Raw genomic sequence first — 55398 nt, 5'->3', positions numbered from 1 at the left:
CTGGCGTACGCGTGCCGGGAGCCCGCCCAGTAGACGAGGAAGCCGCCGAGCAGGAGGAAGGGGAAGACGTAGAGGAAGAGGTGGGGGGCCAACTAGGACTCCAGGGCAGGCAGGGGGGTGAGGATGAGGGTGGGGACGTGGAGGTGTGAGGTGTGGGGGCGAGCCGGCGGTGAGAGGGGTGAAGGCCCCAGAGGGGGTGGTGTGGAGGGAGCGCCCCGGGGTGCTCCCCCGCGTACGCCTCCTCGCCCTCAAGCCGCCGTCGTCAGCTCCTGAGCGGCGGCCGGGGCCGGGACAGGGGAAGGGGAAGGGGAAGGGGCGGGAACGGGAGCGTGCGGCGGCGCCGGTAGGCGGGTGATCAGGTCCACGATGCGGCGGGAGGCGGTGCCGTCGCCGTACGGGCTGGGCAGGGTCGCCAGACGGCGGAGGCCCTGGGCGCCCTCGGCCAGGCGGTTGCGGGCGGCGGTGCCGATGGCGGGCCCCGGCTCCACCAGGTCCGCGAAGTCGGTGAAGGCCTCGGGGCGCTCGGTGGAGCGGCGGACCACCACCAGGGGGCGGCCGAGGACGGTGGTCTCCTCCTGGATGCCGCCGGAGTCCGAGACCAGGAGCGCGGCGTGCCGGGCCAGGGCGAGGAACGTGCCGTAGCCCGTCGGGGCGAGCACCCTCATCCCGTCCAGGAGCGGGCCCAGGCCGGCGGCCTCGATCCGGGTGCGGGTGCGCGGGTGGAGAGGGAGGACCACGGGGAGGGTGCGGCCGAGCGCGGCCAGCTCGCGCAGGACGGTGGCCAGGACGGCGGAGTCGTCGGTGTTCTCCGGGCGGTGGACGGTGGCCAGGACGTACGCGTCCGGGGTCAGGCCCAGGCCGTCGAGGAGGCGGGTCCGCTCGGCCTGCGGGGGCAGGTGCTCGTGGACCGCCTCCACCACCGTGTTGCCGGTGACCTCGATCCGGTGGTCCGGGACGCCCTCGGCGAGGAGCAGCGCCCGGTTCTCCGGGGTCGCCGCGCACAGGACGTCCGCCAGCCGGTCGATGACCACCCGGTTGTGCTCCTCGGGCATCGCGCGGTCGTGGCTGCGCAGCCCCGCCTCGACGTGGATGAGCGGGATCGAGCGGGCGTTCGCGGCGAGCGCGCCGGAGAGGGCCGCGTTGGTGTCCCCCTGCACGATCACGGCGCCCGGTCGCTCGGTGGCGAACCGTTCGTCCAGGGCGGTGAGGGCAGCGGCCACCTGGACGGCCCGGGGCTGCCCGCCGACGCCGGTCAGATACTCCGGCTCGGGCAGCCCCAGCTCGTCCAGGAAGTTGCCGGAGAGCGTGTCGTCGTAGTGCTGGCCGGTGTGGATGACCCGGGCGGCCGGGCCGAGCAGCCGGATGGGTTCGGCGAGCTTGACCAGCTCGGGGCGGGTTCCGAGGACGACGGCGACACGGCTGTCCGGTTGAGCGTTCATGTAGCTGAGCTTCATGGAACACGGTTGCCGGATCCGTTGCGTCTCGGTTGCCCGACGGTTGCTCCCGCTCGGTTCAGCCCGCTTCAGGACGTTTTTCCTGGGTATTCCGCCTCTGCCCGGCGGGATCTTCGTCCCGTTTCCGGTCGATTTCTTCTGCGGTGACGAAACGGTACCCCGCGCCCCGTACGGCCTCGATCGGGTCCGGTGCGTCCGGCCCGGCCGCCTCGCGCAGCTTCCGGCGCAGCCGCAGGACCCCGAACTTGACGCGGTCGCCGCCGATGGCCGTCCCGTCCTCCCACACCCGGATGAGGAGCTGCTGCGCCGTGACGACCCGGCCGCGGTTGCGTACGAGGAGCTGGAGCAGCCGGTACTCGATCTCGCTGAGCCGCGCCTCACCCCCGTACCAGACCGCCGCCCGCCGCTCGGGCACCAGCCGCAAATGCTCCCCGACCCGCTCACCGGCCCACTTCCGGTGCCCGGCCCGGCGCAGCAGCGCCTCGACGCGCGCCAGCAGCTCCTCGGGGTGGAAGGGCTTCACCAGATAGTCGTCGGCCCCCGCCCGCAGGGCCTTCACCCGGTGGTCGACGTCGTCCAGGCCGGAGACGACCAGGACCGGCAGATCGCTCAGGTCGCGGGCGCGGGTCAGGACCCGCCAGCCGTCCAGCTCGGGCACCAGCAGGTCCAGCAGCATCAGGTCGGGCCGTTCCGCGAACATCAGCCGCAGCGCCTCACGGCCGTCGGCGGCCGTCACCACCCGGTACCCGCCGCGCGTGAGGAGTTCCCGCAGCGCCAGTACGGAAGCGGGGTCGTCCTCCACGATCAGAAGCTTGGGCATCGTGCACCGCCACGCTCGGCCGTCCTCGGAGGGGCCCGGCCCGTACGCGGCCCATGACCCGCCTGCCTCCTCCCCAGTCAACCAGCAACGCCCCTCGGCCGCAGTGGCGTCCGGGCGGGGCGGTCGGAGGGGCGGGGCGGTCGGGGGGCGGCCGGGGCGCGCCCCCCGGGGCTAGGGATACGTCCCCGGGACAGGGGGAGATACGTCCCCCGGGACGGACGTCCCCCGTCCCGGGCGGGAACTCGCCGGTCCCGCACGGTTCCGCCCGGTCCCACCGTCCCGACTTTCCGTCTCTCTGCGCTGGTCACAGCCGTTTCCCGGGCCGGGACGTCCCTCCCGGCCCGGGATCCGTCGACCGGTACGCGACCGGTGCAGCAGACTCGTCGACGCCGCCAGGAAACCTCCCGGCACCACCCCGCCCCCCTTCTGCTTCCGCCTGCGCCGCGCTGCCCGTTTCCGGTGCGCGGCGGCGGGAGCGCATGTCCCGGGGCGGGTACTTCCCTTGATCGAAGGAGCAATCCCCATGACGGGTTCGAAGCTGAAGCAGCGCCTCACGGGTGCCGCCGGAGTCCTGGCCCTCACCGCCGGGCTGGGCGTGGCCGGTACGGCGCCCGCCCAGGCGGCTCCGAACGACTGCCCGTACCCCTACGTCTGCTTCTACCAGGGCAACAGCAAGACGGGGCAGTACAAGGACGTCACCTCCGGCTACCAGTCCGTCGGCAGGAGCAGCTCGGCGACGAGCATCTACAACAGCCGCAACGACGACGTGGTCTACGTCCGCTACAGCGACGGTCTCGTCGTGTGTGCCCCGCCCAAGAAGCAGCTCAACCTCTCGCGCTACCCGGCCAAGTCCATCACGGGCGTCCGCATCTCCTCGTCGCCCAAGTGCTGAGCACGTCCCCCGCCCCCGTACGCCCGGAGCACACCGGTGTCCGCCCGGAACACACCGGCTGAGGAGATCCGCCCATGCAGACAACGACCGCACCGCCCCGGAGAACCCGGCGCGGGACGAGGACCCTGGCCGTCGGGGTAGCCGCCGCCACCGCCCTGCTCGCCCTGCCTGTCCTCGGCGCCGCCCCGGCCGCCGCCGCCCTGCCCTCGTGTACGACGACGGACCGGGGGGCCATTCCCGCCGCCGGCCGCGACAACCACCAGTGCGTGCTGGGCTCCGGCAACCAGGGCGTCGCCGTGAAGGCCCTCCAGAAGTCGCTGCGCGACTGCAACAAGCAGTCCATCAGCGTGGACGGCTCCTACGGGCCCAAGACCCGCCAGGCCGTGATCAACGTCCAGCGGAAGGCCGGGCTCGCGCAGGACGGCGTCTACGGTCCGAAGACCGCGCGCGCGATGCTCTGGAGCTCCGGCCAGTCCTGCCGCACGTACCTTTCCATGCTGTGAGGATGACCATGAAGACGCTCACCCGCGTGGCCACGGCCGTGGCCGCTCTGCCGCTGCTGGCCGCAGCGACGCTGGCCTCCGCCGCTCCGGTCGCCGCGGCCCCCAAGGGCATCGCGGACTGCCCCTACCCCTACGTCTGCCTCTACAACGCGCAGACCAAGGAGAAGGTGGCACAGTTCAAGGACATCACGAGCGGCTACCAGCCCGTGAAGAACAACTCGTACTACGTGCGCAACACCCGCTACGACGACGTCGTGCACTTCCGGCACTTCAGCAGCTACGTCTGCATCGCGCCGCGCGTCTCCACCGACATCCCGGTCACCAACGGGATCAAGATCAGGTCGGAGGCGAAGTGCCGATGACCCGCCTCTCCTCCGCAACCGCCGTACGGGGGCCGGGTGTTATCGCCCTCGCCTGCGCGGCGCTGTTCGTCACCGCGGCTCCCGCCCCGGCCGCCACAAACCACACCTGCACGAAGCCCGCGTACCGCAAGACCAGCGTCAACTACGGTATCTACGCCGGTCAGTCGTGGGAGTGGAAGGCGCTCGTCGGAACGGGCCAGTCGGGCAACACCAAGGCGCGGGTCAAGGAGATCCAGTGCCTCCTGAAGTACACGCACAAGGTCGACCCCGGTGCCACGGACGGCCTCTGGGGTCCCCGGACCCGCGCCGCCGTGGTCACGTACCAGTCCGCGGCGCGCCTGCCCGCCGACGGCATCGTGGGCCCGCAGACCTGGCGGTCGCTGCGCGTGGGCGGCTACTACGTCCCGTGACCGTCCGCTGACACGGGGGTACGCCGGGAGGGCCTGCCGCACCGACGGGCGCGGCAGGCCCTCCCGGCCGCCTTCCACCTGCGGAGACATGCGATCCTGCCCTTCCACGAGTGGGAGGACAGCTACGTTGCCGAGGTCGAGGCCGAGACCGATCCGCTACGCCCCGGCGACCCGGCGGGGCACCATGATCGCCACACTCGCGGTCGCCGTGGCCGGAGTGTCGGCCTTCCACCGCGCCGTCCCCAACTCCCCCGGTCGGATGGGAAGTCTGGTCGAGTCCTTCCTCCCATGGACGGGGGCGGTCGTCGTCCTGCTGCTCGTCGCCGCCCTGGTGCGGCAGTCCGGGGTGGCGCTGGTGGCCCTGCTCCTGCCGGTGGCCATCTGGGTGCAGGAGTTCGGCGGGCTGTTGCTGCCCGCACCCGAACCCACTCCGGGTGGCCGGGAGTTGGTGGTCGTCCAGCACAACGTCAGCGACGAGAACCCGGACCCCGAGGGGACCGCCCGCGCGCTCGCCGCGTCCGGGGCCGATCTCATCGCGCTGGAGGAGCTGGTGGTGCCCGCGCTGTCGGCGTACGAGGACGTCCTCGGGGTGCGGTATCCGCACCACGCCGTCCACGGCACCGTCGGGCTGTGGTCGAAGTACCCGATCAGCGAAGACCAGTTGGCGGACATCAGACCGCGGGGCATCGAGGAGGGGTGGAGCCGCGGGCTGCGGGCCGTGGTGCGGACGCCGTACGGGGAGGTCGCGGCGTACGTCGCCCATCTGCCCTCCGTACGGATCGGGGCGGGCGGTCTCGCCTCGGCCCGGCGGGACGAGAGCGCCCGGGCGCTGGGGGCCCTCGTCCGGGACGAGAAGGTGCGCACCGTGATCCTCATGGGCGATCTCAACAGCACCGTCGACGACCGCGGACTTGCCGGTCTGACCTCGCAGTTGAACGTCGCGGAGCGCGGATTCGCCTTCAGTTTCCCCACCTCCTTTCCGGTGGCCCGGATCGACCAGGTCCTGGCCCGTTCCGCCACCGTCGGCCACATCCGTACGCTCCCCGCCACGGGCAGCGACCACCTGCCCGTCGCCGCCCGCGTCACCTTGGATGCCACGAGCCCCTAGGGCCTGTCGTCAAACTGCCGTCGTCGCCCGGAGGGCGGCCGTGCGGCGTCCGGTGCGTGCGATCGCAAGGCGCCGGGATGGTCTTGTAGCGGAGCTACCAGGGCATCTCGGCAACGCCGCGAGCGTGCGTGCCGGACGTCGCACGGCAGGCGGCAGTTTGACGACAGGCCCTAGAGCCTCTCGATCCCCCTCGAGCCCTCCCTCCTCTTCCCCGCCCTCAGGCCATCCGGCCCCGCAGAGCGACCACCACCCTCACCGTCACCGCCACGAAGCGCCGGCGGGGATCCGTACACGTCCCCTTCGCCTCGCCCCCACCGTTCGGACTTGCGGTTGCCGCTGCGTCAACTCCTACGGTCGTTCCCAGGGCCGGAGAGACCGGCCCGGCGATGGGAGGCACCGCGCATGTCCTGGTCGATCGCGGACGTGTGCCGCATGTCCGGGGTGACCTCGCGGACGCTGCGCCACTACGACCAGATCGGGCTGCTGCCGCCCGCGGGGATCGCGGGCAACGGGCACCGCCTGTACGGGGAGGCGGAACTGCTGCGGCTGCAGCAGATCCTGCTGATGCGGGAACTGGGCCTCGGGCTGCGCGAGATCCGGGCCGTGCTCGACAGCCAGGTCGACCGGGTAGCCGTCCTGCGCGAGCACCAGCGGCGGCTCCTCGGGGAGCGGGACCGGCTGGAGACGCTCGCCCGGACGGTCGGGCGGACCATCGCCGCACTGGAGGAAGACAGGGAGAACGACAGCATGGTGAAGATCAACAGGCCGGAGAACCTGTTCGCGGGGTTCGAGGGGTCGAAGGAGGCTCTGGCCGAGACCGGGACGGCCCTCGACGCCGAGGTACGGGAGCGGTGGCCCGAGGCGTGGGAGGAGTCCCGCGAGGCGAGGGCGGCGATGACCGACGAGGAGATGGAGGGGTGGCAGCGCGAGACGACGGCCCAGATGATCCGCTTCGCGGAGTTCATGGCGGCCGGCAAGCCGGTGGACCACCCGGCCGTGCAGGCCGAGCTGGACATCCACTACGCGAGCATCCGCCGGTTCTGGACCCCGAACGCGGCGGCGTACAAGGGGCTGGGCCAGACCTACGTCGACGACCCCCGGTTCCGGGAGAACTTCGACCGGATCGCGGAGGGGCTGGCCGCGTACCAGCGGGACGCGATGGTCGTCTACGCCGACACCCTGCTGAGCTGAGCTGACCTGCCCCAAGCCAAGCCGAGGCCGAGTGGGTTGAGGCAAGGCGAGGCGAAGGTGAGGTGAGACGAGGGGCTGCAGACCCTCGCTCGCCGCCCTCTTCCGGCCAATCCCGGCCCCCGCATCACCGTCCCACGTCCCGGAAATGTCCCACCCTCCGTCACATTTACGCAGGTAAAAAGCTTTTCTGCCCTGAGACGCCCCAAGCCTGGCAATGGGACGAAAATCCGCCACTAGCCTCCTGGTCACACGACCGCACCATCGGCGCAACGGGGGACACCCGCCCGGTGGAAGCGCCACCCATGGAGGAGAAAACGCATGCCGCGTTCGAACGCCCGCCGCCGTGCGGCCACTGTTGCCGCCGTCATCGGCCTCGCCCTGTCCAGCTCCATCCTGACCGCGCCCGCCGCGCAGGCAGCTCAAAGCTCACCTGGGAGAAGACCAGCTACAAGAAGGAGATCATGGACAGCGGAACCCGCGGCTTCCAGCTGCACCACGACCGGAGCAACATCGGCGCGATCAGGTGGTCCGCCGATCCACTCCTGGGTTCCTGGACCGGCGACTCCCTCTACGTCTGGGACAAGAAGAGCGACGGTTACTACATCGTGGGACCGGTCAAGCAGGTCTCGACCGGCAAGACCGTCATCGACATCAACACCAAGGGCAAGACGGCGCCTTCCGAGGCCAAGAAGACGAAGAACCTCAAGGAAGGCACCAAGATCAAGTTCCGCGCCTGCGTCAAGAAGGGCAGCACGAACCACGGCTGCACCAGCTGGTACTCCACCAAGGCCTGACGTCCGGCCCGGGCGGGACCGACCGGACCGGCTCCGCCCCAGCCTCGCCCCGCCCCCGAACCGGGTCGGGGGCGAGCCGCGTCCAGGGGGGGCACGCCAGCCTCGCCAGGAAAGAATTATTGCGCAATTAAATTTGCACATCTACGGTGAGCGCATGCGACCCCAGCGCGAGCCCGAGCAGATCACCGACCTCTCCCGGCTGAAGGCCTTCACCAATCCGCTGCGGATGCAGCTCTACCGGCTGCTGTACGCCGCCGGGACCGCGACCGCCTCCCAGCTCGCCGAGCAGGTCGACCAGGCCCCGTCGCTGGTCAGTTACCACCTGCGCAAGCTCGCGGAGCACGGCTTCGTGGCCGAGGCGAGCGGGCGCAGCACGGACGGCCGGGAGCGGTGGTGGCAGGTGGCGTCCGAGAAGGGGTGGGGCTTCCGCGACGCGGACTTCACCGACACGCCCGAAGGGGCCGCCGCCGTCGGTACGGTGCAGCGCGGGATCCTCGACAACCGCTCCGCCCAGTACCGCGCCTACCTCGACCAGAGCGCCGCCTGGGGTGCGGAATGGACCGATGCCGCCTTCAGCTCCGAGTGGATCATGGCCCTGACGCCTGCCGAACTCGCCGAGATGAGCGATGAGCTGGAGGTCGTCACGCGGCGGTGGCGGCAGCGCGGCAAGGAGGCCCGGGCGGCGGGCGACACCGACGGGCGCGAGCACGTGTCCGTGCATCTGTACGGGTTCCCGTTCCGGCCCTGAGACCGCCCGCCGCTGTCCCCGGCCCGCCCGCGCCGCCCCGAGGAGACTCCGTGTCCGCCGCAGAGACCGCCTTGCCCGTCGGCCCCACCGCGCCCCGGCCCGCCCACCGCGACACCAACGTCCTGCGCTGGCTCGCCGCGTACACCGCCTCCCTCATCGGGGACAGCGTCTACTTCGTCGCCCTCGCCTGGTCGGCCCAGAAGGTCGCGGGGCCCGGTGAGGTCGGGCTGGTCATGGCCGCGGGGGCGGTGCCGCGCGCGTTGCTCATGCTGGGTGGCGGTGTGGCCGCCGACCGGTTCGGGGTGCGCCGGATCGTGCTCGGCAGCGACGCCGTACGGTGCGTCCTCATCCTCGCCGTGGCGGCCGGGGTCGCGGTCACCGCGCCCTCGGTGTGGATCCTGGTGGCGCTGGCCCTCGCGTTCGGGGCCGTGGACGCGCTCTTCGTCCCCGCCGTCGGGGCGCTCCCGCCGCGCATCACCTCCGCGGACCAGCTGGCCCGCGTCACCGGGATGCGTACGTTGTCGATGCGGGTCAGCCAGGTCGCCGGGCCGCCCCTCGGCGGGCTGGCCATGGGGTTCGGAGGCGCGTCGGCCGCGTTCGCCGTCGCGGGAGTGCTGTTCGCCCTGTCGCTGCCGCTCCTGCTGACCGTACGGCTGCGGCCGTCGGCCGGTGCCCCGGACGTGGCTCACGCGTCGGCCCCGGTGGCACAGTCCCCCGGCAATGTCTGGCAGGACCTCCTCGGGGGCCTCCGGTACATCCGCCGCCATCACCTCATCGGGCCGCTCGTCGCGGTCATCGCCATCAGCGAGTTCGGGCTCACCGGGACCCTCAACGTCGGGATGGTGCTCCTCAACGGCGAGCGGGGCTGGGGGCCTTCGGGGTACGGGTGGATCGTCAGCGGGTTCGGGGCTGGCGCCACCGTCGGGGCCGTGCTGCTCACCGTCACCGGACGGCTCCCCCGGGCCGGGCTGACGCTCGCCGGGACACTGCTCGTGGGGTGCGCGGGTGCGGCGGCCGTCGCCCTGGTCCCGTCCCTGCCGTACGCCGTGGCGGTGTCCGCCGCCGTGGGGCTGTCCCTGGGTATCTGCGGCACCCTGGGCAACGCCCTTGTCCAGACGGCGGCGGACCCCGCCTACCTGGGGCGGGTCACCTCCGTCGTGATGCTCACCTCGCTGGGCCTGGCGCCGCTGAGCTATCCCGTGGTGGGGGCGGCCATCGGGGTGTGGGGAGCCGCCCCGGTCTTCGTGGGCTGCGGAGCCTTCGGGAGTCTGGGCGTGGCCGTCGCCCTGGGCTGCGGGGCGGTACGGAGGGGTGAGCTGCCACGCTCGCCGAAGGGGTGACACGGTCGCCCTTGCCCGTCGGCCCGGGCGGGGCCGACGGGGACCGGACCGGATGGCGGGGGCCGACGGGGGCCGTCCGGCCCGGCCCGGCTCCGCCCCGGCCGTGGTCGGCTCAGCGGTAGTCGTCCGGGTGGTCCTGCATCCAGGTGTTGATGCCGTCGCGGGTGCCGACGATCGCGGTGAAGTGCTTCTCCAGGTGCGGGGTCGAGCGGTCGGTGCCCAGCTTCGCGAACAGGGCCTTCATATCGGCCAGTGGCTGCTTGAAGTGGCCCGGGCCCTTGGGGTCGGCTCGCATCGCCTCGTCCAGTTCCGTCAGTTCCCGGGTGACCCGGCCGAGGAAGTAGGCGCAGTCTCCGGCGCCCGGGGTACAGGTGTCGTTCAGGGTCGCCTGGAGGGTGGCGAAGGCGTCGCGTACGGCCTCGGGGGCCGGTTCGGCGGGGAGTGCGGGCTCCTGCGTGGCCTCGGACGCCTCGGACGCCGCCTGTTCGGCCTGGTCGGCGTTGTCCACCGGGGCGGCCGACGGTGCGGCCGGGGCGGAGGAGCGCGGGGAAGCGGCGTCCTGCGGGGTGTCCTGGGTGCAGGACGCCAGTGCGGCGGCTGCCAGCATCGCAACTGCCGTCGCGCGCAGCCCCCTTGCGGCGGTCGATCTGCGTATGCCGTCGCGGGCAGTCGTACGTACAAACATGAGGCCCCCTCGTCCGATGGGTCCAGACCATATCCCGTCGCGACGCCCCGGCCCTCACCTCCCCCGTCCGGCCACCTCCGCCAGGAACGCCGCCATCTCCCCGTACACCGCCGCCGGATCGTCCAGGTGGACGTCGTGACCCGCCTCCGGGACCACGGCGATCCGCGTCGTCCCGTGGCGCCCGGCCATGCGGTCCGCCTCCCGCTGCTTCAGCATCCCCTTGCCTGCCCGCACCACCAGTACCGGGCAGCGCACCTCGTCCCACGCGTCCCAGTAGTCGCGCTCGGCGTTCTCCTGGACCGTGGCGACCATGACGTCCCGGTCCACCCGCGGGTACAGGCCGTCCGGGCCCGGAGCGAGGCCCGCCGCCCAGGCCCGGCCCGCCGCTCCCCCGCCGAAGAACGCTGCCGCCGCCCCGGCGTCGGGGAACGGCACCGGCCACGAGTCCAGCCAGGCCCCGATGGTCTCCGGCAGCGAGGGGCTCGGGCCGTCCGGGCCCGCCTCGATCAGGACCAGGGCGCGGACCAGCTCCGGGTGGGCCGCCGCCGTGAGCAGTGCGGTGACCCCGCCCATGGACTGGCCCACCAGGACCGGGCCGCCGGCCGCCGCGAGGCCGAACGCCCTGACGACCTCGGTCACGTCCCGTACGTGCGCGGCCCGGGAGACGTCCACCGGACGGCGGGTGCTCGCACCACCGCCCCGGGCGTCGAACGCCACCACCCGGTGCCGGGCCGCGAACCTGGCCGTCAGCTCCTCCCACTCACCGCAGTGGCCCGCCAGGCCGTGCAGCAGGAGGAGGGGCGGGGCGGTGGCGACATCAGTGACGGTGTCACCAGTAGTGGCCGTGTCTGTGCAGAACAGGGTTACGGGGGCGTCGTCCTCGTCCCTGTCCGTCACCGTGATCGTCGTCCTGGTTCCCATACGCCGTCCCTCCCCGTCGTACGCGCCCGGCGGGCAGCGGCTAGCCTCGGCCGGAGACACGTATCCGTACATGTACACGAAAGCGATGGTGGCGGCGATGGCGAGGGTTCCGACAGCGGCGGTGGCGGCGAGCGGGCTCGTCGGAGGGTACGGCGTCGCCCGGTGGACCGAGAAGCGTCCGCTCGGCGGGGTCGCGCTCGCCGCCGCCGGGTCCCTCGCCGCGTACGAGTGGAACCGGCAGGCCGGACCGCGTGCCGCCACCGCGCTGACCGTCGCGTACGTCGCCGCCTTCGCCGGGTCGCACCCGCTCGCCAAGAAGGTCGGCGCCTGGCCCGCCGTCTTCGCCGTCGCGGGCGGTGTGGCCGCCGCCTCCTGGGCCGTCACCCGCCGCGCCGGGCGGTAGCCGGTCGGCCGTACGCCGATGCGCCGTACACCGATGTGCCGTACGCCGATGTGCCGTACGCCGATGTGCCGTACGCCGGTGGGGCCGTGGGCCTGTGTGCGGCGGGCCGTAGTCGGCAGACCGTAAGCCCGTGGCCGGGTGCGGCTGGGTCTCGTGCCCCCGCGCCCGGCCTCCGTACGTCCGGCCCCGCGCCCGGCCCTGTGCGTCGGGCCCCGGTACGTACGCCCTCCGTGCGTCCGGACCCGGAGCGTCGCCTCCGGCCCGCACCTCGCCTCCGGCCCGGACCGTCGGCGTTCATTCTCCGTGCGGCCGAAAAGACTTGACGCATACGGAAATGTCGAACCTCTCAATATGCGCCAGGCGAATGTTCACCTACCGTCCACCTGCGGAGAAATCGGCCGACGGGCCACACCGTCGCCGCACGTCGGACCGCCGCCGGGGAAGATCCGGACTTGGCTGGTCACAGGCCCATTCAGGGAAAGCGGATCCGGGAAAGAGACCCTCCCCAAAGCACACCTGACAACTCGTCCTGCCAGCGATTGACAGGCACTTATCAGCCACCTAGTGTCCGGACCGTTCGGGGTCGGAAAGGCTCGACTCCGTTGCGTCCGAGGTGACTTGGGGGGAGATGGCATCGAGCCCCAAGTGTGGTATTGCGGCGCACCTGCTCGCCGTTCCATCTGCAATTGGGAGTCGTCCGGGATGCCTGCCCGAAATGTGTTACTGCTGCCGCAGACGAGCCTGTTACGCGCGCTGCATACCGTCGTACGGGACAAGAACGCGTCGGGGAGGGACTTCGAGATCTACTCCCGGCGCATCATCCGGCTGTTGCTGGAGACCGGGCTCGATCTGCTCCCGTTCGAGAAGCGCGAGGTCACCACGCCGGTGGGTGAGACCTACCACGGGCTGGAATTCCCCCGTCGCGTCTGCGGGGTCTCGGTGGTCCGCGCCGGGGAGAGCATGGAGATGGAACTCCGGGAGATGGTCCCGGGAATCCGGATCGGAAAGATCCTGATTCAGCGGGACAAACGGACGAAGCAGCCCGAGCTGTTCTACAAACACCTTCCCGGTGACATCCACACGGGCCATGTCCTGCTGATGGAACCCATGCTGGCCACCGGAGGATCAGCACTCGCCGCGCTCGACGTGCTGCGCGAGGCCGGAGTTCCGGACGAGAACATCGTCCTGATCAACTTCCTGGCCTCCCCCACGGGGCTGGAGCGCTTCAGTCTCGCCGCCCCGGACGTGAAGATCGTGACCTCCGCCGTGGAGGACGGAATGAACGAGAACGCTTTCATGGTCCCCGGCATCGGCGATTTCGGGGACAGGTTCTTCGGTACGGTCCCGGCGGCCGCCTCATGAAACAGCGTGTCGGACTCGACTCCGCGCTCACCGTCCTCGCCCCCGTCGTCTGGGGCAGCACCTATCTGGTGACCACCCAGCTCCTGCCGCCGGACCGCCCGCTCCTCGCCGCCGCCGTGCGCGCGCTGCCCGGTGGGCTGATCCTCACGCTGGCGGGGCGGCAGCTTCCGCAGGGTCACTGGTGGTGGCGGATCCTGGTGCTGGGGGCCCTGAACATCGGGGTCTTCTTCTACCTCCTCTTCGTCGCCGCCTACCACCTGCCCGGCGGGGTCGCCGCGCTCGTCGGCTCCGTCCAGCCGGTCTTCGTCCTGCTGCTCTCCGCGCTGCTGCTGCGTACGGCGATCCGCGGCTGGCAGGTCTGGGCCTGTGTGCTCGGCACGGCCGGCGTCGGCATGCTGGTCCTCGGGCCCGAGGCCGGGCTCGACACGATCGGCGTGGTCGCCGGGCTCGGCGGTGCGGTGTGCATGGCGTCGGGCATCGTCCTGACCAAGCACTGGGGCCGGCCCCCGGGGGTCGGGCTGCTCACCTTCACCGGGTGGCAGCTCGCCGCGGGCGGGCTGCTGATCGCCCCGGTGACCCTGCTGGGCGAGGGCCTTCCCGACCGGGTGACCTGGACCAACCTCGCCGGGTTCGCCTACCTCAGCCTGGTCGGTGCGCTGCTCGCGTACGCCGTCTGGTTCCGCGGTATCGAGCGGCTGCCCGCCCTGACCGTGTCGCTCCTCGGCTTCGCCAGCCCGCTCGCCGCCACCATCCTCGGGTTCCTCTTCCTGCGGGAGGGGCTGACGCTGATCCAGGGCGCCGGGGCCGTCGCCGTGGTGACCGCGGTCCTGCTCGCCCAGCGGTCGACCGCACGCGAGGCCCGGGTGGCCCGCGGGGCGGCCGGACCGTCGCCGGGGAGCACGGGGGCGGCCGGACCCTCGCCGGGGACCACCGGCGTACGACCCGGCGGTCCGGTCGCGGCCGGGGCGGCCACAACAGCCGGGGCCGCCGCAGCGGCCGCACCACCCGGCGGTCCCGCCACGGCCGGGACGCCCACAGCAGCCGGGGCGGCGAGGCCCGACGGTCCCACCGCCACCGCGCCCACCCACCCCCTGCCTCCCCCGAGGCCGGGCCCGCCCACCCCGCGCCACCCACCACCGAGGCCGGCACCCGCCCGGCCGCCCATTCGCCCCGGCAGACCACGGAAGGGGAGCAGTCATGACGCGGCCGGTCCTGTTCGACCTCGACGGCACCCTCGTCGACACCCCGAACGCCATCGTCGAGAACTTCACCGCCACCCTCGCCGCCCTGGGCGTCCCGGCCGTCTTCCCCGAGGAGATCCGGGCCACCATCGGGCTGCCCCTGGAGAAGGCGTTCGCCCAGCTCATCGGGGCCTCGGCGGACGCCGCCACGGTCGAGGCGGCCGTACCGTGCTACCAGCGGCTCTACCGCGAGCAGATCGTGCCCAAGGCCAAGTCGCTGCTGTATCCCGGAGTGGCCGACGGGCTGGCCGAACTGCGCGCTGCGGGCCTCGTCCTCGCCATCGCCACCAGCAAGCACACCGCCAGCGCCGAGGTGCTGCTCACATCGGCGGGCATCCGGGACCACTTCGCCATGGTCGTCGGCGCGGACGCCGTCACCGAGCCCAAACCCGCCCCGGAGACCGGGCTGTTGATCGCCGCCGAGCTGGGGCACCCCGCCGGGCGGGCCGTCATGGTCGGTGACACCACGCACGACATCTCCATGGCCCACAACGCCGGGATGCGGAGTGTGGCCGTCACCTACGGCATCCACTCGGCCGCCCAGCTGGCCGCGGTGAAACCCACCTGGACGGTGGCGGACTTCCCCGCAGCCGTCGCACAGATCCTCCGCGCCGGGTAGCCACGCGCCGGGTAGCCGCCCAGCCACCCGCCGGACCATCCGCGCCCTGACCGGCGCGCACCCGATCCTCCGCGCCGTACCACCGCGCGGATCCCCGGCGCGCGATTCCGTGCGCGTCCGGCCTCCTCCCTCTCGCCTGCGGGCCGGGACAGACGGTTCTCCCCGGTCCTCCGATCAGCCATGCCCCGGCCGCCCGGCCGACGGGCCATGCCCTGCTGCCGCCAGGCCGGTGGCCGGGCCTGCCCCGCCCTGCCGCCGCACCTCGGTGACAGGGCGCGGCAGGGCGCCCCAGCCCATGAGTTCACCTCGCACGATCAGCCTCAGCCGGCACCGGCGCACCCTGCCCGGCACGGCCGGACCCACCGCAGATCACACTCCCCCGGGGGATTTCAGAGATGAGCACCAGCACCTCGACACCCGCCAGACAACAGCCGACGCCCGGCATACCTCAGCAGCGCACCGCCCTGCCGACCCTGCCGACCCTGCCGGACCTGCTCCGTCACCAAGCCCGCGAGCGGCGCGACGAGATCGCCGTCATATCGACGGAGAGCCGCCTCACCTTCGGTCAACTCCACTCCTCCGCTGAGCGGTTGGGCTCCCATCTGGTCGGCGCGGGTGTCGCGCCCGACAGCTGTGTCGGGCTCTTCGTGGAGCCCTCCGCCGATCTGGTGACGGGCGTGTGGGGCATCCTCGCCGCGGGCGCCGCCTATCTGCCGCTCTCGCCCGACTACCCCGACTCGCGGCTGCGTTACATGGCCTCCGACGCGGGCGTCGGCGTGGTCGTCACCCAGCCGCACTTACGCGCCCGGCTGACCGGCCTGGTCCCCGAGGGGACCACGGTGGTCACCGTCGACGAAGCCACGGCCCCCGCCGCCCCGGAAGGCCCCGGAAGCGCCGGAAAGCTTGCCCACCCCCTCCCCGAGCCGCGCGCGGACCATCTCGCCTACGTCATCCACACCTCCGGCAGCACAGGCAGCCCCAAGGGCGTGATGATCGAACACCGCAGTGTCGTCGCGCAGTTGAGGTGGCTGGAGCGCAGCGGCTATCTCGGCCCCGAGGTCTCGGTCCTGCAGAAGACCCCGGTCAGCTTCGACGCGGCGCAGTGGGAGGTGCTCGCCTGCGCGGCGGGGGCCCGGGTGGTGATGAGCCCGCCGGGGTCGTTCCGCGACCCGCAGGCGATCATCGACACGATCCACGCGTACGGCGTCACCTCCCTCCAGGGCGTCCCCACCCTGCTGCGGGCCCTCGTCGACAGCGGTGAACTCGCCACCTGCACCACCCTGACCAGGATCTTCTCCGGCGGCGAGGCGCTCACCCGGACCCTCGCGCAGGAGCTGCTCCGCGCCCTGCCCGACGTCTCCCTGATCAACCTCTACGGCCCGACCGAGGCCACCATCAACGCGACCTCCCTGCTCGTCGACCCGGCCTCCCTCGACGACGCGAGCCTGCACATCCTCCCCATCGGCCGGCCGGCCGACGACGTCACCTGCCACATCCTGGACGAGAGCCTCCGCCCCGTGGAGCCCGGCCGGAGCGGTGAACTCTTCATCGGTGGCGTCCAGTTGGCCCGCGGCTACCTGGGGCGTCCGGAGGTGACCCGGGAGCGGTTCACCGTCTCGCCGTACGTCCCGGCCGAGCGGCTGTACCGTACGGGCGACCTCGCCCGGTGGAACGCCGACGGCACGATCCAGTACGAGGGCCGCACCGACAACCAGGTCAAACTGCGGGGCTACCGCGTCGAGTTGGAGGAGGTCGCCTCACGGGTCGAGGAGCACACCTGGGTGCGCAAGGCCGCCGCCGTGGTGACCGACAACCCCCGCACCGGCTCCCAGGTCCTCGTCGCCGCGGTCGAACTCAACGAGCACACGGCGGCGGTGATGGACCAGGGCCGCTCCGACGCCGCGCACCACCAGTCGAAGTCCTCCAAGCTCCAGGTGAAGGCCCAGCTCGCGGACCCCGGGCTGCGCGAGCCCGTCGAGCTCACCGGGCGCCCGGTCGTCCGACTCGCCGGTGCCGAGGCGACGCCCGAGCAGCGGCGGGCCGCCTTCGCCCGCAAGTCGTACCGGTTCTACGAGGGCGGGCGCGCCACCCTCGACGGGCTCCGCGCCCTCCTCGCCCCGCCGCAGCCCCCGGCCGCTCCCCCGCGCACCCCCGGGGAGCTGACCGCGTCCGAACTCGGGGCGCTGCTCCGCTGGTTGGGGCCGCACCGCAGCCCCGAACGGCTGCTGCCCAAGTACGCCTACGCCTCCCCCGGAGCCCTCTACGCCACCCAGCTCTACCTCGAGGCCGACGGGGTGGCCGGACTGTCGGGCGTCTACTACCACCACCCGGCCGACCACACCCTCGTACGCGTCGGCGACCACCCCGCCCCGGGCGGCGAACCCGGTCTGAAGGTCCACTTCCTGGGCAAGCGGCGGGCCATCGAGCCGGTCTACAAGAACAACATCGTCGAGGTGCTGGAGTTCGAGGCCGGGCACATGCTCGGCGTCCTGGAGGAGGTGCTGCCCGGCCTCGGCCTCACGGTCCGGCCCGACGGCTTCACTCCCGAGGCGAAGGCACGGCTCGACGTGGCGGAGGAGGACCACTACCTGGGCACCTTCGCGGTTGTCCCGTACGACGGGCGCCCGCGCCCGGCAGAGACCGAGCTGTACGTCCAGGCGCACGGCGACCGGGTCGACGGGCTGCCGGGCGGGCTCTACCGCCACGAGGACGGCGCGCTGGTGCGGCTGGGCGACGAGGTGGTGGAGCGGCGGCACGTCATCGCGATCAACCAGGGCGTCTACGACCGGGCTTCCTTCGGGATCAGCGCCGTCGCGCGTACGGAGGACGCCTGGCGCCAGTACATGGTGCTCGGGACCCTGCTGCACCACCTCCAGCGCGTGCCGGGTACGGGGCTGATGTCCTCCGGCTACTCCTCGCGCACCGGCCATCCGCTCCCGGCCTCGCAGCGCCTGGACGACCTGCTGCGGCGCGCCTCGGCCCCGGCCGCCCCGGCTTCGTACTTCTTCGTCGGCGGCCCGGTCTCCGAGGCCCAGGCCGAGCACGAGGGCATGAACGAGGACGCCGTGCACACCAAGGGCCCGGCCGAGATGATCCGGGACGACGCCGCGCAGTTCCTCCCCGACTACATGGTCCCCTCGCGGGTGGTCGTGGTGGACCGGCTGCCGGTCACCGCCAACGGCAAGACCGACCTCAAGGCCACCGCGCTGCTGCCGGAGGTGGTCAGCAGCGGGAACACCGCCGCGCACATCGAGCCGGAGACGCCGACCGAACGGTGGCTGGCCGCCGAGTGGGGGCGGCTGCTGGGGTACGAAGAGGTCTCCACTAGGGACGAGTTCTTCTCCTCCGGCGGCAACTCCCTGCACTCCGTGGCCCTGGTGAACCGGATCAACCGGCGCTTCGGGACCAAGCTCCCGCTCCAGAGCCTCTTCGAGACCCCGACCCTGGCCGGGCTGGCGGCCCGTATCGACGACCGCGCCGCCGCGCCCGCCGCCTCCCGGCTGGTGCGGCTCAACTCCGACAGGGCGCCCTCCCAGGTCTTCGCCTGGCCCGGCCTCGGCGGCTACCCGATGAACCTGCGCACCCTCGCGCTGGGCTTCGACGGCGAGCGCTCGGTGACGGGCGTGCAGGCGTACGGCATCAACGAGGGCGAGACGCCCCACGCCACCATCCGGCGCATGGCGGAGGCGGACATCGCCGAGATCCGCCGGATCCAGCCCAACGGCCCGTACACGCTGTGGGGTTACTCCTTCGGCGCCCGGGTCGCCTTCGAGGCCGCCTGGCAGTTGGAGCAGACGGGCGAGAAGGTGGAGAACCTGCTGCTGATCTGCCCCGGCAACCCCCGTGTCCGTACGGAGGACGGCCGGCGGTGGGGCCGGGAGGCGTCGTTCGCCAACCCGGTCTACGTCACCATCCTCCACTCCGTCTTCGCCGGGACCACTCACGGCCCCGCCGTGGAGGCCTGCCTGCGCGAGACCACCGACGAGGACTCCTTCGTCGCGTTCGTGCACCGCACCATGCCCGCGCTCAGCGAGGGGACGATCCGCCGCATCACCCAAGTCGTGTCCGCCACCTACGAGTTCGAGTACACCTTCCGCGAACTGCGGGAGCGCCGGGTCGAGGCCCCCGTGACGGTCTTCAAGGCGCGGGGCGACGACTACTCGTTCCTGGAGGACAGCTCCGGCTACTCCGCCGAGCCGCCCCGGATCGTCCCCCTCACCGGCGACCACTACGAGGTGCTGAAGGAGCACGGGGTGGCCGAACTGCTCGCCGGGATCCGCGCCCTGGACGTCTTCCCGTAACCCTTCGCCGTCTGCCCGCCGCAGCAGCGGTACGGACCCGACCCATCCCGCACACCACCACCGAAGGAGATCCATGGCCCCCGCAACACCCACCATCCCCGCCATCCCCACCGAAGAGGTCCGCGAGGCCCTGCACGAAGGCCGCCCGGTCGTCGCGCTGGAGTCCAACGTCATCACCCACGGCCTGGCCTACCCGGACAACGCGGAGACCGCCCACAAGGTCGAGGCCGCCGTACGCAAGGGCGGGGCCGTGCCCGCCACCATCTGCCTGGACGGCGGGGCGATCCGGGTCGGCATGACCGACGACGACATCGAGCGCTTCGCCTCCGAGCCCGGCATCCCGAAGGTCTCCAGCCGTGACCTGCCGGTCGTCCTGGCCCGGGGCGGCCGGGGCGCCACCACCGTCGCCTCCTCCCTGGTCGCCGCCGAACTCGCCGGCATCCCGTTCTTCGCCTCGGCCGGGCTCGGCGGGGTCCACCGGGGCGCGCAGACGACGATGGACGTCTCCTCGGACCTGATCCAGCTCACCCGGTCCAAGGTGGCGGTCGTCTGCGCGGGCGCCAAGATGATCCTGGACCTGAAGCTGACCATGGAGTACCTGGAGACCCAGTGCGTCCCGGTGATCTCCACCGGCTCCGACGACTTCCCGGCCTTCTACTGCGCCTCCAGCGGGGTGCGCTCCCCGCACCGGGTGGACGACGACGATCTGCTCGCCCGGATCGTCGCCACCCACTGGGCGGCCGGCCACCCCGGTTCGGTGGTCATCACCACGCCGCCGCGCCCCGAGGACGCGGTGGACTCCGCCGAGGCCGAGCGGGCGATCACGGAGGCGCTCGCCCAGGCGGAGCGGGACGGGGTGAGCGGCCAGGGGCTCACCAAGTACCTGATGCGGGCCGTCGACCGGGCGACCGGGGGCCGGACCGCCCAGGCCAACATGGCGGTCCTCATCTCCACCGCCGAGACCGGGGGCAGGCTGGCCGCCGCCTACGCCCGGCACGTGAACGCCGGTTCCTGACGGGGGCCGTGAAGCGACCCGAGTAAAACCTCGGCGCGTTGAACACGGGGGCCACCGGGCCCGTACTACCGGGCAACTCCCCCGTGTAAGCCGGGTGCGTATCCGTACGACAGGACGGGTACGCACCCGGAACCCCGGCCAGGAGCCCGGGGGAGGCCGGGGGCCGGGCTCAGCCTCCCAGTGCCCGCGACACCGTGTGGATCGCCAGGCCCGCCAGCGCGCCGACGACCGTGCCGTTGATGCGGATGAACTGGAGGTCGCGGCCGATGTGCGCCTCGATCTTCTTCGACGTCTGGTCGGCGTCCCAGCTCGCCACCGTCTCGCTGATCAGCGAGGTGATCTCGGCCCGGTACCGCGTGACCACATGGACCGCCGCCTCCTCCAGCCAGCCGTCCACCTTGCCCTGGAGCCGCTCGTCGGCCGCCAGCTTGGCGCCCAGCGACATCAGGGAGGCGCGGGCGCGCAGGCGGAGTTCGCTGCGCTCGTCCTCGGCCGCCGCGAGGAGCATCGTACGGACGGAGGACCAGGCCGACGCGATGACGTCCTGCACCTCGCTCCGGCCCAGGATCTCCGACTTCAGCCGCTCCACCCGGGCCCGGGTGTCGGCGTCGCTCTGGAGGTCGGCCGCGAAGTCGGTGAGGAAGGTGTCGATGGAGGCGCGCGCCGGGTGGCCCGGCATGTCCCGCATCTCCGTGACGAACCGCAGCAGTTCCTTGTAGACCCGCTCCCCCACCCGCTTGTCCACGAACCGGGGCGTCCAGCCGGGCGCCCCGCCCTGCACCGCTTCCATCACCGAGTCGCCGTGCTCCACCAGCCAGTCGTGCGCCCGTACGCAGATGAGGTCGACGACCTTGCGGTGGCCGCCGTCGTCCACCACCCGCTCCAGCATCTTGCCGAGGCCGGGGCCGACCTCCACCGCGTTGGCCCGTCGGGTGATGGCCTCACCGACGACCGCCTGGACGTCGGAGTCCCGCAGCACCGTGAGCGCGCCGCGCAGCGCGGTCGCCAACTCTGCTGTGACCCGGTCGGCGTTGGCCGGCTCCGCGAGCCACGCGCCGACCCTCCGGCCGACCCCCAGGGCGTGAATTCGGTCACGAATGACGTCCCCGGAGAGAAAGTTCTCGCCGACGAAGGAACCGAGGGACTGTCCCAGCTGATCCTTCTTGGTGGGGATGATGGCGGTATGGGGGATGGGCAGGCCGAGCGGGCGCCGGAAGAGCGCCGTGACGGCGAACCAGTCCGCCAGCGCACCCACCATCCCCGCCTCGGCGGCCGCCGCGACGTAGCCCGGCCAGCCCGTCACCCCGGAGTGCTCCGCCCAGGTGGCCAGGACGTAGACCAGCGCGACGAAGAGAAGGAGGCCGGTCGCCGTGAGCTTCATCCGCCGTACGCCGCGCTGTTTCTCCGCGTCGGCGGCGGTGTACGCGAACGAGGCCAGCGGGCCCGCACCGCCGAGGGGGCCGGGGCGGGGGCCGGAGGGGCCGCCTCCGGGACCTGAACCGTCGCCTCCGCCCGTACCGGAGCCGTCGCCGGAGCCGGAGCCAGGACCGCCGGAACCAGGACCGCCGGATCCTGAGCCCGAGCCGGGACCTGAGCCGCCGGAGCCGGGACCGCCGGAACCGGCGCTGCCGCCTCCGCCCGAGCCCGCCCCCGTACCGGAGCCTGAGCCGCCGCCCGAGCCGGACCCGGTGCCGCCGCCCGCCCCCGTACCGGAACCGGAACCGGAACCGGAGCCCGCACCGCCGCCCGCGCCCGCCCCCGTACCAGAGCCCTCCTCCGCGCCCCGTCCCAGCTCCATACGGTCCCCGTCCCCGGTCCGCGTCCCGGTCTCACCGGCCGCCCCAGCGGCCCCGGCCCCCGCGTCCGCGTCCGCCCCGAGGTCAACCCCCGGCCGCCGCTCCGCGTCCTGCCCACCGGAACCGGTCCGTTCCATGCGTTCCACCCGTTCCCGCTCCACCTGCTCCGGCGGCCCCGGCCGCTCCAGCCATCCACGTACGCCCGTCCCCCGCGACGTACGCATTGTCCCTGCTACCCCTACTCCCGGGCCGCACGTCGAGTTCCCCGGCGCCTGCCGCATCATGGGATCAGCACGATCATCACAAGGAGGGCCACCGCCCATGCCCAGGCGTCAGGGGTACGCCCTGCTCATCGCCCTACTGGCGGGCACCGCCGTCCTCGCGGCCGCCGCCGTGCTGGGCACCGCCCTGTTCGCCGGGCAGCGCCCGGCCCCGCTCCCGTCGGCCGACGCCCACGCGGCGGCCCGTACGCCGGCCGCCCCCGCCCACACCAACGGCGGATGGGTCGCCACCTGGACCACCGCGCCCGTCGGCGGCGAGCCGAACACCGAACGCGGATTCCCCGGCAGCACCATCCGTAACACCGTGCACACCAGCGTCGGCGGGGACGCGGCCCGCATCACGCTCTCCAACCTCTTCGGGACCTCCCCGCTCCTCGTCGACCGGGCCACCGTCAACACCCGGCCGGTGACCTTCGACGGCGCCTCCGCCGTCACCGTCGCCGCCGGTGGACAGGTCGTCAGCGACCCGGTCGCCGTCCCGGTCGCGCCCGGCTCCGACCTGGAGGTCGCCTTCCGCACCCCACGCCCGGGCGGCCCGGTCACCCACCACCCCAACAGCCACCAGACGTCCTACCTGGCCGACGGCCGGGCCACCTGGTCCACCACCAAGTGGCGCTATCTGACCGCCGTGGACGTCCGCAACGAGGCCGTGGCCGGCACCGTCGTCGCCATCGGGGACTCGCTCACCGCGGGCAGCGGCTCCACCACCGACGCCAACACCCGCTGGACCGACGTCCTCGCGGAGCGGCTCGGCGGACGGTACGGGGTCGCCAACGCGGGCATAGCGGGGAACCGGCTCCTCACCCAGGGCTCGGCGGGGCAGCCCGGCACCGTCCGGTTCGAGCGCGATGTGCTCGGGGTCGCCGGGGTGCGCACGGTGATCGTGGCCCTCGGCATCAACGACGTCCAGGGCGCGCCGCAGGAGACCGACGCCGGACGGATCGTGGCCGGCCTGCGCTCCCTCGCCGAGCAGGCGCGGGCCCGGGACCTGCGGGTGGTCGGCGCGACCCTGACCCCGTTCGAGGGCTTCCGCTCCTGGACGCCAGAGCGCAACGCCGTACGGCTGGCGGTCAACGAGCAGATCCGGTCCGGCACGGTCTTCGACGCGTACGTCGACTTCGACGCGGCCGTCCGCGACCCCGCCGCGCCGAACCGGATCCTCCCCGCCTACGACTCCGGCGACCACCTGCACTTCAACGACGCCGGATACCGGGCGCTCGGTGAGCGCGTGGACCTGGCGTCGCTGGAGCGGAGCCGGACGGCGACACCGGTGTCGGACGCGCTGTGAGGCCCGGCACCGGACGCGCTGTGAGGTGACGGACGTACGCGTACGGGATCCCCGACCTCGTACGCGCATACGCGATCACCGACCCCGTACGCGCATACGCGATCACCGGCCCCGTACGTCCAGAGGCAGCCCGGCACCAGCGGGAGGCCGCCCAGCTCCCGTACCTACGGAGGCGACGGCACCGGCAGCAGCGGAAAGCTCAGCCCAACTCCTTGCGGCCGTGGCCGCCGCCGTCGCCCTTCTCCAGCCGCTTCGCCCTCTCCGCCTCCTCGGCCTCCTTGATCCGGCGCCGTTCCGCCTTCGTCCGCTTGCGCTCCACGCCGACGCCGCCCATCAGGGCCAACCCCGTGATCGTCACGCGCGGGGCCTGCGGCACGGGCTCGCCGTCCTCGTTCGGGCCCTCCCCGAAGCCGCCCATGATGCCGAGGCCCCGGACGTCCACGTTCAGCTCGGGCGGGGCCGTCACATGGATGCCGCCCATGATCGCGAAGCAGCGGATGACCACCTCGCGGTCCTCGAAGTCCGCGTCGCGCAGGTCGATCTCGCCGCCGCCCCACATCGCGAACGCCGTGAACTTCCGGGCCACCGTCCAGCGGCCCTTCCGGTTGAAGCCGCCCCAGAGCGCGAACCCGCCCTTCGATGTGGGGGTGCCACCGATCCGGGACGGCCAGTTCGCGGCCGAGCCCCGCACCGGGGCGGGCGCGGAGGAGCCCACCGGGGCCACCGCCGTGCCGGGCGCCGGGAGGTCGCTGACGAGCGGCTCCAACTCCCCGTGCGTACGGGCCTGGTAGGCCTTGTCGAGGCGCTGCTCGAACTCGTCCATCTGGAGCCGGCCCTCGGCGACGGCCTCCCTCAGCAACTCGGCGATCCGCTCACGTTCAGCATCGGAAGCACGCATCTCCGGACGTTCACTTGTCATACCGCGCACCCTATTGAACGGACCCGTTCCCGGCACAGACCCGCAGGCCACGAAGGTGTGCGCGCGTCGGGGCCGGGCGGGGCCGCGCCCCCCGGCGGGAGAACGGAACGCACCCCTCAGGGCGCCGCCTCGTACATCCTCGCGATCACGGCCTCGATGTCGGGCTCCCGCACGGAGAGGTCCATCAGCGGGTACTCGGCCGCGATCCGCGCGACCAGCGGGGCGGCCGACGCCGAGGCGGGGAAGGCCAGCCACTGGCGTACGCCCTCCACCTTGACCGCCCGCACCCCCGGCCCCGCGCCCTCCGGGGCCAGGGAGATCGGCGGGAGTTCCCGCTCCAGGTCCACCACGAGCATCCGCTCGCTCTCCCCCACCTCGTGGAGACCGGCGAGCGAACCGTCGTACATCAGCCGGCCGTGGTCGATCACCATCACCCGGCGGCAGAGCTGCTCGATGTCGGTCAGGTCGTGCGTCGTCAGCAGGACCGTGGTCCCGCGCTCGGCGTTCAACTCCTTGAGGAACTGCCGCACCTTGGCCTTGGAGACGACATCCAGCCCGATCGTCGGCTCGTCCAGGTAGAGCACCTCCGGATCGTGCAGCAGGGCCGCCGCGATGTCGCCGCGCATCCTCTGGCCCAAGGAGAGTTGACGTACGGGGACCTCCAACAGCTCCCCCAGGTCCAGGAGTTCGACGCAGCGGTCCAGGTTCTCCCGGTAACGGCGGTCCGGGATGCGGTACATGCGGTGCATCAGCCGGTACGAGTCGCGCAGCGGCAGGTCCCACCAGAGGGTGGTCCGCTGGCCGAAGACGACACCGATGCGGTGGGCGAGGCGCGTACGTTCCCGGGAGGGGTCGATGCCCGCCACGCGCAGCCGGCCGCCGCTCGGGGTGAGGATGCCCGTCAGCATCTTGATCGTGGTGGACTTCCCGGCCCCGTTCGGGCCGATGTAGCCGACCATCTCGCCGCGCGCCACCTGGAAGCTGATGCCGTCCACCGCGCGGACCTCGTGGCGCTCCCGGCGCAGCAGACCGGCCCTGCGGCGGACCTGGAAGACCTTCTCGACGCCGTCGAGGGCGATGAAGCCGTCGCCGCCCGCGCTCCGTTGCTCACCGCCCCGGCCCACACTCCGTTCTTCACCGTCACCGCCCGTGCCCTGCTGCGCGACCCCGTCCACCGTGCCCAACGCCCTCTCACTCTCCCTCTTGTTCTCCCTCAACTGCCCGTACTCCGGTACGACCGCAGCCCCGCCCGCCACACGAGCCCCGCCAGACCCAGGCACCCCACGGCCACCACCGGCGTCAGGAACGCCACCCACGACGGCAGGTCCAGCGGATAGTCGCGGCCCAGCACGTACAGCGCGGGCAGCCAGCTGACGAAGGCCAGCGGCACCACGAACGTCACCCCGCGCACCAGGTCCTTCGCGAAGATCGTCGGCGGGTACTGGAGCAGCGTCGCCCCGCCGTACGTGAAGGCGCTCTGCACCTGCGAGGCGTCCTGGGCGACGAACTGGAAGGCCGCCCCGGCCACGAAGACCGCCCCGAAGACCGCCGCCCCGCTGATCACCATCGCGGGCAGCATCGCCACCTTCAGCGGGGTCCACGCGATGTCCAGGGTGACCAGCGCGTAGCCGAGCACCGCCAGGCCCTGGGTGATCCGCCCGATCCGGCGCAGCGCGAACCGGTCCGCCGCCACCTGCGCCAGCACCGGGACCGGCCGCACCAGCAGGGTGTCCAGCGTGCCGTCCCGGACCCGGCGGCCCAGCCGCTCCATCGAGCCCAGCAACAGATCGGCGAGGCCGAACGCGGTCGCCGAAACGCCGTACAGCAGGGCGATCTCGGGGAGGGTGTAGCCGCCGAGCGCGTCGACGTGGGTGAACATCAGCACGATCGTGACGAAGTCGAAGGCGGTCGCCGCGAGGTTCCCGAGCGTCGTCATGGCGAACGAGGCCCGGTACGCCATCGTCGAGCGCACCCACATGGCCACGATCAGCCCGTAGGCGCGCAGGCCCTCCAGCAGCCGGGGCCGGTCCTCGTACGCGAAGCCGCCCGGATCGCGGCCCTCCGCGGGCCGCACCGCGACCGTCTCAGCCACCCTGCACCACCACCCTCCTCGTCGCCACGCTCTGGAGCAGCCGCCCCGCCAGCAACAGAGCCACCGCCCAGGCGCCCTGGAACGCGTACGCCTCCAGCAGCTGCCACCCGCTGTACTTGCCGAGGAACACATCGGCCGGGATCTGGAGCAGCGAGGACCACGGCAGGAGCCGGGCCACCTCGCCCAGGAGTCCGGGGAAGAGGGGCAGCGGCAGCAGCATCCCGGAGAAGAACAGCCCCAGCAGCCAGGACATCTGGGCCGCGCCCGCCCCGTCGAGCAGCCAGAACGCCGAGAGCGCGACCAGGAAGCGGACGGCGAAGCTCACGACGATGCCGAGCAGCACGGAGAGCAGGAACGCGGGCCAGATCCAGGGCGAGCCGGGGAGCGCGAGATCGAAGGCGAGCGCCCCCACGAGCATCGGCACCACCCCGCGCCCCAGCAGCTGGAACGCCGCCCGGCCCACGTCCCCCGCCAGCCACCAGAGCTGGAGGTCGGCCGGGCGGTAGAGGTCGACGGCGATGTCCCCCGTACGGATCCGCTCCATCAGCTCGTCCTCGAAGCCGCCGCCCATCATGGCGCAGGCCGCCAGCAGGGCCTGCCCGATCCAGACGTACGTCAGCGCCTGGGACATGTCGTACCCGCCGAGCTGCGGGCGTTCGTCCCACAGGGCGATGTAGGTGTAGGCGAGGACGAAGCCGAAGACGGTGTTGGTGAACACCCCCGCGGCCGTCGCCGTCCGATAGGTGGCGAAGCGCCGGAACCCGCCCGCCGCCACCACTGCGTACAGCCGCACGCCGGCCCCTCTCCCCCGCTCCCGACACCAAAGCGACCGACCTTAGTGGACGGGCTGGAGCGGCCGCGACCGCTTTTCGAGCGGCGAAAGGAGGGAGCGCGGAGACGGAGAACGGGGGAGATCGGAGGATGATACGAGGGTTTCCCGGCGAAACGGGCACTATGGGAGAACTGACCGCACCCGAGGAGCCCCCACCGACATGAGCGACGCGCCACAGAACTGGGCCCCCGGGACCCCTCAGCCGCCTCCGCGACCCCCGGGGACGGCGAGGGCGCACCGGGGAGCGCACCCGGGAAGGGCAAGAAGAAGGGGCGCACGAAACGCCCCCGGCGGACCGGCTGGCGCCGCCTCTTCCCGACCTGGCGGATGGTCCTCGGGACCGTCCTGGTGGTCGGTCTCCTCCTCGTCGGCGGGTTCTTCGCCGGATACCAGCTCGTCGGCATCCCGGCCGCCAACGCCGGTGCCGAGGCGCAGTCCAACGTCTACTTCTACAAGGACGGCACCGTCCTGGCCCGCGACGGCGAGGTCAACCGGGAGAAGATCAGGCTCTCCCAGGTGCCCGCCACCGTCCAGCAGGCCGTGCTCGCCGCCGAGGACCGCGACTTCTACTCCCAGCCCGCCGTCGATGTGCGGGCCATGTTCCGGGCCGGCTGGAACACCGTGACCGGCAAGGGCAAGCAGGGCGGCTCGACCATCACCCAGCAGTACGTGAAGAACTACTACCTCGGTCAGGAGCGCACCGTCGTCCGCAAGGCCAAGGAGTTCTTCATCGCCATCAAGCTCAACCGCGAGCAGAGCAAGGACCAGATCTTCGAGGGCTACCTCAACACCAGCTACTTCGGCCGCAACGCCTACGGCATCCAGGCCGCCGCCCAGGCGTACTACGGCAAGAACGTCGAGGACCTCACCACCGCCGAAGGCGCGTACCTCGCCTCCCTCCTCAACGCCCCCAGCGCCTACGACGTCGTCGCCCGCCCCGAGAGCAAGCCCGCCGCCCTGGCCCGCTGGAACTACGTCCTGGACGGCATGGTCAAGGAGGGCTGGCTCGACCCCGGCGAACGGTCGGCCACCGAGTTCCCCGTCCCCGGCGAGGCCAAGCCGCCCAACGGGCTCTCCGGCCAGCGCGGCTACCTGGTCCAGGCGGTGGAGCAGTACCTCACCGGCAACGGGATCATCGACGAGAAGACCCTCGCCACCGGCGGCCACCGCATCACCACCACCCTCGACAAGAAGAAGCAGGACGCCTTCGTCCAGGCGGTCGAGGAGAACGTGATGGCCAAGCGCAGCGGCGAGCGCGAGGCCGACCAGGACGTCCGCGTCGGCGGCGCCTCCATCGTGCCGGAGACCGGCGAGGTCGTCGCGATGTACGGCGGCATCGACTACACCCGGCAGTACGTCAACAACGCCACCCGCCGCGACTACCAGGTCGGCTCCACCTTCAAGCCGTTCGTCTTCACCGCCGCCGTCGCCAACGGCTCCACCACCCAGGACGGCCGGGGCATCACCCCGGAGACGTACTACGACGGCACCAACAAGCGGACCGTCCAGGGCCCGCAGGGCTCCACCGGTTACGACCCCGCCAACGAGGACGACGTCGACTACGGGCAGATCACCGTCCGCACCGCCACCGACAAGTCCGTCAACTCCGTCTACGCGCAGATGGCCCAGGACGTCGGCCCGGAGAAGGTCCGCGAGACCGCGATCGCCCTCGGCATCCCGACGACCACCCCCGACCTCACCGCCTCCCCCTCCATCGCGCTCGGCCCCGCCACCGCCAGCGTTCTGGACCTCACCGAGGCGTACGCGACCCTCGCCAACCACGGCCGGCACGGCCCGTACACCCTCGTCGACAAGGTCACCAAGGACGGCAGCGAGATCGAGCTGCCCGACCGGAAGACCGAGCAGACCGTCCCCCGCGAGGCCGCCGACACCACCACCGCCCTCCTCCGCTCCGTCGTGGAGGGCGGCACCGGCTCCGCCGCCCAGGCCGTCGGCCGCCCCGCCGTGGGCAAGACGGGGACCGCCGAGGAGGACAAGGCCGCCTGGTTCGCCGGGTACACCCCCGACCTCGCGACCGTCGTCGCCGTGATGGGCCAGGACCCCGACTCCGGCATCCAGACCCCGCTGTACGGAGCCCTCGGCCTGGCCCGCGTCAACGGCGGCGGCGTCCCGGCCGAGACCTGGGCCGCCTACACGGAGGCGGCCCTGCGCTCCTCCCCGGCCCAGGAGTTCGACCTCCGGACGGCCCCCGGCTCCGACGAACCGCAGGCCCCGGGCGAGGGAGAGGCGGCCACGGCGGACCCCTCCACCCCCGACGGCTCCGCCACGGCCCCCTCCTCCAGCACCCCGGCCGACCCGGCCCCGTCGGCACCGACCGCCCCCTCCGCCCCGCCCACACCGGCCACCCCGCCGTCCGCGCCGACCACCGGCACCGGCACGGACGGCGGTACGGAGACGGGAACCGCCCCCGGCACCGGGGACGGCGACAACAGCAACGGGGACGGCAACGGCGGTACGGGCAACGGCCTCGGCGAGGGCTTCATCGAAGGCGTACAAGGAGTACGGAGCACCCGCGACCCGGCGGCGGCCGGGTAACCGGACAAGAGGGCGGCCTCAGTGCCCGGAGAACGGCTCAGTGCCCCGAGGTCGCCTTCAGCCCCACCACCGCGACCAGCAGCAGACAGACGAAGAAGATCCGGGCGGCGGTCACCGGCTCGTTCAGCACGACCATGCCCAGGATCGCCGCACCGGCCGCGCCGATACCGACCCACACCCCGTACGCCGTACCGATCGGCAGCGTCTTCGCGGCGTGCGACAGCAACACCATGCTCGCCACGATCCCGAGACCGGTGAACACGCTCGGCCAGAGCCGGGTGAACCCCTCGGTGTACTTCATCCCGATCGACCAGCCCACTTCGAGCAGACCGGCGACGACCAGCAGAACCCAGGCCATGAGAACCTCCGACGACAACGCGCGAGCGCGTGAACGAACACGGATGCGTCGTCTTTGCCTGCCCGGTACGGCGCGTCTCGTCGGGATGGTTCCACCGTAGCAAGGAATGGCGGAGGGCCTGGTGACCATGGTCACCAGGCCCTCCGCCGTACGTCCTACAGATACAGCCCGGTCGAATCCACCGACCCCTCGAACCGGTCCGCCGCCACCGCGTGCAGGTCGCGCTCGCGCATCAGCACGTACGCCACGCCCCGCACCTCGACCTCGGCCCGGTCCTCGGGGTCGTACAGCACCCGGTCCCCGGGCTCCACCGTCCGCACGTTCTGGCCGACCGCGACCACCTCGGCCCAGGCGAGCCGACGGCCCACCGCCGCCGTCGCCGGGATCAGGATGCCGCCGCCGGAGCGGCGCTCACCCTCGGTGGTGTCGTTCCGCACCAGAACGCGGTCGTGCAGCATGCGGATGGGCAGCTTGTCATCGTCGTGGGTCTTCTCGCTCACGCCCGCAACCTACCGTCACCGCACCGCCGCGCACGCCCGAGGGCCCCGTACGCCCCACCGCGGGCCCGCACATCCCGCCGGGGGCGCGTACGTCCCACCGGGGAGCGGACCGGACCCGTCACTTCCGGCGGCGCTTCGAGACGGTGAGCAGCCCCACCACGCCCACCACCAGCAGCGCGGCGGGGACCACCCGCTCCAGCCGGGGCGAGCCGTCCGCCGCGACGAACTGGGCCTTCACATCCGACACCGAGCGATTCACCGCGACGAACGCCCGGCCGGCCGTACGGTCCACGTTCGCGGCCACCCTCGCCTTCGCGTCACCGATGATCGTCTTCGGGTGTACCCGCACCCCGATCTCGTCGAGCACCACAGCGAGCTGCTCACGCCTGCTGATGATGTCCGCCTCGATCTGCGCAGGGCTCCTGGCATCCGACACTGCGCCGCCTCCGTGGTCGTGTCTCCGGTAAACCTTCATCTGAACCTTCGTCGACAGTCTGTCAGCTCGAACCCCCGCGCACCCGGCGGCACCCCTATTACGCTCGGTCCCGTCCGACCCGCGCACCACCCGAGGAGAACCCCCCATGAGCGAGCGACTCACGCCCGGCGACCCCGCTCCCGCCTTCACCCTTCCCGACGCCGACGGCAACGAGGTCTCGCTCGCGGACCACAAGGGCCGCAAGGTCATCGTCTACTTCTACCCGGCGGCTCTTACCCCCGGCTGCACCAAGCAGGCCTGCGACTTCACGGACAACCTCGACCTCCTCACGGGCGCCGGGTACGACGTCATCGGCGTCTCCCCCGACAAGCCGGAGAAGCTCGCCAAGTTCCGCGAGAAGGAGAACCTCAAGGTCACGCTGGTCGGCGACCCGTCCAAGGAGACCCTGGCGGCGTACGGCGCCTTCGGCGAGAAGAAGCTCTACGGCAAAGTGGTGACGGGCGTCATCCGCTCCACGATCGTCGTGGACGAGGACGGCAAGGTCGAGCACGCCTTCTACAACGTCAAGGCGACGGGCCACGTGGCGAAGATCATCAGGGACCTGGGCATCTGACACCACCGGCCGCGCCCGCCACCGCCGCGCCCGCCTCGCCCCGGATGGTCCATCGGGGCGAGGCGGAGCCGTACCCTCCCGCGTAACCCCTCCCCGTACGCCACCGCACCGCACCGTCCCCCGTCCGCACCGGGAACAGCTACAGGCACAGGTGCGGGCACAGATGTCGGGAACATGTGAGGGACATCGCATCCGGTCATGAAGTCGGTTTGCGACCGTCACCACCGCGCAGAAGCCTTTCCTGGAACACCCTCCGAGGAAAGGACCCCGGCCATGGCGGCCCCCGACCCCCACCAGGCGGCCGACCCCGAAGCGGTCAAACGCCATCCCGCGCTCTTCCGGGCCATCCGCAAGCGCAAGAACCCGCGGCTGCGCCGGACGGACATCACCGTCACGGACGACGCCGCGGTGAAGCGGGCCGTGAAGGCCGCCTCGCTCGGGAACGCCATGGAGTGGTTCGACTTCGGCATCTACTCCTACCTGGCCGTCACCATCGGCCATGTGTTCTTCCCGTCCGGGAACGACACCACCCAGCTCCTCTCCTCCTTCGCGACCTTCGCGGTGGCCTTCCTCGTACGGCCGCTCGGCGGCATGTTCTTCGGCCCGATGGGTGACAAGATCGGACGCAAGAAGGTCCTGGCGCTGACGATGATCCTGATGGCGGTGGGGACTTTCGCGATCGGCCTGATCCCCTCGCATGACACGATCGGGGTCTGGGCCGCGGTCCTGCTGATCTTCTTCCGGATGCTCCAGGGCTTCTCGACGGGCGGTGAGTACGGGGGCGCCTCCACGTTCATCGCGGAGTACGCCCCCGACAAGCGGCGCGGCTTCTTCGGCAGCTTCCTGGAGTTCGGAACGCTCGCGGGGTACGTCTGCGCGGCCGGCCTCGTCACGGCCCTCTACGCCCTCCTGGACACCTCCCAGATGGAGTCCTGGGGCTGGCGGATCCCGTTCCTCGTCGCGGGCCCGCTGGGCCTGGTCGGCCTCTACCTGCGCCTCAAGCTCGACGAGACGCCGGCCTTCCAGAAGCTGGAGGGCGGCACGGCGCACGCGACCGAGGCGGCGGACGGTGTGGAGACGACGGCCAAGGGGGACCTGGCGAAGATCTTCCGGCAGTACTGGCCGACGCTGATCCTCTGCATCTGCCTGGTGGGCGCGTACAACATCACCGACTACATGCTGCTGTCGTACATGCCGACGTACCTCTCCGACGAACTCGGCTACAGCGAGACGCACGGGCTGCTGATCCTGCTCGCCGTGATGGTGTTCCTGATGACGTTCATCGCCCAGGTGGGCAGGCTCTCCGACCGCTTCGGCCGCAAGCCGCTGCTGATGACCGGGATGCTCGGCTTCCTCTTCCTCTCCCTCCCCGCGTTCCTCCTCATCCGGGTCGACGGCATCCTCCCCATCACCATCGGGATGCTGATGCTGGGCCTCTCCCTGGTCTGCATGCTCGGCACGATGTCGGCGGCCCTCCCGGCGCTGTTCCCGACGAACGTCCGCTACGGCTCCCTCTCCGTCGGATACAACCTCTCCGCATCGATCTTCGGCGGCACGACCCCCCTGGTGATCACCGCCCTGATCAGCTGGACCGGCTCCAACCTGATGCCCGCGTACTACGCGATGGCGGCGGCCCTGGTGGGCGTGATCGCGGTGGCCTGCATGAAGGAGACCGCCCAGCAGCCCCTGTCCGGCTCCCCGCCGTCGGTGGAGACGGCGGAGGAGGCGGCGGAACTGGTCCAGGCCCAGGCGCCGGAGCCGAAGTTCTGAGACCTTCCGCCTTGCCTGCCCCTCCGACCCTCTCCGGATTACGGACGTAACCATCCGATAAACGGTTCGTTACTCCGTACGAGGCTGCGAACGTGCGGCCGGAACGGAGGGGGTAGGGACGTGAGGAACAGCCCGTACACGCGGGAGCGGCTGGCCGAGGCAGCCCGTCGGTGCGCCGACATCCAGGAGGTCATCGCCTTTCTGGGCACCCGCCCCTACGGCAGGCTCAGCCGGTACCTGTTCGCCCGCTTCGAGCATTACGGGATCGATGTATCCCACTTCTCCCGCCGCGGCTACCACAGAGCCGGAGAACGCCCTTCGGCCGCAGAACTCGCGGAGGCCGTCGCCGCTGCGGTTTCCATCGCCGACGCCCTCAGACGGCTGGGCAGGGCGGACACCACGAGCCAACGACAGCACTTACGCACGTGGACAGCCGACGATGGACTCTCCACCTCGCATTTTCTGGGCCAGGGCCACCAGCGTGGGCGAGCCGGACCCACCCCGCTCAGGACCGCTGAACAAGTCCTGGTGAAACACGAGGGAAAACGCCGTACGAAGACGGCCCTGTTGCGGCGGGCGCTGCGAGAAGCCGGCCTCGCGGAGGAGTGCGCCGAGTGCGGAACCCCGGCCCTCTGGCTGGGCAGGCCCATGACGCTGGAGGTGGATCACATCAACGGGGACTGGAGCGACGACCGCAGGGAGAATCTGCGGCTCCCGTGTCCGAACTGCCACGCGGTGACCCGCACCTGGTGCAGGGGCGGCAAGGTCACGCTGCCCTGAGGACCTCTCCCTGATATCCACCGCACTCACTCCGCAGAGGGCAGTAAGCTGAGTTCTGCTGCGCGGCCGTGGCCAAACTGGTATCGGCGGGTGTTTTAGGGGCATCTGGGAGAAATCCTGTGTGGGTTCGAATCCCACCGGCCGCACATCCACGAGAAGGGGCCGTCCCGAGCGGGACGGCCCCTTCTCCACGCTTCACCCCACCAACTCCCGCACCACCGGCACCAACGCCCGGAACGCCTTGCCGCGGTGGCTGATGGCGTTCTTCTCGGCGGGGGTCAGCTCCGCGCAGGTGCGGGTCTCGCCGTCGGGCTGGAGGATCGGGTCGTAGCCGAAGCCGTTGGTGCCGGACGGGGTGTGGCGCAGGGTGCCCGGGAGGCGGCCTTCGACGACGCGTTCGGTGCCGTCGGGGAGGGCCAGGGCGGCGGCACAGGCGAAGTGGGCGGCGCGGTGGGGGGCCGCGATGTCGCCGAGCTGGGCCAGGAGCAGGTTCAGGTTGGCCTGGTCGTCGCCGTGGGTGCCGGACCAGCGGGCGGAGAAGATGCCGGGGGCGCCGCCGAGGACCTCGACGCAGAGGCCGGAGTCGTCGGCGATGGCCGGGAGGCCGGTGGCCTGCGCGAGGGCGTGGGCCTTGAGGAGCGCGTTCTCGGCGAAGGTGACGCCGGTCTCCTTGACGTCGGGGATGTCCGGGTACGCGTCCGCGCCGACGAGGTCGTGGTCGAGGCCCGCGTCGGCGAGGATGGCGTGCAGTTCGGTGATTTTCCCGGCGTTGCGGGTGGCGAGGATCAGGCGCTTCATGCACCGATTATCGCCGCGCGGGGCAGGACACCCCTACGGGGTGCAGACCTTGCCGATCTCGCCCGCCGCGTCCGTCACCGGGGTGATGTCGGGGGTGGCGTCGCCCTTCTCGATGGACTCGCGCACGTTCGCGACGCCCGCCTTGAGGTCGTCGACCGCCTTGGAGAGGTCGGCGTCGTCCGTGGTGTCCCCGAGGTTCTTGAGTTCGCGGTCGATCTCGTCCAGGGCTTCGGAGGCCTGGGTGATGTCCTCGGAGGCGCTGGAGACGGCCCGTTGGAGGTTGCCGACGCTGGTGGCGATGGCGTCGGCGGTGCGGACGCAGTCGAGGGCCTTGTCGAGGCCGGCGCAGCCGGCGGCCGTGGTGAGTGTCAGCAGTGCGGCGGCGGTGGCGAGTGCGAGGCGTTGGTGGCGGCGCGAGGCCATGGTGCGGTCCCTCCCCGGGGGTCGCGTACGTGGACGGGCGCACGGTTCGACCCGTGCGCCCGTGCCCGTAACGACGCTCTGTGGTGCGTATTTGGTTGCTTCTTTACCCGGGTGGGGCGCGTCGCTACGCGTTCTGCGTGGTTGCGAGTGCGTCACGCTGGAGCGTGGCGAGGTCGACGCACCCCGCGGTGGCCAGGTCCAGGAGCGAGCCCAGTTCCTTGCGGTCGAAGGGGGCGCCCTCGGCGGTGCCCTGGACCTCGACGAAGCGGCCGTCGCCGGTGCAGACGACGTTCATGTCGGTCTCGGCGCGGACGTCCTCCTCGTAGCAGAGGTCGAGGAGCGGGGTGCCGTCGACGATGCCGACGCTGATGGCGGCGACGGTGTCGGTGAGCGGCTTGCGGCCGGCCTTGACGATCTTCTTGCCCTGGGCCCAGGTGACGGCGTCGGCGAGGGCGACGTACGCGCCGGTGATGGCGGCCGTACGGGTGCCGCCGTCGGCCTGGAGGACATCGCAGTCGAGGACGATGGTGTTCTCGCCGAGGGCCTTGTAGTCGATGACCGCGCGCAGGGAGCGGCCGATCAGGCGGCTGATCTCGTGGGTGCGGCCGCCGATCTTGCCGCGTACGGCTTCGCGGTCGCCGCGGGTGTTGGTGGAGCGGGGCAGCATGGAGTACTCGGCGGTGACCCAGCCCTCGCCGCTGCCCTTGCGCCAGCGCGGGACGCCTTCGGTGACGGAGGCGGTGCAGAAGACTTTGGTGTCGCCGAAGGAGATGAGGACTGAGCCCTCGGCGTGCTTGCTCCAGCCGCGTTCGATGGTGACGGGGCGGAGCTGTTCGGGGGTGCGGCCGTCGATGCGAGACATGGGCCGACCCTATCCGTTGGCGGGGGTGGCTCCGTTCGGGTGCCGGGGAGGGCGGTTACCCCGGGGCACCGCGGGCCGACCGGCCGGATGCGCTGGTGCGCGTACGGCGCAGGCCCCGGCACCGATGGGGTGCGGGGCCTGCGGCGTGACGGCGGCGGGGTGTCAGCCGGTCACATCATGTCTTCGATGTCGGCGGCGATGGGGTCGGCATCGGTGCCGATGACGACCTGGATCGCGGTGCCCATCTTCACGACTCCGTGGGCTCCGGCGGCCTTGAGGGCGGCTTCGTCGACCTTGCTGGCGTCGTGGACCTCGGTGCGCAGCCGGGTGATGCAGCCTTCGATCTCGTCGATGTTCTCGATGCCGCCGAGCCCGGCGACGATCTTCTCAGCCTTGGTGGCCATGCCTTCTCCCTGGTGTTCGCGTGCAGACGGGCCGCCCGCTGCGGGTCCGTTTCGTCACGGTAACGCACGGTTGGCCCAACTTCGCGGGCGGGTAACCGGACCATCACCAAAGATAACGATCACCGGCGCCCTGCCCCAGAGGCGGGCCCGGACCGTGACGCAACTGGTCTACACCAGTTTCGGACAACCGCCAAACGAGGCCAGTTCCGGAAAGGACGCCGATGAGTTCGAGCGCCGCTGCGGCACCGCAGCCACGATGGTGGAACGGGCCGGTCCAGGGCTTGCAGAAGATCGGGCGCAGTCTCCAGCTCCCGGTGGCCGTCCTCCCTGCGGCCGGCCTGCTCGTCAGCCTCGGGAACCTCTTCGCCTCCTATCTGCACGGCGCCTTCTGGGAGAAGACCTCCAGCGTGCTGCTGAACGGGGGCGGGGCGATCCTCGACGGCAAGACGGGGCTGCCGCTGCTGTTCTGCATCGGCGTGGCCATCGGCTTCGCGAAGAAGGCCGACGGCTCCACCGCGCTGGCGGCCGTCGTCGGCTTCCTGGTCTACCGGGGTGTGCTCGGCGCCTTCCCGATGGACGGCACCGTGACGGACGAGCTGCCCCAGGGCGAGCCGCAGAACCCCGGCGTGCTCGGCGGCATCCTGATCGGCCTGCTGACCGCGGTGGTCTGGCAGCGCTACCACCGCACCAAGCTGGTGGACTGGCTCGGCTTCTTCAACGGCCGGCGCCTGGTGCCGATCCTGATGGCGTTCCTCTGCGTGATCCTCGGCGTGCTGTTCGGGCTGCTGTGGCAGCCGGTGGGCGACGGCCTGACCTGGTTCTCCAAGCAGCTGATCGACCTCGGCTCGTGGGGTGCGGCCATCTTCGGCTTCGCGAACCGGCTACTGATCCCGATCGGCATGCACCAGTTCCTGAACACGTTCTTCTGGTTCCAGGCGGGCGAGTACACCGGGGCGGACGGCCAGACCGTCCAGGGCGACATCTCCCGGTTCTTCGCCCAGGACCCGTCGGCCGGCCAGTTCACCTCGGGCTTCTTCCCGATCATGATGTTCGGCCTGCCCGCCGCCGCACTGGCGATCACCCACTGCGCGCGGCCCGAGCGCCGCAAGGAGGTCGGCGGGCTGATGGTGTCGGTGGCGCTGACCTCGTTCGTCACCGGTGTCACCGAGCCGATCGAGTTCTCGTTCATGTTCGTCGCGCCGCTGCTGTACGGCGTGCACGCGGTGCTGACGGGGGCGTCGATGGGCATCACCTGGCTGCTGGGGGTGCATGCCGGGTTCAGCTTCTCGGCCGGGTTGATCGACTACGTCGTCAACTGGCATCTGGATACGAAGCCATGGCTGATCATCCCGATCGGCGCGTGCTTCGCGGTGATCTACTACGTGATCTTCCGCTTCGCTATCACCAAGTTCGACCTCAAGACCCCGGGCCGGGAGCCGGAGGAGATCGAGCGGGAGATCGAGAAGGATCTCACGAAGTAGCAGGTCAGCCGGGGTTCCCCCGGATCGCGCAAGGCCCTCGGACCGTTCGGTCCGGGGGCCTTGTGCATGTCACCGAACGTGCCGGGTCTGCTACCGCGAATCAAGGGGGAATTGCAGGTTCCTTATCTAACCCTCACCGTGCTAAAACTGGTCTACACCACTGAGTGGTCCAGACCACGGCTGTCTGCCGCCGTCTGTCGAGTCGCCGCCTCCCCTCATCGATCGTCCCGGGCGGCACCGTGTCCCATGGAGGAAGTTGATGACTACGGCTGAGACCGCACCCGCGGCCGAGAAGAAGAAGGGCGCCGGCGCCATGGCCGTCATGCAGCGCATCGGCCGCAGCCTCATGCTGCCGGTCGCCGTGCTGCCTGCCGCCGCGCTCCTGGTCCGCTTCGGCCAGAGCGACATGCTGGGCCGCGACTCGTTCCCGACCTTCATCACGAAGCTCGCCGGGTACATGGCCGCCGGCGGTGGCGCCCTCCTCGACAACATGCCGCTGCTCTTCGCCGTCGGCATCGCGATCGGCTTCGCCAAGAAGTCGGACGGCTCGACCGCGCTCGCCGCCGTCACCGGCTACCTCGTCTTCCAGAAGGTGCTCGCCACCTTCACGGACAGCAACCTGCCCCAGGTCGCCAGCGTCGCCGACGGCAAGATCGTGATGAACGACGCCCCGGTCAACGCCGGTGTCCTCGGCGGTGTCGTGATGGGCATAGTCGTGGCCCTGCTGTACCAGAAGTTCTACCGGACGAAGCTGCCCGACTGGGCGGGCTTCTTCAGCGGCCGCCGCCTGGTCCCGATCCTCTCCGCCTTCGCGGGTCTCGTCATCGGCATCGTCTTCGGTCTGATCTGGCCGGTCCTCGGCACCGGTCTGCACAACTTCGGTGAGTGGCTCGTCGGCTCCGGCGCCGTCGGCGCGGGCATCTTCGGTGTCGCCAACCGTGCGCTGATCCCGGTCGGCATGCACCACCTGCTGAACTCCTTCCCGTGGTTCCAGGCCGGTGAGTTCGAGGGCAAGCACGGCGACATCGCCCGCTTCCTGGCCGGTGACCCGGAGGCCGGACAGTTCATGACCGGCTTCTTCCCGATCATGATGTTCGCCCTCCCGGCGGCCTGCCTCGCGATCGTCCACTGCGCCCGCCCCGAGCGCCGCAAGGTCGTCGGCGGCATGATGTTCTCGCTCGCGCTGACCTCGTTCGTCACCGGTGTGACCGAGCCGATCGAGTTCACGTTCATGTTCATCGCCCCGGTGCTGTACGCGATCCACGCGGTGCTGACCGGTGTGTCGATGGCCCTGACCTGGGCGCTCGGCATCAGGGACGGCTTCGGCTTCTCCGCGGGTCTGATCGACTTCCTGCTGAACCTCGGCATCGCGTCGAAGCCCTGGCTGCTGGTCCTGATCGGCCTCTGCTTCGCGGCGGTCTACTACGTGATCTTCCGCTTCGCGATCACCAAGTTCAACCTGCCGACCCCGGGCCGGGAGTCGGACGAGGAGCTGGCCGAGCTGCAGAAGGCCGAGGCCAAGTAACCCGTACGCCCGTACCTCACAGCCCGTACGGCGAGACCCCCGCTTCCTCCTGGAGGCGGGGGTCTCGTCGTACGCGTACGACGCGTACTCAGATCTCGTACACCGCGCCCGGCACGGCCAGTTCCACCGGGCCCGGGTAGGCCGCCTGCGCGTCGGCGAGGTTGCGGGCCTCGTCGGTCCACGGCGGGATGTGCGTGAGGACCAGCCGGCGCACGCCCGCGCGGGCGGCGGCCTCACCGGCCTCCCGGCCGTTGAGGTGCAGATCGGGGATGTCTTCCTTGCCGTCGACGAACGAGGCCTCGCAGAGGAACAGGTCCGCGTCCCGGGCCAGGTCCTCCAGGGCGTCGCAGGTGCCCGTGTCGCCGGAGTAGGCGAGGGTGGAGCCGCCGTGCTCGATCCGGATGCCGAAGGTGTCGACGGGGTGCCGGAGCTTCTCCGTCACGACCGAGAAGGGGCCGATCTCGAAGGCGTCGCCCTTCAGCGTGTGGAAGTCGAAGACCTCGCTCATCGCCCTGTCGGACGGGGTGTCGCCGTGCGCGGCGATCAGGCGCTGCTCGGTGCCCTCGGGGCCGTAGACCGGGAGGGGGACGGGGCGGGCGCCGTCGTGGCGGTAGTAACGCACCACGAAGTACGCGCACATGTCGATGAAGTGGTCGGCGTGGAGGTGGCTGAGGAAGATCGCGTCGAGGTCGTAGAGACCGACGTGGCGCTGCAGCTCGCCGAGGGCGCCGTTGCCCATGTCGAGGAGCAGCCGGAAGCCGTCGGCCTCTACGAGGTAGCTCGAGCATGCCGAACCCGGGGACGGGAACGAGCCGGAGCAGCCGACGACGGTGAGCTTCATGGAGCGTGAACCTCCGGGACCTGGGAACGGGGAGGGTTCGTGCGGGTGGAGTCCGTACGGGCCGGTCGTGCGGATGGGGTCGTGCGCGTCCTGCCGGAACGTTTTGCGGTTCGTCGAGCGTAAGGCGCGAAACTCCGCGTCGCTCCTCTGCCGCCTGCCGTTGTGGGGGAACTCACCCGCTCTGTCACCGGTTCGATGGAAGCGCGTCCACCGTGGGCCCGGGCGCGCCGTCCGGGTGCGGCGCCCGGGCGGGGCGGGGGGCGGGACCCGGCGCCGGTACGGTCGGGGCATGGACACGATCTGGTGGGTGGCGCTGGTCGCCATGGTTCTGCTGGCCCTCGTCGCCGCGGTGGTGGACGGGCGGGGACGGTCGGGGCGGGGGCCGGGCGGGCGGGGCCCCGGGCGGTCGGAACGGCCCGGGCGGTCCGGGCGGCCCGCGGGGTCGACCCGGCCTCCGTCGCGGCCCTCGGGTCCGGCCGGGCGTGGTGAGGGACGTACGCCCCGGGCCGGTGAGGTGTGGTGGGCCGATGTGCCGTACGAGGACGGGCCCGGGTCCAAGGACCGGCCGTGCCTGGTCCTCTCCGTACGGGGACGGGGGCGGGGCGCCACGGCGCTCGTCGCCAAGATCACCAGCAAGGACCACGGGGAGCGGCCCGGGGTGATCCCGCTGCCCGCGGGGACGGTCGGGGATCAGCGGGGGCGGCGGAGCTTCCTGGAGACGGATGAGCTGCGCGAGGTCCGGGTGGCGGCGTTCCGGCGCCGGGTCGGGGTGGTGGACCCGGGGGTGTGGGAGCGGGTGCGGGGGCTGGGGGCGGGGTGAGGAAGCGGGGCCCCGGGCGGGCCTTTCGGGGCGCTGCCCCGGACCCCGCTCCTCAAGCGCCGGAGGGGCTGAAAGTGGTGCGGACGGGCTTCAGCACGGCAGGGCCCGAGCCCAGGACCTGAGCCCAGGACCTGAGCCCGGAATCGGCCGGGCGCTACGCCCAGAGCTGGCCCTGGAGCGTCTCGATGGCCGCTTCCGTCGTCTCGGCCGTGTAGACGCCCGTCGACAGGTACTTCCAGCCGCCGTCCGCCACCACGAAGACGATGTCCGCGCTCTCCCCCGCCTTGACCGCCTTCTTCCCCACGCCGATCGCCGCGTGGAGGGCGGCGCCGGTGGAGACGCCCGCGAAGATGCCCTCCTGCTGGAGGAGTTCGCGGGTGCGGGTGACCGCGTCGGCGGAGCCGACCGAGAAGCGGGTGGTGAGGACCGAGGCGTCGTACAGCTCGGGGACGAAGCCCTCGTCGAGGTTGCGGAGGCCGTAGACCAGGTCGTCGTAGCGCGGCTCGGCGGCGACGACCTGGATGCCGGGGCGGTGCTCGCGGAGGTAGCGGCCGACGCCCATGAGAGTGCCGGTGGTGCCGAGGCCCGCCACGAAGTGCGTGATGGACGGGAGGTCGGTGAGGATCTCCGGGCCGGTGGTGGCGTAGTGGGCGCCCGCGTTGTCCGGGTTGCCGTACTGGTAGAGCATCACCCAGTCGGGGTGTTCCTCGCTCAGCTCCTTCGCGACCCGTACGGCGGTGTTGGAGCCGCCCGCGGCCGGGGAGGAGATGATCTCGGCGCCCCACATGGCGAGCAGGTCGCGCCGCTCCTGCGAGGTGTTCTCCGGCATGACGCAGACGATGCGGTAGCCCTTGAGCTTGGCCGCCATGGCGAGCGAGATGCCGGTGTTGCCGCTGGTGGGCTCCAGGATGGTGCAGCCGGGGGTGAGCCGGCCGTCCTTCTCCGCCTGTTCGACCATGTGGAGCGCCGGGCGGTCCTTGATCGAGCCGGTGGGGTTGCGGTCCTCCAGCTTGGCCCAGATGCGGACGTCCTCGGACGGGGACAGCCGCGGGAGGCGGACGAGGGGGGTGTTCCCCACGGCCGCCAGCGGGGAGTCGTACCGCATCAGCGCATGCCGCCGGCGACGGCCGGGAGGATGGTGACGTTGTCGCCGTCGCTGAGCTTGGTGGAGATGCCGTCCAGGAAGCGGACGTCCTCGTCGTTGAGGTAGACGTTCACGAAGCGGCGCAGCTGCTCGCCGTCGACGATGCGCTCACGGATGCCGTTGTGGCGGCTGTCCAGGTCGGCGAAGAGGTCGGCGAGGGTGTCCCCGTTGCCTTCGACGGCCTTGGCGCCGTCGGTGTAGGTGCGGAGGATGGTCGGGATGCGGACCTCGATGGCCATGGCGTGGGCTCCTGTCGAAAGCGGGAGGTGGCGTGGGGCGCGCGTTTCTTCCCCCGCGCAGGGGGTGGGGCGTGGTGCGTGGGGCTCGCGCGGGCCCGGCCCGTCAGGCCGTGCGGCTCGCGGTCAGGCTGCGGGCGGGGGACAGATCGCGCTCTTGAGCCTGCACAGGTCGACGTGCAGCCGCGCGACGAGCAGCGTGCCCGGCGTCCTGTTGCTCACGTCATGGGGAACCATGCGGGCATCGTATCGATTCCCGGCCGGGAAACCCGAGTGTGATCCCACATGGTGGATGGTTGGTGACCGTCATGCGGACAGAGCGGGGCGGCCGGGCCCTTCCGGGAGGTAGACGACGGTGGGGGCGCCGGTCTTCGGATGGGTGCTGACCTCGGCGGCGACGCCGTACACCTCGCCCAGCAGCTCCGCCGTGAGCACCTCTTCCGGGGTGCCGGAGGCGACGACCCGGCCGTCCTTGAGGACGTAGATGCGGTCGCAGTAGTACGCGGCGAGGTTGAGGTCGTGCAGGGCCAGCAGGTTGGTGGTGCCGAGGCCCCGGACCAGGGAGAGGATCTCCAGCTGGTAGCGGATGTCCAGGTGGTTGGTCGGCTCGTCCAGGACGACGAGCGCGGGCTGCTGGACCAGGGCGCGGGCGACCAGGGCGCGTTGGCGTTCGCCGCCGGAGAGGGAGGCGAACGTACGGGGTTCGAGCGCGGCGATCCCGACCCGCTCCAGGGCGTCGGTGACCAGGGCGGTGTCGGCGGCGCTGTCCGCCTCCCAGAACCGCTTGTGCGGGGCGCGGCCCATGGCTACGACCTGGCCGACGGTCAGCTCGAAGCCCGCGTGGCTCTCCTGGGGGACGGTGGCGATGCGGCGGGCGCGGGCCTTCACGGGGAGGGTGGCGAGGTCGTCGCCGTCCAGGAGGACCTGGCCGTGGGTGGGGCGCAGGGTGCCGTAGACGCAGCGCAGGAGCGTGGTCTTGCCGCTGCCGTTGGGGCCGACCAGGCCGACCGTCTCGCCGTCGGCGGCGATGAGGTCGACCGCGTCGACGAGGTGGCGGCCCTCGCCGGTCCCGTACGAGAGGGCCTCGGTGCGCAGGGTGGTCACGGGCGGGCTCCTTCGGGCGGTGTGGTCACGCGGGTGGCCTCAGCCGTACGTACGGGGCTCATGCCGGTGCCCCTTCCGGTCTGCGCCGCAGCATCCACAGGAAGAACGGGCCGCCGGTCAGGGCCGTGAGCACGCCGACCGGGATGTCCTGCGGGGCGGCCAGCGTGCGGGCGGCGAGGTCCGCGAGGACCAGGAAGACCGCCCCGCCGAGCGCGACCACCGGCAGCAGCGCGCGGTGCGAGGCGCCCACCGCCATCCGGGCCATGTGCGGGACCATCAGCCCGACGAAGCCGATCGCCCCGCTGTACGCGACGAGCGCCCCGGTCATCAGCGAGGCGAGGACGAAGACGGCGGCCCGGAAGCGGGCGGTGTCCAGGCCCAGCACGGTCGCGCCCTCCTCCCCCACCAGGAGCAGGTCGAGGGGGCGGGCCAGGGTGAGAAGGACGGCCGTACCGGCGATCAGGGCGATCACGGGGAGCGCGAGCATGTCCCAGCGGGCCGCACCGAGGCCGCCGAGGGTCCAGTAGAGGACCTCCTGGAGGTGGTCGGCGCGGGCGGAGGTGACCAGGATCAGGCTGGTCAGGGCGGAGAGGATGTAGGAGACGGCGACCCCGGCGAGGACCAGCCGGTTGGTGGTGAGGCCTCCCCCGCCGCGCGCCAGGGTGTAGACGAGCAGCAGCGAGAGCAGCGCCCCGGCGAAGGCGGCGGCGGGGATCGTGACGGTGGTGGCGAGGGAGGCGCCGATGCCGAGGACGATCACCAGGACCGCGCCGGTGGAGGCCCCGGAGGAGACGCCGAGGAGGAACGGGTCGGCGAGCTGGTTCCGTACGAGGGCCTGGAGGACCGTGCCGATGACGGCCAGTCCGGCGCCGACGACGATGCCGAGCAGGACCCGGGGCAGCCGCACGTCCAGGACGATCGTGCGGAACGGGCTCGCGTCCGCCCGCCCGGTCAGGATGTCGATGACCTGGCCGGGCGGGATGCGGACGGAGCCGAGAGCGAGGGCGGCGACCACGGCGGCTGCGAGGAGGGCGGCGAGGACGCCGACGACCAGGGTGTAGCGGAGCAGCCGCCGCGGTGCGGGGGTGCGGCAGGTCACGGGGTGGTGGCCGCCGGGTGGAGCTGGGCCGCGAGCTTCTCGACGGCGGCGGGGACGCGGACACCGAGGACCACGTCGGAGAGCGGCATCACCGCGAAGCGCTTGTTCTTGATGGCCGGGACGTCCGCGAGGGCCGGGTCGGTGAGGAGGCGCTTCTTCTTCTGTTCGACGGTGGTGGAGCCGTAGTCGTAGATCACGATCGCCTCGGGCTTGCGGGCGACGACGTTCTCCCAGGAGGCGTCCCCGAAGGACTTGTCGAGGTCGGCGAAGATGTTGGTGCCCCCGGCGCGCTTGATCAGCTCGTTGCCGATGCCCTTGCCGCCCGCGGTGAACGCGGTCTTGTCGCCGCTGTCGTAGACGAAGACGGGGAGCGGCTTGAGGTCCGCCAGCTTCTTCGCCGTCGCCTCGTTGTCGGCCTTGGCCTGCTTGATCCAGGCCTCGGCGCGGTCGGTGACGCCGAAGGTGCGGCCGACCTCGCGGATCTCCTCGTAGAGGGTCTCCATCGGGGTGTCGGCCTTCGCGCAGCTCTCGGTGTTGAGCCGGGTCTCGATGCCGGCCTTCTTCAGCGCCTCCCGGCCGCGCCCGTCGCCCGCCGCGAACGCGCTGGCGTAACCGCCGTAGACGAAGTCGGGGTTGGTGGCGAGGACCTGCTCGTAGGAGGGGTACTCCTTGGCGATGACCGGAACGGAGGCGTAGTCCTTCGCGTACTTCGGCAGGACCTTGTCGTCGAGGTAGGCGGTGCCGACGAGGGACTTGGTGAGGCCCAGCTCCAGCATGATCTCGGTGACGTGCTGGTTCATGGTGACCACGCGCTTGGGCGGGGCCTTGTACGTGGTGGTGACACCGCAGTTGGTGACGGTGTACGGGAAGCCGTCGCTCTTCTCCGCGGCCTCGGGCTTGCCCTTGGCCTCGGTGGAGGTCTCCGAGGAGGAGCAGGCGGTGAGGGCGAGCGGGAGCAGCACGGCGGCGGCTATGAGCGCGGGGGTGCGCCGGGACATGGCGGGGCCTCTCCGGGGGATTTCCGCGTCCCCTGGTCGATGCGGGAGAAGGCGGCGGGCCAGTTCCTGGCTTCCGGGCCGCCCTTCCGCGCGGAGTCGTCCACCGGGGAGTCGTCCGTACGGGAGGGGGCCCGGTCACAGTGGCGGGACCGTGCCGGATTCGCACCGGCTTCCTGGTTCCCGCTGCCTTGTGTTCGGGTCTGGGGTGCAGTGTGCCAGACGGGTCCGGAGGGTCGGCGGGGCCCCCGGGAAGGAGCGGCGAGGCTCAGTACGCCTCGACGACCTGCACGTCTTCCTCGGTGATCTCGCCGTCCACGATGCGGTACGAGCGGAACTGGAAGGGGCCCGAGCCGTCGGTGTCGGCGGTGGAGACCAGGACGTAGTGGGCGCCGGGCTCGTTGGCGTACGTCACGTCGGTGCGGGAGGGGTAGGCCTCGGTCGCGGTGTGCGAGTGGTAGATGATCACGGGCTCCTCGTCGCGGTCGTCCATCTCGCGGTAGAGCTTGAGGAGGTCGCCGGAGTCGAACTCGTAGAACGTGGGCGAGCGGGCGGCGTTGAGCATGGGGATGAAGCGCTCGGGGCGCCCGGTCCCGGCCGGACCCGCCACCACGCCGCACGCCTCGTCGGGGTGGTCGGCGCGGGCGTGGGCGACGATCTGGTCGTGGAGCGCCTGGGTGATGGTCAGCATGGCGCCAGGATAAGACCGACCGGGAACCGGGGGGTGGGAGAAGGAGCGGGGCTGGGTGCGTGCAGATGCAGGGCGGAGGATTGAGTCAACGCGATGGGGTCTCCCCTGTTCGAGCGAAGCCGAGAGCTTGGGGAAGTTGGTGATTGACGACAACGCCGCAGATGCGCGTGCCCAGCCCCGCGACGCCGCCCCCCGGTTGCCGGTCGGTCTGAGCATGCGGGCCCTCGCGTACCGGTGGGTGGTACGTGAGGGCCCGCATGGTGGACGCCGGGCCGTGGGGGGAAGGGGAGTGGCCGGGGCGCCCGGGAGGAGGGCCGGTCCAGGGCCCGGGGTGATCGGGCCCGCCCTCGGGGTCGTAGGGGGGGTGGGTGGTGGTCGACGGCCCACCCTCGGGGTCGGTGCTCGGCGCAAGCAGGTGGGATGCTCGGCGGAGCCCGGGTCAGCGCTTGGCGAAGGCGGTGTTCTCCGGGTTGCGCGACTTGAGCACCAGGTAGGAGACGCCGAGGACCAGCGCCCAGAGCGGGGCGCAGTAGAGCGAGATCCGGGCGTCCTTGTCGACCGCCATCATCACGATGACCATGCCGATGAAGCAGAGCGCGAACCAGCTCGTGTACGGGGCGCCCGGGGCCTTGAACGAGGAGTGCGGGAGCACGCCCTGGTCGGCCAGGCGGCGGTAGCGGATCTGGCTGATCAGGATCATGATCCAGGCCCACATGCCGGAGATGGTCGCGAAGGAGACGACGTAGTTGAACGCCTCGCCCGGCCACTGGTAGTTGATCCAGACGCCGACGAGCATCAGGGCGGCGGAGAAGGTGGTGCCGGTGAGCGGCAGGCCGTTCTTCGTCAGCTTGGTGAAGGCGCGCGGGCCCTGTCCGTTCATGGCCAGGTCGCGGAGCATGCGGCCGGTGGAGTACATGCCGGAGTTGCAGGAGGAGAGCGCCGCGGTCAGGACGACGAAGTTGACGATGGCGGCGCCGATGCCGAGCCCCATCTCCTCGAAGGCCTTCACGAACGGCGAGACGCCCGGCTTGAAGGTGGACCACGGCACGACCGACAGGATCATGATCAGGGCGCCGACGTAGAAGACGGCGATGCGCCACGGCACGGTGTTGATGGCCTTGGGCAGTACGGTCTTGGGGTCCTTGGACTCGCCCGCCGTGACGCCGACGAGTTCGACGGCGAGGAAGGCGAACATGACGATCTGGAGCGTCATCAGCATGCCGCCGATGCCGTTCGGGAAGAACCCGCCGTCGTTCCAGAGATTGGAGACGGTCGCGGTGTCGCCCGCGTCGGAGAAGCCGATGGTCAGGACGCCGGCGCAGATGAGGATCATGCCGACGATCGCGGTGACCTTGACCATGGAGAACCAGAACTCCAGCTCACCGAAGAGCTTCACGGAGATCAGGTTGGCACCGTAGAGAATGACGGTGAAGACGAGCGCGGAGAGCCACTGGGGAATGTCCCACCAGTACGTCATATAGGTGGCGGCGGCGGTGACTTCGGTGATTCCGGTGACGACCCAGAACAGCCAGTACGTCCAGCCGGTGACGAATCCGAAGAAGGGGCCGATGAATTCGCGCGCGTACTCCGAGAAGGAGCCGGACACCGGGCGGTACATGAGCAGTTCGCCCAGCGCCCGCATGATGAAGAAGATGACCAGGCCCGCGAGGCAGTAGGCCAGGATGAGGCTGGGTCCGGCCCGGTCGATCGCTTTGCCCGCGCCGAGGAAGAGCCCGGTACCGATGGCTCCGCCGATGGCGATCATCTGAATCTGACGGGCTCCCAGACCTCGCTGGTACCCCTCGCCACTGGTCTCGGCCGCCGCGGCGCCCGCGCCGGGCTTTCCGCTGTCGGCCTGTCCCTCGTCGACCCGTGCCGATGTCATGTGTGGTGCGCCTTTCTCCACGCCGATCCGCGCCCTCAAGGCTGCGGATCAGGTCCTGATCCCCCCGGATATGGATGGAGTGCCACCGGCGTTCGGCCGGCTCGTGGCGACCCCCGGGAACAGGGGTGGCGTCCCCGGGCGATCGTGAAGATTTATCACGGCCGTCACAGGACACCGTGGGACATTCTGTGGCGCACCCCACAGATAAAAGCGGACAAGAAACCCCATCCGCCAGGAAAGGCACTTATGTCTTGGGGCGATCATTACCCGGATCTGAGCGTCCGTTGAGCGAACGGAGTGTGCGCGGAGTATGCGCGGACCGGCCCGGGACGGGAGCGGCCCCGATTACGGCATCAGGGTTTCGACGAGCGTTTCCTGGAGCGCGCCGAGCCAGAGATAGGCCATCACCATGGGCTTGCGCGGGTCGCTGTCGGGGAGCCGGTAGAGCGAGCCGTTCTCGCCCTCGTCCTCGTCGGAGACCTCCAGCCGGGTGCCGATGGTGAGGCGCAGGTCGTTGAGCGCGCCGAGCCAGGCGCGGCACTCCAGGGCGGTGAGCGTGAGCACGGCCGCGCCGTCCCCGGCGGGCGAGAGGGCGTCCAGCGTCCGTACGACGGCGAGGGCGTCCTCGCGCTTGCGGGAGCGCAGGTCCATCTCGGTGAAGCGGCGGAACTCGGCGGACAGCTCCCGCAGCTCCTCCTCGCTCGTGCCCTCGGGGGCGGACCCGTCGGGGCCGCCGTACGCGTCGGGGAAGAGCCGGGCGAGGGCCGGGTCGGAGGGCGGCTTGCTGGGCCCTTCGGCGAAGAGCGCGGCGAGCGGGTCCTCACCCTCGGCGGGGGTGTCGCCCGGACCGATCAGTTCGAGCAGCTGCACGGCGAGGGAGCGCAGGATCGAGATCTCGACCTCGTCGAGCGCGACGGCCGCGCCGCCGCCCGGGGTGGCCTCGAAATGGCCGGCCATGGATTCTCCGATGGTGGGACGGACGGGGCAGGGACGCCGGGGCGGCGGTCGCGGCCCCGGGGCCGGGGGCTAGTTGCGGTCCTGGGTGAGGGTGGCCCACAGCCCGTAACCGTGCATGGCCTGGACGTCGCGCTCCATCTCCTCGCGGCTCCCGCTGGAGACGACGGCGCGGCCCTTCTGGTGCACGTCCAGCATGAGCTTGTGGGCCTTGTCCTTCGAGTAGCCGAAGTAGGCCTGGAAGACATAGGTCACATAGCTCATCAGGTTGACCGGGTCGTTGTGGACGAGCGTCACCCACGGGACGTCCGGCTCAGGGACCACGAAGGTCTCCTCGGCCGAATCGGGACGTTCGATCTCCAGCGGGGTAGCAACGCTCACCTGTCCCATGCTGCCACCCGGACGGGTCCGGCGCACAAACGGACCCCACATCTCGTCACTTTGACGAATAGGGGGTAGCATCCCAGCCATGAACTCAGCGGACCTCGGGCGACGGGTCGGCGTTCCGTCGACCGCGCTCTTCACCGACCAGTACGAGCTGACCATGGTGCAGGCGGCACTCAAGGCGGGCACCGCCTCCCGCCGCTCCGTCTTCGAGGCGTTCACCCGCCGGCTGCCCGAGGGGCGGCGGTACGGGGTCGTCGCGGGCACCGGCCGGGTGCTGGACGCGGTGGAGAACTTCCACTTCGACGACGAGATGATCGGCTTCCTGCGCCAGCAGCGCATCGTGGACGAGCCGACCCTGCAATGGCTGGCGGACTACCGCTTCAGCGGCGACATCTGGGGCTACCCGGAGGGCGAGGTGTACTTCCCGGGCTCGCCCGTCCTGCGGGTGGAGGGCTCCTTCGCGGAGTGCGTGCTGCTGGAGACGGTGATCCTCTCGATCCTCAACCACGACTCCGCCATCGCGGCGGCCGCCTCGCGGATGTCGGCCGCCGCCGGGGGGCGCCGGCTGATCGAGATGGGGGCGCGGCGCACCCACGAGCTGTCGGCGGTGGCCTCGGCCCGTGCGGCGTACGTCGGCGGGTTCGACGCCACCTCGGACCTGGCGGCCGGGTTCCGGTACGGGATCCCGACGGTCGGCACCAGCGCGCACGCCTTCACCCTGCTGCACGACACCGAGCGGGACGCGTTCCGGGCCCAGGTGGACTCGCTGGGCCGGGGCACCACGCTGCTGGTCGACACCTACGACGTGGCCGAGGCGGTGCGGGCGGCGGTGGAGATCGCGGGGCCCGAGCTGGGTGCCGTACGGATCGACTCCGGGGACCTGCTGCTGGTCGCGCACCGGGTGCGGCAGCAGCTGGACGAGCTGGGGGCGACGGGCACCAAGATCGTGGTGACCTCGGACCTGGACGAGTACGCGATCGCCTCGCTGGCGGCCGCGCCGGTGGACGCGTACGGGGTCGGCACCCAGCTGGTCACCGGGAGCGGGCACCCGACGTGCTCGATGGTCTACAAGCTGGTGGCCCGCGCCGGGTCGGCGGAGCCGGACGCTCGGCTGGTGCCGGTGGCGAAGAAGTCGCTGGGCGCGAAGGCGTCGAAGGGCGGCCGCAAGTGGGCCGCGCGCCGGGTGGACGAGCACGGGGTGGCCGAGGCCGAGGTGGTCGGCACCGGGGCGGTCCCGGAGGAGCTGGCCGGGCGCGAGCTGCTGGTGGAGCTGGTGCGGGGCGGCGAGGTGGTGGCCCGGGAGCCGCTGGAGGCGGCCCGGGAGCGGCATGTCGCGGCCCGGGCGGGGCTGCCGCTGTCGGCGATGCAGCTGTCGCGGGGCGAGCCGGTGATCGGTACGGAGTACGCGTGAGGCCCCGGGTTCGGGCCGGAAGGTGCGGGGTCCCCGCCGCGAGGGTTCCGTCCTCAAACGCCGGACGGGCTGGATCGGTCGCCCCACGGACCGGGGTGGCCGCCCCGCGGGCTGAAGTGGGTAGGGGTTGATTGTCGGCCCCTAGTCTCTACGCTCATGGGCAGCCCATGAACTGTGAACGTTGAAGCATCACTCCCCTCCCCACCGCTCCCCCACCGAAGGACACCCGCCATGCACCGCGCATTGATCGTCGTGGACGTTCAGAACGACTTCTGCGAGGGCGGCAGCCTCGCGGTGGCGGGTGGTGCCGATGTCGCCGCCGCCATCACCGACCTCATCGGGGCGGCCCAGCCCGGCTACCGGCACGTGGTGGCCACCCGGGACCACCACGTGGACCCCGGGGGCCACTTCTCCGAGACCCCGGACTTCGTCGACTCCTGGCCGGTGCACTGCGTCGCCGGGACGGAGGGGGTGGGCTTCCACCCGAACTTCGCGCCCGCCGTCGCCTCCGGGGCCATCGAGGCCGTCTTCGACAAGGGCGCCTACTCGGCCGCGTACAGCGGTTTCGAGGGCACCGACGAGAACGGCACCACGCTCGCCCAGTGGCTGCGCGACCGGTCCGTCACCGAGGTCGACGTGGTCGGCATCGCCACCGACCACTGCGTGCGGGCCACCGCCCTGGACGCGTCCCGTGAGGGCTTCGTCACGCACGTGCTGCTCGACCTGACCGCCGGGGTGGCCCCGGCGACCACCGAGAAGGCCCTGGACGAGCTGCGGGCGGCCGGCGTGAAGCTCTCCGGCAAGCCCGTCGTGGCCGAGGCCCTGTAGGCGGGCGAAAGCCCCGGGGAGCCCCGCAGGTCCCGGGGCCTCCAGCCGCCGCTGCGACCGCGTACGGCCCGCCCCTACGCCGCCGGGCGGGCCGGTCCCGCATGCCCCGCCGGGCCCAGCAGGGCCCGGATCGGGTGCCACAGCTCCTGGCCCGACTGGAGCGTCAGGTGCCCCTGCGGCCCCTCGCCCGGCCCGTCCGCCGTCGGCGCGCCGCGCCACAGCAGGCCGTCCGGGTGGTGCAGCACCGCCGTCACCTCGTCCGGTGTCGGCGGGGCTGCGTTGCCGCGCAGATAGACCGCCCGCAGCCCCAGATTGCGCAGCCTGGTCAGGGCGCGCGCCCGGTTCGCGGCGTGGACCAGCACTCGTACCGGAGCACCTGGCTCCGCGCCCGTACCGCTCGGTCTGGTGAGGGTCAGGGCCACCACCACCGAGCCGTTCGGCAACCTGCAGAAACCTCCGCCTGCCATGATCCGCACTCCCCCGTGAGACGTCGCGTCAATAAGGATGTGAACAAGACGCACCTAAACACGATCGGCCGCCGCCCGCTAGAGGGCGACGGCCGATCATGCTCTGACCTGCGGTTTTACAAAACTATCGACCCGAGGGGCTGACCAGCACGGTCATCGTGCGACCGTTCAGCGGCTCGTGGACGATGGAGATGCGGGTGTTGGTGTCAGAAACCTTGACACTGCCCGTCGGGTTCTCCTTGTACCAGTAGGTGCCCTTCCGGTCGTCGAAGACCGGGTTGCCCAGGGCGGGCTTGATGTACAGCGGGACGTCCGCGTTGTGGAGCGTGAAGCCCTTGTTCGGGTACCAGCTGAACGGGGCGTCGAACGGCTGGATCTTGTTCCGGACGAGCGAGCCGTCCTTCCACTTCAGCGGCTTGGCGTGCGCGTCGATCGGCAGGATCAGACCCTGGCCCGGGTGGACCGAGGTGTTGTTGTCCTTCTGGGAGGTGTCCCAGAGCCAGATCAGCAGACCGGTCTGGTACGAGTAGTGCTCGACCCAGCTCGGACGCGTGGTGGAGAAGCCGAAGTTGTACGGGCCGACCTTGAGGGTCTCGTCGTAGCTGACGTACTGGCGGTTCTCCGCGATGTAGTACTGCGGGTAGTCCTTCGAGAAGGACTCACCGATCCGCGAGAAGCCCTTGGCCGTCCAGCCGTTGTCGTCGCCCTCGGCGTTGTCCGAGAAGAGCGTGGCACCGTCGGCCGCGATGGTGATCTCGTCGGCGGTGAAGCCCTTGCCGCCCGCGCCGCCGTCCGTCTGGTAGCGGAAGCGGAGGTCGACCTTCTTGCCCGCGTAGGCGTCCAGCGAGAAGGAGAGCTTCTTGTACGAGCCCGAGACATCGGTCAGCGCCGGCTTGTCGCTGGCGTCGCGCGGGATGGCCTGGCCGTCGGCGGTGCCGTCGAGCGCGGTCCAGCTCGTGCCGCCGTTGTCGGACACCTCGGTGTAGAGGTAGTCGTAGTCGGCCTCGATGTCGTACCAGCCCGAAAGGTCCAGCTCGGCGGAGGACTTGCCGGACAGGTCGACCGAACGGGTCAGGGTGTTCGACAGGTTGTCGCCCTGGTCGCTCCACCACTGCTTGGTGCCCTCGGCGGGCTTGACGACGGTGGTGGTGACGGACTTGGCCGGCAGCTCGACGACGAGCGCCTGCGGGTCCTTGGTGTTGTACTCCGAGACGCCCAGCTTGTGCAGCGAGGTCTTGCCCGCCTTGGCCGTGTCGTAGTCGAGCCAGCCCAGCTGGAGCTTGTCCCACGAGGTCATGTCACCCGGCAGGTTGCCGATCTCGCCCTTGCCGGTGCCGAGCCAGGAGCCCGCCGACATCAGGGACCAGAAGCCGACCGAGTTCTCGCCGCCGCCGGAGGTGTCGTACAGGTCCGGCAGACCGAGGTCGTGGGCGTACTCGTGGGCGAAGACACCCAGGCCGCCGTTCTCGGGCTGGACGGTGTAGTCACCGACCCAGATGCCCGTGTCACCGATCTGCGCGCCACCGGCCTTGTTGTACTCCGGGCCGGTCGCACCCGCGTTGGTGCCGTACGCGTACCAGCGGTGCGCCCAGATGGCGTCGCCGCCCTGCGCGCCGCCGCCGGCGGACTCGTCCTCACCGGCGTGGACCAGCTGGAAGTGGTCGATGTAGCCGTCCGGCTCGTTGAAGTTGCCGTCGCCGTCGTGGTCGTAGCGGTCCCACTGGTCGTACTCGGCCAGGTTCGCCTTGATCTCGGCGTCGGTGCGGCCCTTGGCCTTCTGGTCCCGGACCCAGGCGTTGACGCCGTCGCGGACCGCGTCCCAGACGTTGGCGCAGTTGGACTGGCCGCAGTAGTTGGAGCCGTAACGGGCCTCGTTGTACTCGACCTTCACCCAGTCGGAGACCTCGCCCTCGACCGAGTAGCGGCCCGAGGAGGTCTTCTCGTAGTAGGTCTTGAGCGAGTGGACGCCCTTGCCCTCGCCGAAGTACAGCTTCTCGAAGTGCGCCCGGTTGTAGTCGGCCTTCCAGGCGGTGCTGTTGTCCTGCTTCGGGTCCGGCTTGGCGATCTCGTTGTGCGCCGGGCCGGGCGTGCCGCCGTACTTCTTGACCGGCGGCTTGGGGCCCTCGCCGTCCGGGTCGAACATGGTCGTGTCGTCGACCTTGTCCCCGAACTCCAGCAGGATGGTGAAGATCTTGTCGGTCTTCTCCCGGCCCAGCTCGACGTACTTCTTGTCGTCGAGCTTGACGACCTTGGAACCGCCCTTGGTCGTCACCTTCTTGTCCCCGGCGAGCACCTGCTCCAGCGCGGCCTCCCGCTGCGCTGCCTGCTGCTCGCTGAAGGGACCTTCGAGGTTGTGCTCCACGTGTCCCTTGCCGGGCGCCGGGTCATGGCGGTCGACGGTGGGAGCGGCGGAGGCGACGGAACCTGACGTGGTGTCATGCGCCTGGGCGGTGGCGAAGGTCGACGCCGTCGCAGCCGTCGCGGCCATGGCCACGACAACAGCAGCGGCGCGCAGCGCCCGTCTCTGATTGGTCACTTGATGCAGTCCTCCCCGGGCGTTCCGCGTGGCGGCCAGGGGGGTATGGAGAGGGCCGCGCGCGTGAACGCGTCACAAGTGACGACATTCGATCGGAGTTGCGAGAGAAAAGACAGA

The 55398-nt window shown here is 71.4% G+C and carries 53 protein-coding genes, 1 tRNA gene, 2 pseudogenes and 2 riboswitches (1 of these 58 cut by a window edge); of the genes and pseudogenes, 26 read left to right on the top strand and 30 right to left on the bottom strand.

From position 1 onward, the window contains the following. The 3 genes from DJ476_RS22450 to DJ476_RS22440 all read right to left on the bottom strand — a co-directional run. Window positions 1-92: the 5' portion of a glycosyltransferase family 2 protein gene (locus tag DJ476_RS22450; RefSeq protein WP_112491378.1), read on the bottom strand. 1255 nt of this gene lie to the left of the window's left edge; only the first 92 of its 1347 coding nucleotides appear in the window; it begins with the start codon at window positions 90-92; its stop codon lies beyond the left edge, outside the window. A 156-nt stretch (window positions 93-248) separates the two neighbouring features. Beyond that, on the bottom strand, window positions 249-1439 hold the full coding sequence (gene wecB, locus DJ476_RS22445; RefSeq protein WP_167480398.1) for a non-hydrolyzing UDP-N-acetylglucosamine 2-epimerase: 1191 nt from the start codon (window positions 1437-1439) through the stop codon (window positions 249-251). A 73-nt stretch (window positions 1440-1512) separates the two neighbouring features. Then, window positions 1513-2274 carry a response regulator transcription factor gene (locus tag DJ476_RS22440; RefSeq protein WP_112491376.1) on the bottom strand — a complete coding sequence of 254 codons (762 nt, stop codon included), beginning with the start codon at window positions 2272-2274 and terminating at the stop codon, window positions 1513-1515. A 523-nt stretch (window positions 2275-2797) separates the two neighbouring features. On the opposite strand from DJ476_RS22440, the gene DJ476_RS22435 reads away from it, so the two are divergent. The 9 genes from DJ476_RS22435 (at window position 2798) to DJ476_RS22390 (ending at window position 9622) form a co-directional block, all read left to right on the top strand. After that, window positions 2798-3166 carry a hypothetical protein gene (locus tag DJ476_RS22435; protein WP_112491375.1) on the top strand — a complete coding sequence of 123 codons (369 nt, stop codon included), beginning with the start codon at window positions 2798-2800 and terminating at the stop codon, window positions 3164-3166. Between the two features lie 74 nt (window positions 3167-3240). Next, the gene (locus tag DJ476_RS22430) at window positions 3241-3669 is read left to right on the top strand and encodes a peptidoglycan-binding domain-containing protein (protein WP_103418192.1); all 429 of its coding nucleotides are present in this window, start codon (window positions 3241-3243) and stop codon (window positions 3667-3669) included. 2 nt (window positions 3670-3671) lie between these two features. Then, entirely contained in the window at window positions 3672-4031 is a 360-nt protein-coding gene (locus DJ476_RS22425; protein ID WP_112491374.1) for a hypothetical protein, read from the top strand. Further along, window positions 4028-4441 carry a peptidoglycan-binding domain-containing protein gene (locus DJ476_RS22420; protein ID WP_112491373.1) on the top strand — a complete coding sequence of 138 codons (414 nt, stop codon included), beginning with the start codon at window positions 4028-4030 and terminating at the stop codon, window positions 4439-4441. The genes DJ476_RS22425 and DJ476_RS22420 overlap by 4 nt, the downstream gene beginning before the upstream one ends. 184 nt (window positions 4442-4625) lie before the next feature. Next, window positions 4626-5549 (top strand): endonuclease/exonuclease/phosphatase family protein, encoded by a 924-nt coding sequence (locus DJ476_RS22415; protein ID WP_112491372.1) that lies wholly within the window; start codon window positions 4626-4628, stop codon window positions 5547-5549. A 402-nt stretch (window positions 5550-5951) separates the two neighbouring features. Next, complete coding sequence (locus DJ476_RS22405; protein WP_103418896.1) at window positions 5952-6740, top strand: MerR family transcriptional regulator; 789 nt, start codon at window positions 5952-5954, stop codon at window positions 6738-6740. Window positions 6741-7201: 461 nt separating this feature from the next. Continuing rightward, entirely contained in the window at window positions 7202-7534 is a 333-nt protein-coding gene (locus DJ476_RS22400) for a hypothetical protein (protein ID WP_318294767.1), read from the top strand. Window positions 7535-7688: 154 nt separating this feature from the next. Then, window positions 7689-8282: an ArsR/SmtB family transcription factor gene (locus DJ476_RS22395; protein WP_112492588.1), complete on the top strand. Its 594-nt coding sequence runs from the start codon at window positions 7689-7691 to the stop codon at window positions 8280-8282. A gap of 50 nt (window positions 8283-8332) precedes the next feature. Beyond that, window positions 8333-9622, top strand: coding sequence for an MFS transporter (locus DJ476_RS22390; protein WP_112491371.1), 1290 nt, complete (start codon window positions 8333-8335; stop codon window positions 9620-9622). 112 nt (window positions 9623-9734) lie between these two features. Here the strand turns inward: DJ476_RS22390 and DJ476_RS22385 are convergent, their stop codons facing one another. Both DJ476_RS22385 and DJ476_RS22380 read right to left on the bottom strand, forming a co-directional pair. Further along, window positions 9735-10307 (bottom strand): hypothetical protein, encoded by a 573-nt coding sequence (locus DJ476_RS22385; RefSeq protein WP_112491370.1) that lies wholly within the window; start codon window positions 10305-10307, stop codon window positions 9735-9737. Window positions 10308-10361: 54 nt separating this feature from the next. Further along, window positions 10362-11228, bottom strand: coding sequence for an alpha/beta fold hydrolase (locus DJ476_RS22380; protein ID WP_112491369.1), 867 nt, complete (start codon window positions 11226-11228; stop codon window positions 10362-10364). A gap of 85 nt (window positions 11229-11313) precedes the next feature. Here DJ476_RS22380 and DJ476_RS22375 point away from each other — a divergent pair, with 85 nt between their 5' ends. From DJ476_RS22375 to DJ476_RS22350, 6 genes and pseudogenes are all read left to right on the top strand, one after another. Next, window positions 11314-11631, top strand: coding sequence for a hypothetical protein (locus tag DJ476_RS22375; protein WP_208853587.1), 318 nt, complete (start codon window positions 11314-11316; stop codon window positions 11629-11631). 717 nt (window positions 11632-12348) lie between these two features. Further along, the gene (upp, locus tag DJ476_RS22370) at window positions 12349-12993 is read left to right on the top strand and encodes a uracil phosphoribosyltransferase (protein WP_103418892.1); all 645 of its coding nucleotides are present in this window, start codon (window positions 12349-12351) and stop codon (window positions 12991-12993) included. Next, window positions 12990-14033, top strand: a pseudogene (locus tag DJ476_RS22365) (EamA family transporter); the annotation flags it as partial. The gene upp and the pseudogene DJ476_RS22365, both read left to right, overlap by 4 nt. Window positions 14034-14190: 157 nt before the next feature. Then, complete coding sequence (locus tag DJ476_RS22360) at window positions 14191-14853, top strand: HAD family hydrolase (protein ID WP_018488640.1); 663 nt, start codon at window positions 14191-14193, stop codon at window positions 14851-14853. 395 nt (window positions 14854-15248) lie between these two features. Next, window positions 15249-19154, top strand: coding sequence for an amino acid adenylation domain-containing protein (locus tag DJ476_RS22355; RefSeq protein WP_112491368.1), 3906 nt, complete (start codon window positions 15249-15251; stop codon window positions 19152-19154). Window positions 19155-19227: 73 nt separating this feature from the next. Continuing rightward, a complete protein-coding gene (locus DJ476_RS22350; RefSeq protein WP_112491367.1) occupies window positions 19228-20169 on the top strand; it encodes a pseudouridine-5'-phosphate glycosidase in 942 nt (313 codons plus the stop codon). A 169-nt stretch (window positions 20170-20338) separates the two neighbouring features. On the opposite strand, the gene DJ476_RS22345 is transcribed toward DJ476_RS22350, so the two are convergent. Continuing rightward, window positions 20339-21967 (bottom strand): DUF445 domain-containing protein, encoded by a 1629-nt coding sequence (locus DJ476_RS22345; RefSeq protein ID WP_404827593.1) that lies wholly within the window; start codon window positions 21965-21967, stop codon window positions 20339-20341. Window positions 21968-22286: 319 nt separating this feature from the next. Here DJ476_RS22345 and DJ476_RS22335 point away from each other — a divergent pair, with 319 nt between their 5' ends. Next, complete coding sequence (locus DJ476_RS22335) at window positions 22287-23534, top strand: SGNH/GDSL hydrolase family protein (protein ID WP_112491366.1); 1248 nt, start codon at window positions 22287-22289, stop codon at window positions 23532-23534. 199 nt (window positions 23535-23733) lie between these two features. Here DJ476_RS22335 and DJ476_RS22330 read toward each other — a convergent pair whose 3' ends face one another. The 4 genes from DJ476_RS22330 to DJ476_RS22315 form a co-directional block, all read right to left on the bottom strand. Beyond that, the gene (locus tag DJ476_RS22330; RefSeq protein WP_103418887.1) at window positions 23734-24432 is read right to left on the bottom strand and encodes a DUF1707 SHOCT-like domain-containing protein; all 699 of its coding nucleotides are present in this window, start codon (window positions 24430-24432) and stop codon (window positions 23734-23736) included. A gap of 137 nt (window positions 24433-24569) precedes the next feature. Then, the gene (locus tag DJ476_RS22325) at window positions 24570-25637 is read right to left on the bottom strand and encodes an ABC transporter ATP-binding protein (RefSeq protein WP_167480397.1); all 1068 of its coding nucleotides are present in this window, start codon (window positions 25635-25637) and stop codon (window positions 24570-24572) included. Window positions 25638-25666: 29 nt separating this feature from the next. Further along, window positions 25667-26545 carry an ABC transporter permease gene (locus DJ476_RS22320; protein ID WP_070201383.1) on the bottom strand — a complete coding sequence of 293 codons (879 nt, stop codon included), beginning with the start codon at window positions 26543-26545 and terminating at the stop codon, window positions 25667-25669. Then, window positions 26538-27338: an ABC transporter permease gene (locus DJ476_RS22315; RefSeq protein ID WP_103418886.1), complete on the bottom strand. Its 801-nt coding sequence runs from the start codon at window positions 27336-27338 to the stop codon at window positions 26538-26540. Before DJ476_RS22315 ends, DJ476_RS22320 begins: the two co-directional genes overlap by 8 nt. Before the next feature lie 199 nt (window positions 27339-27537). Here DJ476_RS22315 and DJ476_RS22310 point away from each other — a divergent pair. Beyond that, window positions 27538-29933, top strand: a pseudogene (locus DJ476_RS22310) (transglycosylase domain-containing protein). A gap of 37 nt (window positions 29934-29970) precedes the next feature. Here the strand turns inward: DJ476_RS22310 and DJ476_RS22305 are convergent. From DJ476_RS22305 to DJ476_RS22295, 3 genes are all read right to left on the bottom strand, one after another. Then, on the bottom strand, window positions 29971-30291 hold the full coding sequence (locus DJ476_RS22305) for a DMT family transporter (RefSeq protein WP_006124859.1): 321 nt from the start codon (window positions 30289-30291) through the stop codon (window positions 29971-29973). 42 nt (window positions 30292-30333) lie between these two features. Then, window positions 30334-30392, bottom strand: a riboswitch (guanidine-III (ykkC-III) riboswitch). Window positions 30393-30446: 54 nt separating this feature from the next. Beyond that, window positions 30447-30791 carry a GroES family chaperonin gene (locus DJ476_RS22300; RefSeq protein WP_019765173.1) on the bottom strand — a complete coding sequence of 115 codons (345 nt, stop codon included), beginning with the start codon at window positions 30789-30791 and terminating at the stop codon, window positions 30447-30449. Window positions 30792-30909: 118 nt separating this feature from the next. After that, complete coding sequence (locus DJ476_RS22295) at window positions 30910-31227, bottom strand: DUF3618 domain-containing protein (protein WP_103418884.1); 318 nt, start codon at window positions 31225-31227, stop codon at window positions 30910-30912. Between the two features lie 145 nt (window positions 31228-31372). On the opposite strand from DJ476_RS22295, the gene bcp reads away from it, so the two are divergent. The 4 genes from bcp (at window position 31373) to DJ476_RS22275 (ending at window position 34536) form a co-directional block, all read left to right on the top strand. Then, on the top strand, window positions 31373-31840 hold the full coding sequence (gene bcp / locus DJ476_RS22290) for a thioredoxin-dependent thiol peroxidase (protein WP_018488627.1): 468 nt from the start codon (window positions 31373-31375) through the stop codon (window positions 31838-31840). A gap of 273 nt (window positions 31841-32113) precedes the next feature. Then, window positions 32114-33610, top strand: coding sequence for a glycine betaine/L-proline transporter ProP (gene proP / locus DJ476_RS22285; protein WP_103418883.1), 1497 nt, complete (start codon window positions 32114-32116; stop codon window positions 33608-33610). A 120-nt stretch (window positions 33611-33730) separates the two neighbouring features. Further along, window positions 33731-34390, top strand: a complete 660-nt coding sequence (locus DJ476_RS22280) for an HNH endonuclease (protein WP_112491365.1) — start codon at window positions 33731-33733, stop codon at window positions 34388-34390. Between the two features lie 62 nt (window positions 34391-34452). Continuing rightward, a tRNA-Leu gene (locus tag DJ476_RS22275) sits at window positions 34453-34536 on the top strand. A 49-nt stretch (window positions 34537-34585) separates the two neighbouring features. On the opposite strand, the gene rdgB is transcribed toward DJ476_RS22275, so the two are convergent. The 4 genes from rdgB to DJ476_RS22255 form a co-directional block, all read right to left on the bottom strand. Beyond that, window positions 34586-35188 (bottom strand): RdgB/HAM1 family non-canonical purine NTP pyrophosphatase, encoded by a 603-nt coding sequence (gene rdgB, locus DJ476_RS22270; protein ID WP_103418881.1) that lies wholly within the window; start codon window positions 35186-35188, stop codon window positions 34586-34588. Window positions 35189-35221: 33 nt separating this feature from the next. Continuing rightward, a complete protein-coding gene (locus DJ476_RS22265) occupies window positions 35222-35611 on the bottom strand; it encodes a hypothetical protein (protein WP_053561065.1) in 390 nt (129 codons plus the stop codon). A gap of 124 nt (window positions 35612-35735) precedes the next feature. Further along, complete coding sequence (rph, locus tag DJ476_RS22260) at window positions 35736-36473, bottom strand: ribonuclease PH (RefSeq protein WP_053561064.1); 738 nt, start codon at window positions 36471-36473, stop codon at window positions 35736-35738. A 170-nt stretch (window positions 36474-36643) separates the two neighbouring features. Then, complete coding sequence (locus DJ476_RS22255) at window positions 36644-36877, bottom strand: glucose PTS transporter subunit EIIB (RefSeq protein ID WP_015608814.1); 234 nt, start codon at window positions 36875-36877, stop codon at window positions 36644-36646. A 221-nt stretch (window positions 36878-37098) separates the two neighbouring features. Between DJ476_RS22255 and DJ476_RS22250 the strand changes: the two genes are divergently transcribed. Beyond that, on the top strand, window positions 37099-38358 hold the full coding sequence (locus tag DJ476_RS22250; protein WP_103418880.1) for a PTS transporter subunit EIIC: 1260 nt from the start codon (window positions 37099-37101) through the stop codon (window positions 38356-38358). A gap of 259 nt (window positions 38359-38617) precedes the next feature. Next, window positions 38618-39883 carry a PTS transporter subunit EIIC gene (locus DJ476_RS22245; RefSeq protein ID WP_103418879.1) on the top strand — a complete coding sequence of 422 codons (1266 nt, stop codon included), beginning with the start codon at window positions 38618-38620 and terminating at the stop codon, window positions 39881-39883. 88 nt (window positions 39884-39971) lie between these two features. Here the strand turns inward: DJ476_RS22245 and DJ476_RS22240 are convergent, their stop codons facing one another. Next, window positions 39972-40724: an MBL fold metallo-hydrolase gene (locus tag DJ476_RS22240; protein WP_103418878.1), complete on the bottom strand. Its 753-nt coding sequence runs from the start codon at window positions 40722-40724 to the stop codon at window positions 39972-39974. A 289-nt stretch (window positions 40725-41013) separates the two neighbouring features. Here DJ476_RS22240 and DJ476_RS22235 point away from each other — a divergent pair, with 289 nt between their 5' ends. After that, window positions 41014-41544 carry a type II toxin-antitoxin system PemK/MazF family toxin gene (locus DJ476_RS22235; RefSeq protein ID WP_103418877.1) on the top strand — a complete coding sequence of 177 codons (531 nt, stop codon included), beginning with the start codon at window positions 41014-41016 and terminating at the stop codon, window positions 41542-41544. A gap of 154 nt (window positions 41545-41698) precedes the next feature. Here the strand turns inward: DJ476_RS22235 and DJ476_RS22230 are convergent, their stop codons facing one another. The 10 genes from DJ476_RS22230 to clpS all read right to left on the bottom strand — a co-directional run bounded on the left by DJ476_RS22230 (window position 41699) and on the right by clpS (window position 50042). After that, window positions 41699-42649, bottom strand: a complete 951-nt coding sequence (locus tag DJ476_RS22230) for a PLP-dependent cysteine synthase family protein (RefSeq protein ID WP_112491364.1) — start codon at window positions 42647-42649, stop codon at window positions 41699-41701. After that, window positions 42649-42927 carry a MoaD/ThiS family protein gene (locus tag DJ476_RS22225; protein WP_019765182.1) on the bottom strand — a complete coding sequence of 93 codons (279 nt, stop codon included), beginning with the start codon at window positions 42925-42927 and terminating at the stop codon, window positions 42649-42651. The genes DJ476_RS22230 and DJ476_RS22225 overlap by 1 nt, the downstream gene beginning before the upstream one ends. Before the next feature lie 123 nt (window positions 42928-43050). Further along, entirely contained in the window at window positions 43051-43161 is a 111-nt protein-coding gene (locus tag DJ476_RS35715; RefSeq protein ID WP_311600399.1) for a putative leader peptide, read from the bottom strand. Window positions 43162-43230: 69 nt separating this feature from the next. After that, the gene (locus DJ476_RS22215) at window positions 43231-44028 is read right to left on the bottom strand and encodes an ABC transporter ATP-binding protein (RefSeq protein WP_103418876.1); all 798 of its coding nucleotides are present in this window, start codon (window positions 44026-44028) and stop codon (window positions 43231-43233) included. A gap of 58 nt (window positions 44029-44086) precedes the next feature. Beyond that, complete coding sequence (locus tag DJ476_RS22210) at window positions 44087-45127, bottom strand: FecCD family ABC transporter permease (RefSeq protein ID WP_093755820.1); 1041 nt, start codon at window positions 45125-45127, stop codon at window positions 44087-44089. Further along, window positions 45124-46125 (bottom strand): ABC transporter substrate-binding protein, encoded by a 1002-nt coding sequence (locus DJ476_RS22205; RefSeq protein WP_103418874.1) that lies wholly within the window; start codon window positions 46123-46125, stop codon window positions 45124-45126. Before DJ476_RS22205 ends, DJ476_RS22210 begins: the two co-directional genes overlap by 4 nt. A gap of 40 nt (window positions 46126-46165) precedes the next feature. Then, window positions 46166-46360, bottom strand: a riboswitch (cobalamin riboswitch). 30 nt (window positions 46361-46390) lie between these two features. After that, window positions 46391-46813, bottom strand: coding sequence for a Mov34/MPN/PAD-1 family protein (locus DJ476_RS22200; protein WP_103418873.1), 423 nt, complete (start codon window positions 46811-46813; stop codon window positions 46391-46393). A gap of 439 nt (window positions 46814-47252) precedes the next feature. Beyond that, complete coding sequence (locus tag DJ476_RS22195; protein WP_103418872.1) at window positions 47253-48698, bottom strand: amino acid permease; 1446 nt, start codon at window positions 48696-48698, stop codon at window positions 47253-47255. A gap of 345 nt (window positions 48699-49043) precedes the next feature. Then, entirely contained in the window at window positions 49044-49655 is a 612-nt protein-coding gene (locus DJ476_RS22190) for a DUF2017 domain-containing protein (protein WP_070201397.1), read from the bottom strand. Window positions 49656-49724: 69 nt separating this feature from the next. Next, window positions 49725-50042 (bottom strand): ATP-dependent Clp protease adapter ClpS, encoded by a 318-nt coding sequence (gene clpS, locus DJ476_RS22185; RefSeq protein WP_019765187.1) that lies wholly within the window; start codon window positions 50040-50042, stop codon window positions 49725-49727. 79 nt (window positions 50043-50121) lie between these two features. Between clpS and DJ476_RS22180 the strand changes: the two genes are divergently transcribed. After that, window positions 50122-51450, top strand: coding sequence for a nicotinate phosphoribosyltransferase (locus tag DJ476_RS22180; protein ID WP_112491363.1), 1329 nt, complete (start codon window positions 50122-50124; stop codon window positions 51448-51450). Window positions 51451-51681: 231 nt separating this feature from the next. Then, window positions 51682-52278: an isochorismatase family protein gene (locus tag DJ476_RS22175; protein WP_093755824.1), complete on the top strand. Its 597-nt coding sequence runs from the start codon at window positions 51682-51684 to the stop codon at window positions 52276-52278. 74 nt (window positions 52279-52352) lie between these two features. On the opposite strand, the gene DJ476_RS22170 is transcribed toward DJ476_RS22175, so the two are convergent. Together DJ476_RS22170 and DJ476_RS22165 are read right to left on the bottom strand one after the other, a co-directional pair. Beyond that, window positions 52353-52745: a hypothetical protein gene (locus tag DJ476_RS22170; protein WP_103418869.1), complete on the bottom strand. Its 393-nt coding sequence runs from the start codon at window positions 52743-52745 to the stop codon at window positions 52353-52355. 124 nt (window positions 52746-52869) lie between these two features. Next, window positions 52870-55281 (bottom strand): immune inhibitor A domain-containing protein, encoded by a 2412-nt coding sequence (locus DJ476_RS22165; protein ID WP_112491362.1) that lies wholly within the window; start codon window positions 55279-55281, stop codon window positions 52870-52872. Window positions 55282-55398 lie beyond the last annotated feature (117 nt).

It is taken from the genome of Streptomyces bacillaris, assembly GCF_003268675.1.
Taxonomy (GTDB): Bacteria; Actinomycetota; Actinomycetes; order Streptomycetales; family Streptomycetaceae; genus Streptomyces; species Streptomyces bacillaris.
Note: the sequence above shows the minus strand (reverse complement) of the source record. Positions and strands in the feature narration are given on the sequence as shown.

Excerpts from the sequence above, each read along its gene's own strand:
- wecB (WP_167480398.1), bottom strand. The coding sequence starts at position 1,439 with ATGAACGCTCAACCGGACAGCCGTGTCGCCGTCGTCCTCGGAACCCGC.
- DJ476_RS22440 (WP_112491376.1), bottom strand. The coding sequence starts at position 2,274 with ATGCCCAAGCTTCTGATCGTGGAGGACGACCCCGCTTCCGTACTGGCG.
- DJ476_RS22435 (WP_112491375.1), top strand. The coding sequence starts at position 2,798 with ATGACGGGTTCGAAGCTGAAGCAGCGCCTCACGGGTGCCGCCGGAGTC.
- DJ476_RS22430 (WP_103418192.1), top strand. The coding sequence starts at position 3,241 with ATGCAGACAACGACCGCACCGCCCCGGAGAACCCGGCGCGGGACGAGG.
- DJ476_RS22425 (WP_112491374.1), top strand. The coding sequence starts at position 3,672 with ATGACCATGAAGACGCTCACCCGCGTGGCCACGGCCGTGGCCGCTCTG.
- DJ476_RS22420 (WP_112491373.1), top strand. The coding sequence starts at position 4,028 with ATGACCCGCCTCTCCTCCGCAACCGCCGTACGGGGGCCGGGTGTTATC.
- DJ476_RS22415 (WP_112491372.1), top strand. The coding sequence starts at position 4,626 with ATGATCGCCACACTCGCGGTCGCCGTGGCCGGAGTGTCGGCCTTCCAC.
- DJ476_RS22405 (WP_103418896.1), top strand. The coding sequence starts at position 5,952 with ATGTCCTGGTCGATCGCGGACGTGTGCCGCATGTCCGGGGTGACCTCG.
- DJ476_RS22400 (WP_318294767.1), top strand. The coding sequence starts at position 7,202 with ATGGACAGCGGAACCCGCGGCTTCCAGCTGCACCACGACCGGAGCAAC.
- DJ476_RS22395 (WP_112492588.1), top strand. The coding sequence starts at position 7,689 with ATGCGACCCCAGCGCGAGCCCGAGCAGATCACCGACCTCTCCCGGCTG.
- DJ476_RS22385 (WP_112491370.1), bottom strand. The coding sequence starts at position 10,307 with ATGTTTGTACGTACGACTGCCCGCGACGGCATACGCAGATCGACCGCC.
- DJ476_RS22380 (WP_112491369.1), bottom strand. The coding sequence starts at position 11,228 with ATGGGAACCAGGACGACGATCACGGTGACGGACAGGGACGAGGACGAC.
- DJ476_RS22375 (WP_208853587.1), top strand. The coding sequence starts at position 11,314 with ATGGTGGCGGCGATGGCGAGGGTTCCGACAGCGGCGGTGGCGGCGAGC.
- DJ476_RS22360 (WP_018488640.1), top strand. The coding sequence starts at position 14,191 with ATGACGCGGCCGGTCCTGTTCGACCTCGACGGCACCCTCGTCGACACC.
- DJ476_RS22355 (WP_112491368.1), top strand. The coding sequence starts at position 15,249 with ATGAGCACCAGCACCTCGACACCCGCCAGACAACAGCCGACGCCCGGC.
- DJ476_RS22350 (WP_112491367.1), top strand. The coding sequence starts at position 19,228 with ATGGCCCCCGCAACACCCACCATCCCCGCCATCCCCACCGAAGAGGTC.
- DJ476_RS22345 (WP_404827593.1), bottom strand. The coding sequence starts at position 21,967 with ATGGAGCTGGGACGGGGCGCGGAGGAGGGCTCTGGTACGGGGGCGGGC.
- DJ476_RS22335 (WP_112491366.1), top strand. The coding sequence starts at position 22,287 with ATGCCCAGGCGTCAGGGGTACGCCCTGCTCATCGCCCTACTGGCGGGC.
- DJ476_RS22330 (WP_103418887.1), bottom strand. The coding sequence starts at position 24,432 with ATGCGTGCTTCCGATGCTGAACGTGAGCGGATCGCCGAGTTGCTGAGG.
- DJ476_RS22305 (WP_006124859.1), bottom strand. The coding sequence starts at position 30,291 with ATGGCCTGGGTTCTGCTGGTCGTCGCCGGTCTGCTCGAAGTGGGCTGG.
- bcp (WP_018488627.1), top strand. The coding sequence starts at position 31,373 with ATGAGCGAGCGACTCACGCCCGGCGACCCCGCTCCCGCCTTCACCCTT.
- proP (WP_103418883.1), top strand. The coding sequence starts at position 32,114 with ATGGCGGCCCCCGACCCCCACCAGGCGGCCGACCCCGAAGCGGTCAAA.
- rdgB (WP_103418881.1), bottom strand. The coding sequence starts at position 35,188 with ATGAAGCGCCTGATCCTCGCCACCCGCAACGCCGGGAAAATCACCGAA.
- DJ476_RS22265 (WP_053561065.1), bottom strand. The coding sequence starts at position 35,611 with ATGGCCTCGCGCCGCCACCAACGCCTCGCACTCGCCACCGCCGCCGCA.
- rph (WP_053561064.1), bottom strand. The coding sequence starts at position 36,473 with ATGTCTCGCATCGACGGCCGCACCCCCGAACAGCTCCGCCCCGTCACC.
- DJ476_RS22255 (WP_015608814.1), bottom strand. The coding sequence starts at position 36,877 with ATGGCCACCAAGGCTGAGAAGATCGTCGCCGGGCTCGGCGGCATCGAG.
- DJ476_RS22250 (WP_103418880.1), top strand. The coding sequence starts at position 37,099 with ATGAGTTCGAGCGCCGCTGCGGCACCGCAGCCACGATGGTGGAACGGG.
- DJ476_RS22245 (WP_103418879.1), top strand. The coding sequence starts at position 38,618 with ATGACTACGGCTGAGACCGCACCCGCGGCCGAGAAGAAGAAGGGCGCC.
- DJ476_RS22240 (WP_103418878.1), bottom strand. The coding sequence starts at position 40,724 with ATGAAGCTCACCGTCGTCGGCTGCTCCGGCTCGTTCCCGTCCCCGGGT.
- DJ476_RS22235 (WP_103418877.1), top strand. The coding sequence starts at position 41,014 with ATGGACACGATCTGGTGGGTGGCGCTGGTCGCCATGGTTCTGCTGGCC.
- DJ476_RS22230 (WP_112491364.1), bottom strand. The coding sequence starts at position 42,649 with ATGCGGTACGACTCCCCGCTGGCGGCCGTGGGGAACACCCCCCTCGTC.
- DJ476_RS22225 (WP_019765182.1), bottom strand. The coding sequence starts at position 42,927 with ATGGCCATCGAGGTCCGCATCCCGACCATCCTCCGCACCTACACCGAC.
- DJ476_RS35715 (WP_311600399.1), bottom strand. The coding sequence starts at position 43,161 with ATGGTTCCCCATGACGTGAGCAACAGGACGCCGGGCACGCTGCTCGTC.
- DJ476_RS22205 (WP_103418874.1), bottom strand. The coding sequence starts at position 46,125 with ATGTCCCGGCGCACCCCCGCGCTCATAGCCGCCGCCGTGCTGCTCCCG.
- DJ476_RS22200 (WP_103418873.1), bottom strand. The coding sequence starts at position 46,813 with ATGCTGACCATCACCCAGGCGCTCCACGACCAGATCGTCGCCCACGCC.
- DJ476_RS22195 (WP_103418872.1), bottom strand. The coding sequence starts at position 48,698 with ATGACATCGGCACGGGTCGACGAGGGACAGGCCGACAGCGGAAAGCCC.
- DJ476_RS22190 (WP_070201397.1), bottom strand. The coding sequence starts at position 49,655 with ATGGCCGGCCATTTCGAGGCCACCCCGGGCGGCGGCGCGGCCGTCGCG.
- clpS (WP_019765187.1), bottom strand. The coding sequence starts at position 50,042 with ATGGGACAGGTGAGCGTTGCTACCCCGCTGGAGATCGAACGTCCCGAT.
- DJ476_RS22180 (WP_112491363.1), top strand. The coding sequence starts at position 50,122 with ATGAACTCAGCGGACCTCGGGCGACGGGTCGGCGTTCCGTCGACCGCG.
- DJ476_RS22175 (WP_093755824.1), top strand. The coding sequence starts at position 51,682 with ATGCACCGCGCATTGATCGTCGTGGACGTTCAGAACGACTTCTGCGAG.
- DJ476_RS22170 (WP_103418869.1), bottom strand. The coding sequence starts at position 52,745 with ATGGCAGGCGGAGGTTTCTGCAGGTTGCCGAACGGCTCGGTGGTGGTG.